General features: G+C 74.1%; 61 protein-coding genes (2 of these 61 cut by a window edge). 24 read left to right on the top strand and 37 right to left on the bottom strand.

The window, feature by feature from the left end; genetic code table 11:
- Both JOF41_RS08400 and JOF41_RS08395 read left to right on the top strand, forming a co-directional pair.
- On the top strand, positions 1-259 hold the 3' portion of the coding sequence (locus tag JOF41_RS08400) for an OmpL47-type beta-barrel domain-containing protein (protein WP_244989541.1). 1,544 nt of this gene lie to the left of the window's left edge; only the last 259 of its 1,803 coding nucleotides appear in the window; its start codon lies beyond the left edge, outside the window; the stop codon is at positions 257-259.
- Between the two features lie 29 nt (positions 260-288).
- Entirely contained in the window at positions 289-1,257 is a 969-nt protein-coding gene (locus tag JOF41_RS08395) for a hypothetical protein (protein WP_209617521.1), read from the top strand.
- 57 nt (positions 1,258-1,314) lie between these two features.
- On the opposite strand, the gene JOF41_RS08390 is transcribed toward JOF41_RS08395, so the two are convergent.
- From JOF41_RS08390 to JOF41_RS08380, 3 genes are all read right to left on the bottom strand, one after another.
- A complete protein-coding gene (locus JOF41_RS08390) occupies positions 1,315-1,875 on the bottom strand; it encodes an NAD(P)-dependent oxidoreductase (protein ID WP_307867700.1) in 561 nt (186 codons plus the stop codon).
- The gene (locus JOF41_RS38165) at positions 1,844-2,746 is read right to left on the bottom strand and encodes an EamA family transporter (protein ID WP_307867310.1); all 903 of its coding nucleotides are present in this window, start codon (positions 2,744-2,746) and stop codon (positions 1,844-1,846) included. Before JOF41_RS38165 ends, JOF41_RS08390 begins: the two co-directional genes overlap by 32 nt.
- 104 nt (positions 2,747-2,850) lie before the next feature.
- Positions 2,851-3,735: a DMT family transporter gene (locus JOF41_RS08380; RefSeq protein WP_307867308.1), complete on the bottom strand. Its 885-nt coding sequence runs from the start codon at positions 3,733-3,735 to the stop codon at positions 2,851-2,853.
- A gap of 70 nt (positions 3,736-3,805) precedes the next feature.
- On the opposite strand from JOF41_RS08380, the gene JOF41_RS08375 reads away from it, so the two are divergent.
- Positions 3,806-4,687 (top strand): LysR family transcriptional regulator, encoded by an 882-nt coding sequence (locus JOF41_RS08375; protein ID WP_209617510.1) that lies wholly within the window; start codon positions 3,806-3,808, stop codon positions 4,685-4,687.
- Between the two features lie 11 nt (positions 4,688-4,698).
- On the top strand, positions 4,699-5,196 hold the full coding sequence (locus tag JOF41_RS08370; protein ID WP_209617507.1) for a MarR family winged helix-turn-helix transcriptional regulator: 498 nt from the start codon (positions 4,699-4,701) through the stop codon (positions 5,194-5,196).
- A gap of 20 nt (positions 5,197-5,216) precedes the next feature.
- On the opposite strand, the gene JOF41_RS36785 is transcribed toward JOF41_RS08370, so the two are convergent.
- Positions 5,217-5,588 (bottom strand): OsmC family protein, encoded by a 372-nt coding sequence (locus JOF41_RS36785; RefSeq protein WP_307867305.1) that lies wholly within the window; start codon positions 5,586-5,588, stop codon positions 5,217-5,219.
- 27 nt (positions 5,589-5,615) lie between these two features.
- A complete protein-coding gene (locus JOF41_RS37660; RefSeq protein ID WP_276515670.1) occupies positions 5,616-5,738 on the bottom strand; it encodes a hypothetical protein in 123 nt (40 codons plus the stop codon).
- Positions 5,739-5,978: 240 nt separating this feature from the next.
- Here JOF41_RS37660 and JOF41_RS08360 point away from each other — a divergent pair, with 240 nt between their 5' ends.
- Positions 5,979-7,445 (top strand): protein adenylyltransferase SelO, encoded by a 1,467-nt coding sequence (locus tag JOF41_RS08360; RefSeq protein WP_189227521.1) that lies wholly within the window; start codon positions 5,979-5,981, stop codon positions 7,443-7,445.
- 13 nt (positions 7,446-7,458) lie between these two features.
- On the opposite strand, the gene JOF41_RS08355 is transcribed toward JOF41_RS08360, so the two are convergent.
- The 3 genes from JOF41_RS08355 to JOF41_RS08345 all read right to left on the bottom strand — a co-directional run bounded on the left by JOF41_RS08355 (position 7,459) and on the right by JOF41_RS08345 (position 9,766).
- Positions 7,459-7,815 (bottom strand): GatB/YqeY domain-containing protein, encoded by a 357-nt coding sequence (locus JOF41_RS08355; protein WP_189227520.1) that lies wholly within the window; start codon positions 7,813-7,815, stop codon positions 7,459-7,461.
- Positions 7,816-7,972: 157 nt separating this feature from the next.
- Positions 7,973-8,749, bottom strand: a complete 777-nt coding sequence (locus tag JOF41_RS08350) for an SDR family oxidoreductase (protein WP_189227519.1) — start codon at positions 8,747-8,749, stop codon at positions 7,973-7,975.
- 183 nt (positions 8,750-8,932) lie between these two features.
- Entirely contained in the window at positions 8,933-9,766 is an 834-nt protein-coding gene (locus JOF41_RS08345; RefSeq protein ID WP_209617505.1) for an SDR family NAD(P)-dependent oxidoreductase, read from the bottom strand.
- A 191-nt stretch (positions 9,767-9,957) separates the two neighbouring features.
- Between JOF41_RS08345 and JOF41_RS08340 the strand changes: the two genes are divergently transcribed.
- Positions 9,958-10,812 (top strand): helix-turn-helix transcriptional regulator, encoded by an 855-nt coding sequence (locus JOF41_RS08340; RefSeq protein ID WP_209617502.1) that lies wholly within the window; start codon positions 9,958-9,960, stop codon positions 10,810-10,812.
- Here the strand turns inward: JOF41_RS08340 and JOF41_RS08335 are convergent.
- Positions 10,799-11,503: an Atu4866 domain-containing protein gene (locus tag JOF41_RS08335; protein ID WP_244989540.1), complete on the bottom strand. Its 705-nt coding sequence runs from the start codon at positions 11,501-11,503 to the stop codon at positions 10,799-10,801. The genes JOF41_RS08340 and JOF41_RS08335 overlap by 14 nt on opposite strands.
- Positions 11,504-11,679: 176 nt before the next feature.
- On the opposite strand from JOF41_RS08335, the gene JOF41_RS08330 reads away from it, so the two are divergent.
- Both JOF41_RS08330 and JOF41_RS08325 read left to right on the top strand, forming a co-directional pair.
- Positions 11,680-13,068, top strand: a complete 1,389-nt coding sequence (locus JOF41_RS08330; protein ID WP_307867302.1) for an amidohydrolase family protein — start codon at positions 11,680-11,682, stop codon at positions 13,066-13,068.
- A gap of 100 nt (positions 13,069-13,168) precedes the next feature.
- Complete coding sequence (locus JOF41_RS08325) at positions 13,169-13,399, top strand: hypothetical protein (RefSeq protein ID WP_189227514.1); 231 nt, start codon at positions 13,169-13,171, stop codon at positions 13,397-13,399.
- A 57-nt stretch (positions 13,400-13,456) separates the two neighbouring features.
- Here the strand turns inward: JOF41_RS08325 and JOF41_RS08320 are convergent, their stop codons facing one another.
- On the bottom strand, positions 13,457-14,296 hold the full coding sequence (locus JOF41_RS08320; protein WP_209617499.1) for an enoyl-CoA hydratase/isomerase family protein: 840 nt from the start codon (positions 14,294-14,296) through the stop codon (positions 13,457-13,459).
- A gap of 106 nt (positions 14,297-14,402) precedes the next feature.
- Here JOF41_RS08320 and JOF41_RS08315 point away from each other — a divergent pair, with 106 nt between their 5' ends.
- Complete coding sequence (locus tag JOF41_RS08315) at positions 14,403-14,774, top strand: winged helix-turn-helix transcriptional regulator (RefSeq protein WP_209624081.1); 372 nt, start codon at positions 14,403-14,405, stop codon at positions 14,772-14,774.
- Positions 14,775-14,931: 157 nt separating this feature from the next.
- Here the strand turns inward: JOF41_RS08315 and JOF41_RS08310 are convergent, their stop codons facing one another.
- The 18 genes from JOF41_RS08310 to JOF41_RS08225 form a co-directional block, all read right to left on the bottom strand.
- Positions 14,932-16,488 carry an FAD-dependent monooxygenase gene (locus JOF41_RS08310; protein WP_189227513.1) on the bottom strand — a complete coding sequence of 519 codons (1,557 nt, stop codon included), beginning with the start codon at positions 16,486-16,488 and terminating at the stop codon, positions 14,932-14,934.
- Positions 16,481-16,810, bottom strand: a complete 330-nt coding sequence (locus tag JOF41_RS08305; protein WP_189227512.1) for a TcmI family type II polyketide cyclase — start codon at positions 16,808-16,810, stop codon at positions 16,481-16,483. Before JOF41_RS08305 ends, JOF41_RS08310 begins: the two co-directional genes overlap by 8 nt.
- Positions 16,795-17,253: an SRPBCC family protein gene (locus tag JOF41_RS08300; protein ID WP_189227511.1), complete on the bottom strand. Its 459-nt coding sequence runs from the start codon at positions 17,251-17,253 to the stop codon at positions 16,795-16,797. Before JOF41_RS08300 ends, JOF41_RS08305 begins: the two co-directional genes overlap by 16 nt.
- Complete coding sequence (locus JOF41_RS08295) at positions 17,250-17,498, bottom strand: acyl carrier protein (protein ID WP_189227510.1); 249 nt, start codon at positions 17,496-17,498, stop codon at positions 17,250-17,252. The genes JOF41_RS08300 and JOF41_RS08295 overlap by 4 nt, the downstream gene beginning before the upstream one ends.
- A 27-nt stretch (positions 17,499-17,525) precedes the next feature.
- Positions 17,526-18,740: a beta-ketoacyl synthase N-terminal-like domain-containing protein gene (locus JOF41_RS08290; RefSeq protein WP_189227509.1), complete on the bottom strand. Its 1,215-nt coding sequence runs from the start codon at positions 18,738-18,740 to the stop codon at positions 17,526-17,528.
- Entirely contained in the window at positions 18,737-19,993 is a 1,257-nt protein-coding gene (locus tag JOF41_RS08285; protein WP_209617496.1) for a beta-ketoacyl-[acyl-carrier-protein] synthase family protein, read from the bottom strand. The genes JOF41_RS08290 and JOF41_RS08285 overlap by 4 nt, the downstream gene beginning before the upstream one ends.
- A complete protein-coding gene (locus JOF41_RS08280; protein ID WP_209617494.1) occupies positions 19,990-20,379 on the bottom strand; it encodes a cupin domain-containing protein in 390 nt (129 codons plus the stop codon). Before JOF41_RS08280 ends, JOF41_RS08285 begins: the two co-directional genes overlap by 4 nt.
- A complete protein-coding gene (locus JOF41_RS08275) occupies positions 20,376-20,990 on the bottom strand; it encodes a SchA/CurD-like domain-containing protein (RefSeq protein ID WP_209617491.1) in 615 nt (204 codons plus the stop codon). The genes JOF41_RS08280 and JOF41_RS08275 overlap by 4 nt, the downstream gene beginning before the upstream one ends.
- Entirely contained in the window at positions 20,987-21,349 is a 363-nt protein-coding gene (locus JOF41_RS08270) for an antibiotic biosynthesis monooxygenase family protein (protein WP_229796377.1), read from the bottom strand. Before JOF41_RS08270 ends, JOF41_RS08275 begins: the two co-directional genes overlap by 4 nt.
- A gap of 11 nt (positions 21,350-21,360) precedes the next feature.
- Entirely contained in the window at positions 21,361-21,510 is a 150-nt protein-coding gene (locus tag JOF41_RS08265) for a hypothetical protein (protein WP_189227506.1), read from the bottom strand.
- A gap of 420 nt (positions 21,511-21,930) precedes the next feature.
- Complete coding sequence (locus JOF41_RS08260; RefSeq protein WP_209617488.1) at positions 21,931-22,770, bottom strand: TauD/TfdA dioxygenase family protein; 840 nt, start codon at positions 22,768-22,770, stop codon at positions 21,931-21,933.
- A gap of 17 nt (positions 22,771-22,787) precedes the next feature.
- Positions 22,788-23,558: an ABC transporter ATP-binding protein gene (locus JOF41_RS08255; protein ID WP_209617485.1), complete on the bottom strand. Its 771-nt coding sequence runs from the start codon at positions 23,556-23,558 to the stop codon at positions 22,788-22,790.
- Complete coding sequence (locus tag JOF41_RS08250) at positions 23,551-24,570, bottom strand: taurine ABC transporter substrate-binding protein (protein WP_209617483.1); 1,020 nt, start codon at positions 24,568-24,570, stop codon at positions 23,551-23,553. Before JOF41_RS08250 ends, JOF41_RS08255 begins: the two co-directional genes overlap by 8 nt.
- A gap of 23 nt (positions 24,571-24,593) precedes the next feature.
- The gene (locus JOF41_RS08245; protein ID WP_189227502.1) at positions 24,594-25,409 is read right to left on the bottom strand and encodes an ABC transporter permease; all 816 of its coding nucleotides are present in this window, start codon (positions 25,407-25,409) and stop codon (positions 24,594-24,596) included.
- 495 nt (positions 25,410-25,904) lie between these two features.
- Positions 25,905-26,564 (bottom strand): transcriptional repressor LexA, encoded by a 660-nt coding sequence (gene lexA / locus JOF41_RS08240; RefSeq protein WP_189227501.1) that lies wholly within the window; start codon positions 26,562-26,564, stop codon positions 25,905-25,907.
- A gap of 62 nt (positions 26,565-26,626) precedes the next feature.
- On the bottom strand, positions 26,627-28,213 hold the full coding sequence (locus JOF41_RS08235) for an MFS transporter (RefSeq protein WP_189227500.1): 1,587 nt from the start codon (positions 28,211-28,213) through the stop codon (positions 26,627-26,629).
- 115 nt (positions 28,214-28,328) lie between these two features.
- Entirely contained in the window at positions 28,329-29,051 is a 723-nt protein-coding gene (locus JOF41_RS08230; protein ID WP_268248884.1) for an NADPH-dependent F420 reductase, read from the bottom strand.
- Positions 29,052-29,060: 9 nt separating this feature from the next.
- The gene (locus JOF41_RS08225) at positions 29,061-29,513 is read right to left on the bottom strand and encodes an ester cyclase (RefSeq protein WP_209617479.1); all 453 of its coding nucleotides are present in this window, start codon (positions 29,511-29,513) and stop codon (positions 29,061-29,063) included.
- Between the two features lie 176 nt (positions 29,514-29,689).
- Between JOF41_RS08225 and JOF41_RS08220 the strand changes: the two genes are divergently transcribed.
- Positions 29,690-30,262: a TetR/AcrR family transcriptional regulator gene (locus tag JOF41_RS08220; protein WP_189227497.1), complete on the top strand. Its 573-nt coding sequence runs from the start codon at positions 29,690-29,692 to the stop codon at positions 30,260-30,262.
- Between the two features lie 11 nt (positions 30,263-30,273).
- On the opposite strand, the gene JOF41_RS08215 is transcribed toward JOF41_RS08220, so the two are convergent.
- Positions 30,274-31,269 (bottom strand): glycosyltransferase, encoded by a 996-nt coding sequence (locus JOF41_RS08215; RefSeq protein ID WP_209617476.1) that lies wholly within the window; start codon positions 31,267-31,269, stop codon positions 30,274-30,276.
- 90 nt (positions 31,270-31,359) lie between these two features.
- On the opposite strand from JOF41_RS08215, the gene JOF41_RS08210 reads away from it, so the two are divergent.
- From JOF41_RS08210 to JOF41_RS08200, 3 genes are all read left to right on the top strand, one after another.
- Positions 31,360-32,094, top strand: a complete 735-nt coding sequence (locus JOF41_RS08210) for a YqjF family protein (RefSeq protein ID WP_189227495.1) — start codon at positions 31,360-31,362, stop codon at positions 32,092-32,094.
- Positions 32,095-32,274: 180 nt separating this feature from the next.
- Positions 32,275-33,114: a WXG100 family type VII secretion target gene (locus tag JOF41_RS08205; protein ID WP_244989539.1), complete on the top strand. Its 840-nt coding sequence runs from the start codon at positions 32,275-32,277 to the stop codon at positions 33,112-33,114.
- Between the two features lie 29 nt (positions 33,115-33,143).
- Positions 33,144-35,267 (top strand): hypothetical protein, encoded by a 2,124-nt coding sequence (locus tag JOF41_RS08200; protein WP_209617472.1) that lies wholly within the window; start codon positions 33,144-33,146, stop codon positions 35,265-35,267.
- Between the two features lie 44 nt (positions 35,268-35,311).
- On the opposite strand, the gene JOF41_RS08195 is transcribed toward JOF41_RS08200, so the two are convergent.
- Complete coding sequence (locus tag JOF41_RS08195) at positions 35,312-36,718, bottom strand: serine/threonine-protein kinase (RefSeq protein ID WP_307867299.1); 1,407 nt, start codon at positions 36,716-36,718, stop codon at positions 35,312-35,314.
- An 87-nt stretch (positions 36,719-36,805) separates the two neighbouring features.
- Positions 36,806-37,582 (bottom strand): alpha/beta hydrolase, encoded by a 777-nt coding sequence (locus tag JOF41_RS08190; protein ID WP_189226653.1) that lies wholly within the window; start codon positions 37,580-37,582, stop codon positions 36,806-36,808.
- Between the two features lie 131 nt (positions 37,583-37,713).
- Here JOF41_RS08190 and JOF41_RS08185 point away from each other — a divergent pair, with 131 nt between their 5' ends.
- Positions 37,714-37,977: a hypothetical protein gene (locus JOF41_RS08185; RefSeq protein ID WP_229796213.1), complete on the top strand. Its 264-nt coding sequence runs from the start codon at positions 37,714-37,716 to the stop codon at positions 37,975-37,977.
- Positions 37,978-38,040: 63 nt separating this feature from the next.
- Here JOF41_RS08185 and JOF41_RS08180 read toward each other — a convergent pair whose 3' ends face one another.
- The 4 genes from JOF41_RS08180 to JOF41_RS08165 all read right to left on the bottom strand — a co-directional run bounded on the left by JOF41_RS08180 (position 38,041) and on the right by JOF41_RS08165 (position 42,060).
- Complete coding sequence (locus tag JOF41_RS08180) at positions 38,041-39,111, bottom strand: ABC transporter permease (protein ID WP_209617468.1); 1,071 nt, start codon at positions 39,109-39,111, stop codon at positions 38,041-38,043.
- Positions 39,112-39,990 (bottom strand): ABC transporter ATP-binding protein, encoded by an 879-nt coding sequence (locus JOF41_RS08175; protein ID WP_209617465.1) that lies wholly within the window; start codon positions 39,988-39,990, stop codon positions 39,112-39,114. It abuts the gene before it with no gap.
- A 79-nt stretch (positions 39,991-40,069) separates the two neighbouring features.
- Positions 40,070-40,747, bottom strand: coding sequence for a response regulator (locus JOF41_RS08170; protein ID WP_189226649.1), 678 nt, complete (start codon positions 40,745-40,747; stop codon positions 40,070-40,072).
- Positions 40,744-42,060 carry a sensor histidine kinase gene (locus JOF41_RS08165; protein ID WP_209617462.1) on the bottom strand — a complete coding sequence of 439 codons (1,317 nt, stop codon included), beginning with the start codon at positions 42,058-42,060 and terminating at the stop codon, positions 40,744-40,746. Before JOF41_RS08165 ends, JOF41_RS08170 begins: the two co-directional genes overlap by 4 nt.
- Before the next feature lie 112 nt (positions 42,061-42,172).
- Here JOF41_RS08165 and JOF41_RS08160 point away from each other — a divergent pair, with 112 nt between their 5' ends.
- The 6 genes from JOF41_RS08160 (at position 42,173) to JOF41_RS08135 (ending at position 46,795) form a co-directional block, all read left to right on the top strand.
- Positions 42,173-42,862 carry an arsenate reductase/protein-tyrosine-phosphatase family protein gene (locus tag JOF41_RS08160; protein ID WP_209617459.1) on the top strand — a complete coding sequence of 230 codons (690 nt, stop codon included), beginning with the start codon at positions 42,173-42,175 and terminating at the stop codon, positions 42,860-42,862.
- Positions 42,859-43,272 carry an arsenate reductase ArsC gene (locus JOF41_RS08155; protein ID WP_189226646.1) on the top strand — a complete coding sequence of 138 codons (414 nt, stop codon included), beginning with the start codon at positions 42,859-42,861 and terminating at the stop codon, positions 43,270-43,272. Before JOF41_RS08160 ends, JOF41_RS08155 begins: the two co-directional genes overlap by 4 nt.
- Positions 43,269-44,036, top strand: a complete 768-nt coding sequence (locus tag JOF41_RS08150) for a class I SAM-dependent methyltransferase (RefSeq protein ID WP_209617457.1) — start codon at positions 43,269-43,271, stop codon at positions 44,034-44,036. The genes JOF41_RS08155 and JOF41_RS08150 overlap by 4 nt, the downstream gene beginning before the upstream one ends.
- Before the next feature lie 17 nt (positions 44,037-44,053).
- Complete coding sequence (locus JOF41_RS08145; protein ID WP_307867298.1) at positions 44,054-44,854, top strand: alpha/beta fold hydrolase; 801 nt, start codon at positions 44,054-44,056, stop codon at positions 44,852-44,854.
- Between the two features lie 97 nt (positions 44,855-44,951).
- Positions 44,952-45,686 (top strand): sugar phosphate isomerase/epimerase family protein, encoded by a 735-nt coding sequence (locus JOF41_RS08140; protein WP_209617456.1) that lies wholly within the window; start codon positions 44,952-44,954, stop codon positions 45,684-45,686.
- A complete protein-coding gene (locus JOF41_RS08135) occupies positions 45,683-46,795 on the top strand; it encodes a Gfo/Idh/MocA family protein (protein WP_209617453.1) in 1,113 nt (370 codons plus the stop codon). The genes JOF41_RS08140 and JOF41_RS08135 overlap by 4 nt, the downstream gene beginning before the upstream one ends.
- An 8-nt stretch (positions 46,796-46,803) precedes the next feature.
- Here JOF41_RS08135 and JOF41_RS08130 read toward each other — a convergent pair whose 3' ends face one another.
- Positions 46,804-47,391 (bottom strand): TetR/AcrR family transcriptional regulator, encoded by a 588-nt coding sequence (locus JOF41_RS08130; protein ID WP_189226643.1) that lies wholly within the window; start codon positions 47,389-47,391, stop codon positions 46,804-46,806.
- 77 nt (positions 47,392-47,468) lie between these two features.
- Here JOF41_RS08130 and JOF41_RS08125 point away from each other — a divergent pair, with 77 nt between their 5' ends.
- Positions 47,469-48,647, top strand: coding sequence for an MFS transporter (locus JOF41_RS08125; protein WP_189226642.1), 1,179 nt, complete (start codon positions 47,469-47,471; stop codon positions 48,645-48,647).
- Positions 48,648-48,687: 40 nt separating this feature from the next.
- Here the strand turns inward: JOF41_RS08125 and JOF41_RS08120 are convergent, their stop codons facing one another.
- Positions 48,688-49,284: a TetR/AcrR family transcriptional regulator gene (locus tag JOF41_RS08120; RefSeq protein WP_189226641.1), complete on the bottom strand. Its 597-nt coding sequence runs from the start codon at positions 49,282-49,284 to the stop codon at positions 48,688-48,690.
- Positions 49,285-49,369: 85 nt separating this feature from the next.
- Here JOF41_RS08120 and JOF41_RS08115 point away from each other — a divergent pair, with 85 nt between their 5' ends.
- The 3 genes in view from JOF41_RS08115 to JOF41_RS08105 are tightly spaced (at most 59 nt apart) and all read left to right on the top strand, a layout consistent with a single transcriptional unit that may run on beyond the window.
- On the top strand, positions 49,370-51,103 hold the full coding sequence (locus JOF41_RS08115) for an ABC transporter ATP-binding protein (protein WP_209617451.1): 1,734 nt from the start codon (positions 49,370-49,372) through the stop codon (positions 51,101-51,103).
- Positions 51,100-52,959, top strand: a complete 1,860-nt coding sequence (locus JOF41_RS08110) for an ABC transporter ATP-binding protein (protein WP_372448474.1) — start codon at positions 51,100-51,102, stop codon at positions 52,957-52,959. The genes JOF41_RS08115 and JOF41_RS08110 overlap by 4 nt, the downstream gene beginning before the upstream one ends.
- A gap of 59 nt (positions 52,960-53,018) precedes the next feature.
- On the top strand, positions 53,019-55,001 hold the 5' portion of the coding sequence (locus JOF41_RS08105; protein ID WP_209617449.1) for an ATP-binding protein. 1,044 nt of this gene lie beyond the right edge of the window; only the first 1,983 of its 3,027 coding nucleotides appear in the window; its start codon is at positions 53,019-53,021; its stop codon lies off the right edge, out of view.

The raw sequence follows: 55,001 nt of genomic DNA, 5'->3' as shown, positions 1-55,001 counted from the left end.
TGAGGACGCCTGCCCCGGCTCCGACGTCAGGGACACCGTGGTCATCGGGGACGACGACACCGGTGTGCCGAACGCGGACACCGGCAACGGCTGCACCGTCAGCGACCTGATCGACCAGCACGGCGGCCACACCGACCACGGCGCGTTCGTCCGGCACGTCGAGCGCGTCACCGGCGAGCTGGTGGCCAGGGGGCTGCTGACCCGCCGCGAGGCGGGCGCCATCGTGCGCGCGGCGGCGCGATCCGACATCGGCAACTAGACCCGTTCGCAGCAGCAGGGAGAACGAAGATGGCCAGACGGACCGCATCCGCACTCGCCACCATCAGCGTCGTCGCGGCTTCCATGATGTTCACCGCCCACAGCGCCAGCGCGGGCCTGGTCACCCACTGCGTGGGCAGTGGAGGGGCGGTCACCGTCCCCAACGACCTGCTCGTGCCCGCCGGCGAGTCCTGCTCGCTGGAGGGCACGACGGTCACCGGCAACGTGCTGGTGTCCGCGGGCGCCAACCTGGTGATCAGCGACGGCACCGTCAACGGCGAGGTCCGGGTGGCCGCCGACGGCTACCTGGACACCACCGGCACCCGCGTCGACGGGCAGGTCGTGCTCGCGCCCGGCGGGTTCGGGGCGTCGCTGAAGAGCAGCAGCACCGGCCGGGTCGTGCTGGAGCCCAGGGGTTCGGCGCAGGCGGAGGGCTTCCTGTTCGTGGAGGACGCCTCGGCGATCGACGGCGACCTCACCGCGGGCACCGGTGAGATCAGCGTGACCGACAGCGAGATCACCGGCAGCGTCAGCACCAGCGGCGCCTACTTCACCGACCTGCACGGCACCTTCGTCGACGGTTCGCTGTCGGTGCTGAACAACGCCACGGGCAGCGTCGTGTGCGGCAGCACGGTCCAGGGCAGGGCCACGTTCGCGGGCAGCCGGGGCGGGGTCCAGCTCGGCCCGAACGGCACGCTGGACACCTGCGCCTCCGGCGGCTACTTCGCCAGGGACGTCAGCATCTCCAACACCAGCGGTGGCCGCACGACGCTGGACGACAACATCATCAACGGGCGGCTCCAGCTGTCGGCCAACACCCCGGCGGCCGAGGTCGCGGACAACAACCGGATCCGCGGCGGCGTCTCCGGCGAGCACACCGCGCCCGGCGTGGCGGGCGCCACCGCAGCGGACACCCGCGGCACGGCCGGGCAGCGCGCCCAGGCGCGGGCGTCCGCGGCGGAAGCGGCGGTGGCGGCCAAGGGAGCCGCCCGCCTCTGAGGCGGCGAACGGACCCGGACCCGCGAGCGTCGCGGGTCCGGGTCCACCGGTCGGTGGTCAGTACCCGACGGTGAACCGCGCCCGGCGGTGCCGGGGCCGTTCGGCTTCGTCGAGCAGGGCCACCGCCAGGTCCTCCAGCGAGATGCGCGACCGACCTCCGGCGTCCACCACGAGGTCGTCGCGGCCCGACCGGTAGCGGCCGGTGCGCGGGCCGGGCACCAGCTCGGCGGGCGGGCTCAGGTAGGTCCAGTCCACATCGGACTCGTCGCGCAGGAACACCTCCAGTTGCGCGGTGCAGGCCAGCGCGATCGGCCGCAGCTCGGGCGGGAAGTCCGGTTCCTGCTGGACCAGCACGCCGTTGGGGGTGCGCAGGCTGCTCGCGCCGCCGACGACCAGCAGCCGGGTCGCCCCCACGCCCGCGAGCAGGGCCTCGGCCGTGGCGGCCAGGTCCCGCTCCCGCCCGGCGGGTGGGCGGGTCGCGCTGATGACGACGTCGCGTCCCGCGCTCAGCCGCCGCACGTCCGCGACGTCGTCGGCCGCGCCGAGCGCGAACCCCTCCCGCGGCGAGCGCGCCACCGGGGTGACCTCATGCCCGCGTCGCCGTGCTTCGGCCAGCACGCGCCCGCCGACCGATCCCGCCGCTCCGAACACGGTGATCCGCACCGCTTGTCCCTCCTCCGGTCTGTGCCGCGACCAGCGCGGCGAGCACGATCGCGGCGCCTGCCAGCTGCGCCGCCGTCAGGTCCTGGTCCAGGGCGAGCCAGCCCACCACCGCGGCGACCACGGGGCTGAGCAGGCCGAGGAACGCTACCTCGGTGGCGGGCAGCAGGCGGACGCCGCGGAACCACAGGCAGTAGGCCAGTGCCGCGCCGACGAGTCCGAGGTAGGCGTAGCCCGCGGCGTTCTCCGCCGTCACCCCGGTGGGCAGCCCCTCGACCGCGAGGGTGACCGGCAGCAGCAGCACCCCGCCCACCACCAGTTGCCACCCGGTGGTCGCCAGCAGCGGCGCGGGCGCGGGCCAGCGCTTGCCCAGCACCGTGCCCAGCGCCATCACGACCGCGCCGCCCAGCGCCGCGGCCACGCCGAGCCAGTCCAGCGCGGCGTCGGCCCGCAGCACGAGCAGGCTCACCCCGGCCACGCCCGCGACGGCGGCCAGCGCCACGCGGGCGGTCAGCCGCTGTCCCAGCAGGCCCACCGCGAGCCAGGCCACGACCAGCGGCTGGACCGCGCCGACGGTGGCCGCGACGCCGCCGGGCAGCCGGTAGGCGGCCAGGAACAGCAGCGGCAGGAACGCGCCGATGTTCAGCGCGCCCAGCACCAGCGACCGCCACCACCAGTCGCCGCGGGGCAGCCGCCGGGTGGCCGCGACCAGCAGCAGTCCCGCGGGCAGCGACCGCAGGAGGGCGGCCAGCAGGGGCCGGTCCGGCGGCAGGTGCTCGGTGGTGACGTAGTACGTCGTGCCCCAGATCGCCGGCCCGAGGGCGGTCACGAGTCGATTGCTTAGCACTAAGACAATCTATCTCAGCGCTAAGGTACTTGGCCAGTCCCCGGACGCGGACCAGAGCTCGCGGGCGCGGTCGGGGCCTGATCCGGTCAGGTGCTGATCCGGTCGGCCGCGGGCCGCCGGGTGAGCAGGATTCCGCCGATCACCACCGCCCCGCCGACGAACGTGTGCCACCCCACCGGTTCGGCCAGCAGCACCACGCCCAGCGCCGTCGACCACAGCGGCGTCACGTAGGTGACCGTGGACGCCACCGTGGGCCCGGCCTCCCGGATCAGGTCGAGGTTGATCACGTACGCGTACCCCGTGCTCACCGCCCCCAGCACCACCAGCGCCAGCAGGGCGTGCGCGCCCGGCCACACGGGCGCCCCGGACAGGACGGGAGCGGCCACCCCCAACTGGACGGTGGCGCAGGTGACCTGCACGGCCGACAGCGCGCTGGCCCGGTGCGGCCCGCCGGAGAAGAACCGCCGCGTGTAGGCGAACCCGGCGCCGTAGCACGTGGTGGCGGCCAGGCAGGCCAGACCGCCCGCCAGCACGTCGCCGTCCAGGCCCCGCCACACCCCCAGCAGCACCAGCACACCCGCGAAGCCCAGCAGCAGCCCCGCCAGCCGCGTCCGCGTCACCCGCTCATCCGGCACGACCAGCAGCGCGAACGCCAGCGTCGTCAACGGCGTGGTCGCGTTCAGCACCCCCGCCAGCACCGAGTCCACCTTCGACTCGCCGAAGGCCACCAGTGTGAACGGCACCGAGTTGAGCAGCACCGCGATCACCGCCGCGTGCCCCCACGTGCGCGGGTCGCGCGGCACGGCCGCCCCCTGCGCCGCGCAGATCGCCCACAGCGCCAGCGCCCCGAACAGGCAGCGGCCCAGCGCCACCTGCACCGGCGGCAGCCCGGCCTCCACCGCCACCTTGATCAGCGCGAAGCTGCCGCCCCACGCCGCGGACAGCAGCACGAACTTCCCAGTCGATCCCACGGCGCGAGGATCACCCGGCGGGGCATGATGAGTCCAACAAGTGCCCGCCAATCGCACATGAGAGACGCTCATGGCATTGAACTTCGCCCAGCTGCGCGCCTTCCTCGCCGTCGTCGACGAGGGCGGGTTCCGCGCCGCCGCCGACGCGCTGGGGCTGACCCAGTCCGCCGTCTCGCACGCGGTCGCCGCGCTCGAACGCACGCTCGGCCACCCCGTGCTGTCCCGCCGCGGCCGGGTCGCGCCCACCGCGTTCGGCGAGCAGGTGCTGGCGCACGCCCGCGCCGCCGTGGCCGCCTCCGCCGCGATCACCGACCTGGCCGAGCGCAAGCGCGGCGGCGCGCGCGGCACGATCCGGCTCGCCGCGCCGCCGACCGTGTGCCAGGGCCTGCTGCCCGACCTGCTGGCCCGGTGGCAGCAGGAGCTGCCCCTGGTGCGGGTCCGGGTCTTCGAGGGCGAGGACGACGAGGTCGCCGAGTGGCTGGCGTGCGGCGTGGTCGACATCGCGGTGCTGGTCGACCCGCCGCCCGGCTCCGGAGTGCCCATCGGCGAGGACGACTTCCGCGCCCTGCTGCGCACCGACCACCCGCTGGCGGCACTGCCGCTGCTCGACGTGGCCGACCTGGCCGACGACCCGTTCCTGCTGACGTGCTGCTGCTGCGAGCGGTACGTGCGGCAGGCGCACGCGGGCCACCCGTTCACCCCTCGGCACCGGGTGCGCGAGCTGGGCACGCTGCTGGCCATGGTCCGCGCGGGCATGGGCGTGTCGATCGTGCCCGGCCTGGTGGCGTCCACCCTGCCCGCCGACCTGGTGCTGGTGCCGCTGCGCACTCGGGTCGCGCGCAGGCTCGTCCTCGGCGGCCCGGCCGATCGCCAGTGGCACCCGGCCGTCACCGCCATGGTCGACTCGGTCCGGCTGTCACCCCGCTCGTCCGGCGCCGACGGCACGACCTAGGGTGGACAGGCGTGGCGGATCACGTGGACCTCGTGCTGGACCAGTGGCGAGCGCAGCGCCCCGACCTGGACGTGTCGCCGATGGCGGTGATCGGACGGCTGTCCCGCCTGGCCCGGCTGGTCGACGGCCGGTTGCGGACCACGTTCGCCGCGCACGGGCTGGACCGGGCCTCGTTCGACGTGCTGGCCACCCTGCGCCGCAGCCCGCCACCGCACCGCCTCACCCCCACCGAGCTGATGCGGGCGTCCATGGTCACCTCCGGCGCGGTCACCCAGCGCCTGGACCGCCTCGAGGCACGCGGACTGGTCACCCGCGAGCCCAGCCGGGCCGACGGCCGGGGCGTGGTCGTCGGGCTGACCCCGGACGGCCTGCGCCTGGTCGAGCAGACCCTGCCCGACCACCTCGCCACCGAGCGCCGGGTGCTCGACGCGCTGTCCGCGCGGGAGCGGGAGGAGCTGGCGGCGACGCTGCGCAAGCTGCTGGAGGCGCTGGGCGACCTGCGGCCGTGAGGGCAGGCGCGGGGTCGGCCTCAGAGCAGTTCGACCCGCACCGGCACGGCGTCGCGCAGGGTGTGGCCGACCGGCGACGTGGCGACGACCTTGCGGTGCAGCGCCTCCAGGTCGGCGCGCGGCGCGGCGGAGTCGAGCCGGACGCGGGCGGTGATCGAGTCGAACCCGGCGTGGCCCTCGGCGAGGCCGAGGAACACCCTGAGGTCGACCTCTCCCCTGAGGTCGACGGTGAGCCGGTCGATGGCGATGCCCGCGGCGGTGGCGTTGGCCGCGTACCCGACGGCCAGGCAGTTGCCCAGTGCGCTGAGCAGCTGCTCGACCGGGTTGGGCGCGGTGTCGCCGCCGCCGAGCGCGGCGGGCTCGTCCGAGGGCGTCGGGTCGAACCCGCGCACGCGCGCCCGTGACCGGAACCCGCCCGTTCAGGTCACGTGCGCGGCCCAGGTGGTCCTGGCCTTGCCCTCGTCCCGGCGGACCGCCTCGACGAGGCTGCCCACCGCTTCTATGTCGACGTCGTTGAGGGTCTGGCGGACTTCTGCGGTCATCGTCGTGCTCCTCGCGGCTCGTGGCTCCCGGCAGCAGGATGCCGCCGGTCGCGCGCGCCCGACAGCCCCGACCGCACGGTGGGAAGCGGTGACCTCCGGCCGGTTGTGTGCTACGAGCCGAGCGTTGGGGAACATCGGGTAGTAGTCACCGGCCCGCGCGGGCGCGTCGGGTAGTACTTGCCGACGCGGTGGGGGTCACACCCGCTGGGTTGTCGGGGTGCGCCACGTACCTTTGGTGGGGTGAGCACCGCAGCGCCGTCCACCCCCGCCCTCAGCGGCCACTTCGCCCGCGCGCTCCCGGAGATGTCCCTGCCCTGGCGGGCGGAGCCCGCCCCCCGACCGCGACTGCTGGTGCTCAACGAGCCGCTGGCCGCCGAGCTCGGCCTCGACCCCGACTGGCTGCGCGGCCCCGAGGGGCTGGGCCTGCTGCTGGGCACCGACGTCCCGCAGGACGCCACCCCGGTGGCGCAGGCCTACGCCGGACACCAGTTCGGGCACTACTCCCCGCGCCTGGGCGACGGCCGCGCCCTGCTGCTCGGTGAGCTGGTCCACGCCGACGGCCGCCCGCGCGACCTGCACCTCAAAGGCTCCGGGCGCACGCCGTTCTCGCGCGGCGGCGACGGGCTCGCGGCGGTCGGCCCCATGCTGCGCGAACACCTGGTCAGCGAGGCGATGCACGCCATGGGCATCCCCACGACCCGCTCACTGGCCGTGGTCGCCACCGGACGCCCGGTGCGGCGCGAGGACCTGCTGCCCGGAGCCGTGCTGGCGCGGGTGGCGAGCAGCCACCTGCGCGTCGGCAGCTTCCAGTACGCCAGGGCCACCGACGACACGGACCTGCTGCGCCGCCTCGCCGACCACGCGATCGCCCGCCACCACCCCGCCGCGGCCCAGGCCGAGCGCCCCTACCTGGCGCTGTTCGAAGCCGTGGTGGCCGCCCAGGCGTCGCTGGTCGCGCGGTGGATGCTCGTGGGCTTCATCCACGGCGTCATGAACACCGACAACATGACGATCTCGGGCGAGACCATCGACTACGGGCCGTGCGCGTTCCTGGAGGCGTTCGACCCCACCACCGTCTACAGCTCCATCGACCACGGCGGGCGCTACGCCTACGGCAACCAGCCGCCGGTGGCCCAGTGGAACCTCGCGCGGCTGGCCGAAGCCCTGCTCCCGCTGTTCCACGACGACCAGGAGGAGGCGATCGCGCTGGCGGTCGCGGCGCTCGGCGCGTTCCGCCAGCGGTACGACCGCGCCTGGTCGGCCGGGATGCGGGCCAAGCTCGGCCTGTCCGCCGACCTGCCCGACGCGGTGGTCTCCCCGCTGGTCGACCAGCTGATCACCCTGCTGCGGACGGGCCACGTCGACCACACCTCGTTCCACCGCAGGCTCGGCGCGGCCGCCCGCGGCGACGCCGAACCCGCGCGCGAGCTGTTCCTGGACCTGGCGGCGATCGACGACTGGATCGCCCGCTGGCGGGCGCTGCGCCCCGACGCCGAGGCGATGGACCGGGTCAACCCCGTCTACATCCCGCGCAACCACCTCGTCGAGGAAGCGCTGACCGCGGCGACCGAGGGCGACCTGGCACCGTTCGAACGGCTGCTGGACGCGGTGAGCGCTCCCTACGACGAACGACCCGGCCTGGAGCGCTACGCCGAGCCCGCCCCGCGGGACTTCGCCGCCGCCTACCGGACCTTCTGCGGGACCTGAGGGCCACTCCGCGTCAGGCGGGGTCCAGGTACCGGTTCAGCACCTCGGCCTCCGCGCGCAGCCGCGCGGCCTCGTCGTCGCGCCCCAACCGCTGGTACTCCAGCGCGGCGGCCGAGCGCTCCCCCACCTCCCGCTCGACGATCGACCGCAGGTCGGCGTCGGTGAGGTGGCGGCGTTCGGCCTCCGCCGCGCCCAGACCGGCCGCCGCGCCCGCGACGTGCTCGCTCCCGGCAGCGGCGACCGGGGGCTGGTCGACGGGGACGGCCTCGGCGTTCTCGATCGCCGCCAACGCGGAGCGCAACGCGGAGATGGCCACGCGGTCGCGGGTCTTCAGCGCCGCTTTCAGGTCGTCGCGCAGGCTGGCGCGCATAGGTCGTCCAATCCGGTCGAAGGTGTCACGCGGGAACCGCGGTGATGCGGTCGCCGATCGTAACCAGCCTCGCCCCCGGACCGCGCGCGCATTTCGACGCCCGCGCCCCGAGCGGGGCGCGGGCGTCGGTGTCCTCGCGGGCGGCCTGCCGACCCGGTCAGACGGCCTGGGCGGTGGGCAGGACGGTGATCTCGGTGAGGTTGACGTGCCGGGGCACCGAGGCCACGAAGGCGACGGTCTCGGCCACGTCGGCCGAGCTCAGGCACTCGATCTCGCGCAGCAGGCCCGCCATCAGCTCGCTGGCGTCGGGATCGGTGACGTGGTCGGGCAGCTCGGTGTCGACCATGCCCGGCTCGATCGAGCTCACGCGCACCATCTTGCGGCCCAGCTCCACCCGCAGCAGGCGGGTCAGGTGGCTGATGTAGGCCTTGGTGCCGGAGTAGACCGAGAACTTCTCCAGCACGCGGGTGGCCGCGATGGAGGAGGTGTTGACCAGATCCGCCGGACCGCCCGCCTCGGCGGCTTCCACCAGGTGCGGCACGAACGCGGCGATGACGTTCATGACGCCGGTGACGTTGAGGTCGATCTGGCGCTGCCAGTCGTCGACCCGCAGGTCCTCGATGGGCGAGATGAGCTGCACACCCGCGTTGTTGAACACCAGGTCCGCCCGGCCCAACCGGTCGCGGACCTCCCGCGCGGCGTCGGCGACGGCCTGGCGGTCGGTGACGTCGACCGGCAGGGCCAGCGCGGTGCCGCCCGCCGCGGTGATCCGGTCGGCCAGCTCGGCCAGGTTGTCCTTGCGCCGCGCCAACAGGGCCACCGAAGCACCCAGCTCGGCCAAGCGCTCGGCGGTGGCCTCGCCGATGCCGCTGGAGGCACCGGTGACCACGGCGACGCGCCCGGTCAGCGGGGTCGCGCCGATAACCTTCGACATAGCGATTTCCTCCCGTTCGTCATCAGTCCCGCGTCAGTCCCACGTCAGTTCTGCGTCAGTCCCGCGCCGGGCGGCACCCACCCCCACGACCGCGTCGGCAAGTACCACCCGACGTCCCCGCAAAGGCCGACAGCTACTACCCGACGTCCCGAGAGCTCACTTCGCGGTACGCGAACACGCCCGCTAGTCGGCGTGCGCGGTGGCCACCGACTTCTCGCGCCACGCGGCCAAATCGTCGCGCAGCAGGTCGATCTTGACCTCCAGGCGCTCGACGGCGTCGCGACCCAGCACCAGGTGGCTGGGCAGCTTGTCCTGGGAGACCACCTCGTGGATCAGCGCGGCGCCCTTGACCGGATCGCCCAGCTGCGCGTGGTTGGCCTCGTCCACCCAGTCCAGGGTGGCGTGCGCGGGAGTGCCGTCGTAGGCGGCGATCCGGTTCTCCGCCAACGACAACGACGACGCGTCGAGGAAGTCGGTGCGGAACACACCGGGCTCCACGACCACGCTCTGGATGCCGAACGGCGCCAGCTCGGCCGACAGCGCCTCGCTGATGCCCGCCACGGCGAACTTCGAGGCGCTGTAGAGGCCGACGCCGGGCTCACCCTCGAAACCGGACCGCGAACCGATGTGCACCAGCTTGCCGCCCCCGGCGGCGCGCATCACCGGCAGCACCGCGCGGGTGACGTTGATCAGCCCGAACACGTTGAGGTCGAACAGCGACCTGGCCTCGGCGTCGGTGATCTCCTCCACCGCGCCGAGCAGACCCCGGCCCGCGTTGTTGACCAGCACGTCGATCCCGCCGAAGCGCGCCACGACGGCATCCACGGCCGCGGGGATGTCGGCGGTGCTGGTCACGTCCAGCGCCACCGCGAGCACCCGGTCGGAGTCCTTCAGGTCCTCCGGCAGCCGCCGGGGGTCGCGCACCGCGACCGCGACCCGGTCGCCCGCCGCGAGCGCCGCGCGAGCGATCTCCGCGCCCAGTCCCCTGGAGGCACCGGTGATGAACCAAACAGACACTATGGACAGTCCTTTCTGGATTCACAGTGGGTCGTGACATCCCACCGACTAAGCTGAACCAGCGGTCGGGCTCTCCAATGGCCTCGCACAGGCCATGTCCTTCGAAGAGTTGATATAGACCGCCTGACCGCCTTTCAAACCACGTCAGCGGGAATGCTGCGCGATTACCGGTCGAGTCCTAAGCTGGGTTCATGAGTGAAGTAGGCGATTTCCTGCGCGCCCGACGCGCGCAGACCGACCCGGCCGACGTCGGGCTGCCGGTGGCGGGCCACCGCCGGGTGGCCGGGCTGCGCCGCGAGGAGGTCGCCGTGCTCGCGGGCGTCAACGCCGACTACTACGCCCGCCTGGAGCAGGGGCGCGAGCGCCACCCGTCACCGCAGGTGCTCGACGCCCTGTGCACCGCGCTGCGCCTGGACGCCGAGGCCCGCGACCACCTGCACCGACTGGCGGGCGTGGTCCCGGCGCACCCGCCCACCCCCGACTCCGACGTGGTGGACCCGGCGCTGCGGCGACTGCTGGACGGCTACCCGACCACGCCCGCGTTCGTGCTCAACCGCACCCTGGACCTGCTCGCGTCCAACACGCTGGCCGACACCCTCTTCTCCCCCTTCACCCGCAAGGACAACCTGGCGCGCATGGTGTTCGCAGATCCCGTGGGGCGGGAGTTCTACGCGCACTGGGAACAGGCCGCCGAGAGGGTCGTCGGACACCTGCGGGAGGGCTCCGGGCACGACCCCGGTTCGCCGCGGCTGCGCGCGCTGGTGGCGGAACTGCGCCAGGTGAGCCCGAAGTTCGCCGAACTGTGGGACTCCCACGTCGTGCGCGCCAAGACCAGCGAAGGCGACAAGCAGCTCGTGCACCCCGAAGTCGGACCGCTGGCCCTGACCTACCAGACCTTCGAGGTCCGCAGCGCGCCCGGCCAGCAGCTGGTGGTCTACCACGCCGAACCGGGCAGCGCGGACGCCAGGGCGCTGGCGCTGCTGGGCTCGCCGCACGCCGCCCACGACACCGCCATCGGGCAAGCGCGCGTGGTCAGCGGCGGGTGAAGCGGTACCCGGCGTGGTGCAGCACATCGCCGTCGAACTCGCCGAACGCCCAGAAACCCAGGTCGTCCAAGTAGTCCACGCGATCGCCGGTGACCCAGTAGCGCCCCTGGTAGGCGCTGGCCCGGTCCCCCCGAGCCTCGTCGTAGCGGCCGTCCGGACGCAGTTCCTGGCGGACGAAGTCGTCCTCGTCCACCCAGAGCCCGGCGTAGGGGTGCTCGGCGACGACCGGTTCGGGCGCCTGGACGGACTCGACGCCGTCCAGACGGCGCCCCCGCCACACCTCGACCCGCCCGGCGCGCACCAGGACGTCGAGATGACCGCCCCGCCGGGGCGCCGCGCCCACCGGCGTGCCCTCCGGGTCGGCGAGGCGCACCACGGCCACGTCGGCGCGGACACCCGGCGTGAGCGTGCCCCCGCCACCCGCGAAGTCGACGGCTGCGGGGAGCACCACACCACCCGCGCAGTCGACGACGATCATGCCGTCGTCCTCGGCGGCGGTGAGCAACCCCGGTCCGACACCGACGACCCGATCACCGCCGATGAGCACGTCGGCCCGCTCCCAGTCGCCCAGCAACGGGTCCATCGTGATCACCGCTCCCCCGGTGAGCAGCAGCGGCCTGGTGGAGTTCGCGGTCAGCACGGCGAGGACGCCTGCGTCGCGATCGGTGGTGGTCAGCTCGGTGGTGGTCATGACTGCACTCCAGTCCTGTTGGAAATCCGACGGGTCAATCCTGCGTCGGACCCGCGGCGGTAACCAGGCAGCGCTGACCCTGGACGTGACACGTCCAGGAAGACAGCGGCCTGGTCACCCCACCGCGGGCACCGGAGGGTGGGAGCAGACGAACACCGCCGAGAACGGAGATCACCGTGACCGCCTCCCGCGAGCACACCCTGCACCTGCTGCGCCGCGCCACCGACGACCCCCGTGGGCGCGTGCTGTTCCGCAACGCCACCGTCGTGACCGCCGACCCCGCACTGGGCACCCTCACCGAGGCCGACCTCCTGGTGGAGGGCTCGACCATCGCCGCGGTCGGGCGCGCGCTGCCCGCCGGGGACGCCGTCGTCGTCGACGCCACCGGCCTGATCGCCGCCCCCGGTTTCGTCGACACCCACCGCCACGCCTGGGAAGCCCAGCTGCGCCGGATCATGCCCGACGTCGACGACCTGGGCAGCTACGTCACCGAGACCCTCATGGGATACGCGCCCGCCTACCGACCCGAGGACATCCACACCGGCACGAAGCTGGCCGCGCTGACCGCACTCGACTCGGGCATCACCACCATGCTCGACTTCTCCCACAACTCCCGCACCGCCGCGCACTCCGACGCCGCCGTCCAAGCCCTGCGGGACACCGGCATCCGCGGTGTGCACGCCGCCATGGCCCCGCACTTCGGCACGTGGGACCAGCAGTGGCCCGCCGACCTGGCCCGGCTGTGCGCGCAGCACACCGACGACCTGCTGACCTTCCGCCTGGCCTGCCTGGCCACCGACGAGGTCGCCGGTCCCGACCTGGCGTTCGGCCCGCGACTGGCCCGGCAGGCCCAGGAGCTGGGCATCGGGGTCAGCGTGGACGCCGTGTTCGGCCGGTCCTCCTCCCGCGCGATCCTGGAATGGGCACGCCAGGACCTGCTCGGCCCGCACGTCACCCTGATCCACGCCACCGGCCTGACCGCCGAGGCGTGGCGGGCCATCGGCGACACCGGCACCACCATCGCCCTGGCCCCCACCTCGGACGCGCAGATCGGCCTGGAGACCGCCGTGCCCGCCGTGGACGAGGCGCTGGCCGCCAGTGTCCGGCCGGGGCTGAGCATCGACGTGGAGGTGGCGTTGTCCAGCGACATGTTCACCCAGATGCGGGCACTGCTGGCCATCCAGCGGATGCGCGCCGTGGAGGGCGCCTACGGCACCGACCGCACCCCCTCCCGCATCGGCGTCGCCGACGTGCTGGACTTCGCCACCCTCCAGGGCGCCCGCACCAACGGCCTGGAGCGCACCACCGGCTCGCTGGCCCCCGGCAAGCAGGCCGACCTGCTGCTGATCACCGCCGAGGCGATCAACACCATGCCCCTCAACGACCCGATCGGCACCATCGTGCTGGGAGCGGACGCCCGCAACGTCGACACCGTCCTGGTCGGCGGCCGGGTCCGCAAGTGGGCCGGTGAGCTGCTGGACGTCGACCTGGCGGCGTTGCGCGACGAGGTCACCGCCTCTCGCGATCACGTCCTGGCCGCGGCACGGGTCGCGAGCGCCCGCTGAGGATTGTTTTTGGTCAACACTGAAGCTATAGAGCACTTCGAGTTATCTCACTGCGCCGGTGGAGCTTGAACTACGCTCGGTCGAGTCGGGAGGAGAGGACATGACGGATGAGGAGCTCGTCGTCGAGTTCGCCCTGACCCGCCTGGACAATCCCGGCCTCGACCTGGAGGAGATCGCCGCGCTGGTCGTCCGGCGGGGCGGCGAGGAGCGGATGCTGGAATTCGCCTCCCACAACCTCAGCGCCCGCGGTGAGCTGCGCGGCGCGGTCTTCCCCACCGCGGTCGAGCACGTGCTGCGCGTGGTGCTCACCCTGCGCGGCCCGGCGGACTGACCGGCGCCCCGAACGCTCGGTTCGTGGTGCGTGAACGCTCGGTTCGCGGGGAGGGCGCTACTGGACGTTGTCGAAGACGGTCTCCAGGTGGAGCTCCCCTTCGCGGGTCTGCGCACCGGCGGCCAGCACGGCCCTGGTCAGGCGGGCCGCGACGGGCTCGGCGAAGAGCTCGCCGAGCAGCTCGTTGCTCCTGGCCAGGCCGTGAGCGGTCGATTCCAGCGCGGCGTCGACCGCGTCGACCGCGGCGCGGGCGACACCGGGCCGCAGAGCGGCGATCCGGGCGGCGAGGGTGTCCACGACGTGGTCGAGGTCGGCGTCCGGCACGGCCCGGTTCACCCACCCGTACCGCTCCGCGGTCGCCGCGTCGACCAGCCGCCCGCCGAGGATGATCTCCAGGGCGCGGGCCCGGCCCACCAGGGCGGGCAGGTAGGCGGTGCCTCCCGCGCCGGGGATGATCGCCCCGGCGGTCTCCGGCTGCGCCAGACCGGCGCGCTCCAGGGAGGCGAACCGCATGTCCATCGCGGACAGCAGCTCCGCGCCCCCACCTCGGGCCAGCCCGCGCACCTTGGCGATGGTCACCTGCGGTAGCGACCTGATGCGCTCGTGCAGCCGCATCATCGGGTTCAGGGACTGGTCCACCTCCGGGGCGATCGGCAGCGCCGAGAACGCCGCGGGGTCCTCGACGAACCCCATGTCGCCGTGCGCGATGAAGAAGTCCGGGTCCGCGCTGTCGAAGACGATCACCCGGACGTCGCCGTCACCGGACACCGAGGCGGTGAACCGGTCCAGGTCGAGCATGAGGGTGGCGTCCAGCAGGTTGAGCGGGGGGTGGTCGATGACGACCCGCGCCACACCACCGCCGCAGGAGATCTTGATGGCCGAGTACTCACCGGTCATGGATGCCGCTTTCACTGGTCGGAGCTGAAGTATCTCCGGTATACCGAGTAGTCGGGATATACTTCAACGAAACCAGGTATCGAGCGAGGAACCCCGCGTGACCGGAATGCTCTTCGACGACGAGGGCCGTCGACTGCTCGACCAGCTCTTCGACAAGTGGTCGCTGCTGGTGCTGGAGGCCCTGTGCGCTCGCCCTCGGCGCTTCCACGAACTGCGCGAGCACCTGCCCGCCGTCACGCCCAAGTCGCTGACCACGTGCCTGCGCAGGCTCGAGCGCAACGGCCTGGTCGAACGGCTGGTCCTGTCCACCGACCCGCTGGCGGTCGAGTACCGCATCACGCGCCTGGGCCGGACGCTCGAGGAACCGCTGCAGGCGATGTTGAGGTGGGTCGTCGATCACCTCGACGTGGTGGAAACCGCCCGGTCCCACTACGACGAGCGCCGTTCGCCCGAGGAGCGGAGCACCCGCGCGTCATGATCACGGTTCCACGGCAGCCCTGTTCCAGGGCCACACTCTTCCAGGGCAGCACTCGCGGACGCGCTCCGGTGAGCAGCCGAGCGCCTCGGCACGTGCGACGGCACCGCGGGCCGGTGGGCCGCGCGGTGCCGTCGTGGTCGCGAACCGGGAACCGCGGTCAGGTCACGACGGGCGGTGCGGACCCCGGCCGCCGGAACAAGACCTGGTCGAGCACCTCGCCCAGGCCGTCCGCCTCGGCGGCCGTCGCCCGCCAGGCGACGAACCCGTCCGGCCGGACGAGCACCGCCCCGCCCTCGGGGACGCGGTACGCCTCCGGTTCGGCCAGGCGGTGGGCGGTGACCGGGATGTCCGCGCCCGCCGCGGCGCGCTGCCACGCCGCGTCCGCCTGCCCGGTCAGCAGTGCCCAGCCGCCCAGCAAGTCCACTGTGGACCGTCCGTCGGCCAGCGGGGCGTAGGCCGCCCGCGTCCCCGGTGCGATCGCCGGGTGGTGCGGGTCCTCCACCCCGTCCGCGACCGCGTCGTCGCGGCGGAAGGCGCCGGAGCGGTAGTTGTAGCCGAACACCAGCCTGCTCTGCTTCTCCGCGCCCGTGCGCGGATCGCCGGGCGCCCCGTTGAGCAGCCGGTAGCGCTCGGTGGTCAGCGCCGTGGTCTCCCGCGCCACCGGCAGCCGCTCGGACTCGTAGCTGGCGAGCAGGCCGTCGCCCGCCAGGCCGCGGTGGTGCAGGTCGATCTTCCAGGCCAGGTTGAACACGTCCTGCACACCGCTGGCTATGCCGAAGCTGCCCACCGGCGGCAGGGTGTGCGCGGCGTCGCCCGCCACGTACACCCGGCCCACCCGCATCCGGTCGGTGACCCGGCCCGCGACCTCCCAGACCGAGTCCCACACCTGGTCGACCACGACCGGCAGGTCCTCGACGCCGATCGCGGCGCGCAGCAGCTTGACGCAGCGGCCCTCGGTGAAGTCGGCGGCCCGCTGGTCGGGCTCCAGCGAGATCGCGAACCGCCACCGCTTCACCCCGTCCACCGGCGTGAAGAACCCGTGCACGGCCGGGTTGTGGACGGTGAGGGCGACGATCTTGCGGCCGCCGAGGTGCTCGCGCAGGTCGGCGTCGAAGAACACGTTCAGCTTGCGCGCCAGCACGCCCGCTCCCCCGCTGCCGATGCCCAGCATCCGGCGGATCGAGCTGTGCGCGCCGTCGGCCACCACCAAGTGGTCCGCGCACACCTGCCACCGCCGTCCCGTGGCGCGGTCGAGCAGCGTCACCAGCACGTCCGACGCCCGCGGCACCACGCCGACCACCTCGGTGTGGAACCGCACGTCGGCGGCGGTGGCCGCGGCGTGCTCGCGCAGCAGCGGCTCCAGCTGGTTCTGGTCGATCAGCGCGGGCGCGCACGGGCTCAGCCGCGGGTCGTCCCCGAGCACCCGGTCGGGCAGCCGCTTGAGCTCGGGGCCCGCCAGCGTCTCGGCGTGGGCGATCACGGTGTGCTCGGCGATGGGCGAGCGGACCGACCGGATGACCTCCTCCAGCCCGATCGCCCGGTACAGCTCCATCGTGCGCGCGTTGACCGACCGAGCCTTTGGCTGCGCCTGCGGCTCGGCGTGCCGCTCCACCAACGACGACGGCACGCCGAACCAGGACAGGAACAACGCCGCGGACAGGCCGGTCACACCGCCGCCCGCGATCAGCACCGGGGTGTGCGCGAGTTCAGCCACGGCGCTCCCACCGGTAGAACTCGTGCGACATGGCGTCCTTCGGGCCGCGCCACGTCTCGGGGTCGTAGGCCGAGACGAACGGCTCCAGGTTGCGGCTGATCCGCCGGAACTCCGGGTGGTCGCGGTGCTCGGCCACCGCCTCCGGCAGCGGGCGGTCGCCCTCGATCGCGTGCAGGTACAGGTCGCCGAACTGGAACAGGCTGCGCGAGCGCACGCCGATCACCCGAGGCAGGTCGGTGTTCTGGTCCGACTCGGCGAACACGCGGGCGATGTCGTCCGCGCTGCCCGGCGCCATGCGCGCGACGATCAGGGTGCGGTGCACGCGAACTCCTCCACCTTCCGCTTGATCAGCGCCATCTGCACGCGGCTGTTCTCGTTGATGTGCCGGGTCATGCCCGCGTCGTCCACCGGGGCGTCGGGCTTCATCGCGAAGTCCTGCACCCAGCGCATCAGCACCCCGCCGTCGACCTCCTCGTAGGTCCACCGGATGTCCATCCGCTGGAACGGCCCGGTCTCCACCCGCCGCGCGGTGACGGTCCGGTTCGCCCGGTCGGTCACGCGCTCGGACACCCAGCTCCACACCCGGCCCTGCTCGTCGGGGTGCATGGTCAGCCGGAACAGCACGCGGTCGCCCTCGCGCTCCAGCACCTCCACCGAGGCGTACTCGCTGAACAGCTCCGGCCAGCGCTCGATGTCGTTGGTGCGCTCCCACACCACGTCCATCGGCGCGTCGATCACCACCTCGTTCTCGGTGTGCCCGCTCATCGCGCCACCTCCTGCCCGAGCACGGCCAGCAGCTCGCGGGGGGTGTGCTCGGTGTTCATCTCCACGTCCCGGTGCACGCCGTGGCTGCGCTTGAGCTCGGCCAGCACACCCATCAGCCCCAGCGAGTCGATGCCGAGGTCGGAGAAGGTCGTGGTCGGATCGGCGAGTTGGCGGTCGGTCACGGCGACGCCGGTGCAGCGGCTGATCAGCCCGGCCAGCTCGGCCGGGGATGGGGTGGTGCCCACTTCGGGTCCTCCTCGGGTCGTTGGTTTTCAGCTCGTCTCGGGGCGCCGCAGGACCAGCGCCGAGTTGCTGCCGTGCAGGCCGCGGGCCAGCACCAGGGCGGTGCGCACGTCGAGCGGGCGCGCGGCACCGGTGACCAGGTCCAGGTCGAAGCGGCACCCGGTCACGCCGGGTGTGGGCGGCACGGCGCCGTGCTCGATGGCCAGCACGGCGGTGGCCACGTCCAGCGGGGCGGCGCCCGCGTAGCAGCGGCCGTAACCGGTCTTGGGCGCGGTCACCGGCACGGCCCGGTCGCCGAACAGCGACCGCAGCGCCTGCGCCTCGGCCTGGTCGGCGCGCGGGTCGGCGATCGCGTCGAGGAACACCACGTCCACTTCCTCCGGGCGGCACCCCGCGTCGGCCAGCGCCTGGCGGGCGGCGCGGGCCAGGCCCTCGGCTGAGTCGGGGAACCGGCCGATCCCGGTGAAGGTCGCGCCGTGCCCGGCGACGACCGCCCTGGCGGGAGCGCCGCGCGCCGCCGCGGCGTCGGCGTCCTCCACCACGAGCACCGCGCCGCCCTCGCCGGGGGCGAACCCGGCCGCCTCGGCGGTGTAGGGCAGGTAGGCGGTGTCCGGGTCCTCCCCCGCGCTGAGCAGCCCGATGCCCAGCTGCCCGCACATCGAGTAGGGGCAGAAGGGCGCCTCGGCGCCGCCCGCGAGCATCGCCCGCGCGCCGCGCGCCAGCTCGTCGCGCGCGGTGGCGAACACGTCCAGCCCGCCCGCCTCGTCGGCCACCAGCACGGTCGACGGGCCGCGCAGCCCGTGCTTGATGGACAGCTGCCCGCTGCTGGCCGCGTAGAACCAGGCGATGGACTGGTAGGGGCCGACGTGCTCGGGGCCGCTGCGCCACAGGGCCTGGATCTCCCGCTGCCCGAACTCCACCCCGCCCGAGTAGCTCGCGGTCACCACCCCGAACCGGTAGTCGGGCACCGCGGCCGGGTCGAGCGCGGCGTCGTGCAGCGCCAGGTCGGTCGCCGCCAGCGCGAAGTGCGTGAACCGGTCGGTCTGCACCGCGATCCTCGGGTCCACCCGGCCCTCCGGTTCGAAGCCGGTCACCTCGCCCGCCACCACCACCGGGTACGGGTTGGGCTGGTAGCGGCCCAGCCGTCCCAGCGCCCGGCGGCCGTCGCGCACGGCAGGCCAGAAGTCCGCGCCGATGCCGCTGGGGGCGATCACGCCGACCCCGGTAACGACGGCGGTGCTCACGACCGCTCCGGGCGGGTGAGCACCACAGCGGACTGGAAGCCACCGAACCCGCTGCCCACCGACAGCACGGCGCGCAGCTCGCGTTCCCGCGCGGTGTGCGGCACGTAGTCCAGGTCGCACTCCGGGTCGGGGGTCTCCAGGTTCACCGTGGGCGGCACCACCCCGTGCACCAGCGCCTGCGCGCACGCGGCCACCTCGATCGAGCCGATCGCGCCCAGCGAGTGGCCCACCGCGGCCTTGATGGAGCTGACCGGGGTGGCGTAGGCGTGCTGGCCCAGCGCCAGTTTGAACGCCGCGGTCTCGTGCCGGTCGTTCTGCCGGGTGCCCGAGCCGTGCGCGTTGACGTAGTCGACACCGGTCGGGTCCAGCCGGGCCTGCTCCAGCGCCCGGCGCACCGCCTCGGCCATCTCCACCCCGTCCGGCCGCAGGCCGGTCATGTGGAAGGCGTTGCTGCGGGAGGCGTAGCCCGCGATCTCGGCCAGCATCACCGCGCCGCGGCGGCGCGCGTGCTCGTACTCCTCCAGCACCAGCACCGCGGCCCCTTCGCCGAGCACGAACCCGTCCCGGTTCCGGTCGAACGGGCGGGCCGCGCGCTCGGGGTCGTCGTTGCTGGCGGTGGTGGCGCGGATGGCGTCGAAGCAGGACACCGCGATCGGCGAGACCGGCGACTCGGCGGCGCCCGCCACCACCACGTCCGCCCGGTCCCGCTCGATCAGCCGCGCGCCGTGGCCGACCGCGTCGATGCCCGCGGTGCAGCCGGTGGAGACGGTGCGCACCGGTCCCCGCGCGCCGACCCGGTCGGCGACCTCGGCGGCCAGGTGCGCGGGCGAGAGCGCGTGGTGCAGGAACGGCGAGGCCAGGGCCGCGTCGACCACCCACCGCGCGCCCCGGTCGGAGGTGACCGCGTAGTCGCGCTCCAGCAGCGTGGTGCCGCCGACCGCCGACCCCATCGACACGGCCACCCGCCACGGGTCGGCGGGGGCCAGCTCGGCCTGTGCCCACGCCTCGTCCGCGGCGACGGCGCCGAACTGGACGTACCGGTCCATCCTGGCGATCTCGACCGGGGTCAGCCCCGCCTGGCCGGGGTCGAAGTCGCACTCGGCGGCGACCCGCGAGCGGAAGCCCGTCGGGTCGAACAGCGAAGTGCGCCGGGTGGCGGTGCGACCGGAGGTCAGCAGCTCCCAGAACTCCTTGGTGCCGTTTCCCCCCGGTGCCACCACCCCGACGCCGGTCACCACCACCCGGCGCGTCACGACGCGGACTCCGTGTCCACGTGCCCCAGCTCCGGCCGGGGGGCGAGCGGGCTGAGGTGGAACACCAGCTTGGCGGGTCCGTCGGAGGCGTTGCGGACCCGGTGCCGCACCCCGATCGGGACCAGCAGCGCCTGGTCGGCGCGCAGCGGGTGCGGCACGTCGTCGAGGTCGATCTCGACCTGGCCCTCCACCACGTACAGGGACTCCTCCGAGTAGGGGTGGTAGTGCTCGGTGACCCGCTCCCCCGGCCCGAGCGTCACCACGCCCATGAACCCGCTACTCGCCCCCACCGTGGCGGGGCTGAGCAGGACCCTGATGTCCCCGCCACGCCGCACGTTGGGCGGCACGTCCGCCGGGCTCACCGCCCGGTGCAACTGCCCGGTCACGACACCGCCTCCACCACTCGGTCGGTCACCAGATCCATCGGGCGCGCCAGCAGCACCAGCGGCGTCACCACACCCGCCAGCGGCACCGGCGGCGCGGCGTCGGCGCCCTCCGCCATGTGCACCACCAGGTCCCGCTTGCGGAACACCGTCACCCCGCCCTGGGCGACCGGGGCTGCGGTCAGCAGGCGGGCGACCTCGCCCCCCATGCCGGGCAGCGCCTGGTACAGGGCGGCCTGGCGGGGCGCGCCGTGCTCGGCCGCGCCGCCGCGCCCGGCCACCCGCATCACCGCGGTGGCCAGGAACCGGCGCCTGCCGTCCTCGTCGGACAGGTCGCGGTCCTCCACCAGGAACGGCCGCAGCGCGTCCTCGACGGCCCGGATCTGCGGCTGCTGGGCCAGGTAGCGCACCGCCTCGGCGGGCGAGCAGGTGATGTCGACCACCCGCACCACGGTCGTCCCGGCCATGAACACCGAGGTCCGCGCCAGCATCGGGGGTCCGCCGCCCGGTCCGCCCGGTCCGCCCGGCCGGGGCCTGGCGTAGCCCGCCAGCAGCGCGGCCACCTCGCCCTCGGCTCCCGGCCGCACGGCGAAGGTCAACGCGTAGCGGTTCACAATCTGCCTCCCACTTCCCGCCGCGGCGCGGTCGTCGTCGCACGGACCAGGTAGCGCCGCGACTCCCGGTCCTCCGTGCACGCCAGCAGCGGCGCGGCCAGCTCCCGGTGCCCCGGCGTCGCCTCCCACGCGGCGAAGTGCCCGAAGCTGCGCCACTCGCTGGTGATGACCCACTCGTCCGGGTCGTGCAGGGACTGGCACAGCTGGTCGCCCAGGTAGCCGTCCACTTCGGCCACGGCGTGGCGGATGCGCTGGTAGGCCTCCAGCAGGCGCTCACCGGCACCGTGCGTCACGCGCAGCCGGAAGACCACCCTGAGGTGGTCCACACCGTCCTCGTCCCACCCTGTCGTCGGTGCCATCGCGCGGCCCGCTACTCGGGCACGACGACGGTGCGGCGGGCCTCTCGGGCGCCCCGTGGGGGCACGTCCGCGCCGCGCGGCGGGGGCGCGCTCCCGGCCCGGTCCGCCTCGGCCGTCCCACACGACTGGAGCGCGGTGGCGGCATGGGGGGTGCTCGTCATCGGTGTTCCCTTCTGCCAGAAAATCTCGCGTCGGGTTCCCACCTTCTACGACGGCACGCCGATTTGACTGCTGGACAACCGTGACGAGTCGCGGACCACCCGCACGCGCGTACTACGGATCACTCTTCGTCATTTTTTCCGGCAGGCGATCAAGCCATCACTCCACAGAGGAGTGTCAGCTTTCCTTGGTAGTCACCCTGTTCCGGAGGGAGTCCGGGAAGGACCGCGCCACCGGCTCAAGCGGCGGCGAGCAGGGGTCCCGCGGCGAGACGAGCGCGTACACGCCCATGGCGAGGAAGAAAGCGGCGGTGATGATCGCGACGGTTCCCGCCGCGCCGCATCCACCGGATTGGAGCACCGGTCAGCCTACATCGCCGCGGTGCCGGGCGGACGCGGCACCGCGGCGGTCGGCCCCACTGGTCACACGCCGACCGGAACGTCACCCCTCAGGGTGATCCGGTGCATCACCCGCCGCTGGTCGCCGTAATCGTCCACGGCGTAGTGCGCGGTGCTCCGGTTGTCCCACACCACCACGTCGCCCTCGCTCCACCGGTGCCGCACGGTGAACTCCGGCCTGCCCACGGCGGCGAAGAAGACGTCCAGCAGCGCCCGGCTCTCCACCTCCGTCAGACCCAGCAGCCGCGTGGTGAAGCCGGGGTTGACGAACAGGCTGCGCCGCCCCGACTCGGGGTGCACCCGCACCACGGGGTGCGTGACGGGCTCCAGCGAGCGCACGCGCCGCCCTTCCCAGGTGTTGCCCTCGCCACCCAGCCGCTCGTGCAGGTACTCCTCGAAGTCCTTGCGCCCGTCGTGCAGCGCGGTCAGCTTGTCCGCCAGCCCGCGCACCGGCTCGGACAGCGACAGGTAGGCCGCCTCCAGGTCCGTCCAGCACGTGTCACCCCCTGTGGGCGGCAGGGTCACCGCGCGCAGCACCGAGCCCAGCGGGGGCCGGGCCATGAAGGTGACGTCGGTGTGCCACACGGGGGCTTTGCCGCCGTCGCCCGCGTCCAGCACGTAGATCTCCGGGTGTTCGGCGTCCAGGCCGGGCACCACGGGGTGCGCGGCGGTCGGCTCGCCCAGCGCGGCGGCGAACCCGCGGTGCGCCGCCGGGGTCAGCGACTGGCCGGGGAACACCAGCACCTTGTGCTCCACCAGGGCGGTCCGCAGCGGCGCGGCGACCTCGGCGGAGGTCACGTCGTTGAGGTCAAGGCCGGTGACCCGCGCGCCCAGGGTCGGGGTGAGGGGTTCGAAGTGCGTCATGGTCTCTCCTCGCGGAGTCAGGCCGCGACCGCGCGCACGGCGCCCGCGACCTCACCGCGCAGCGCGGCGAACTCGGCCGAGCCGCGCAGCTCGTCGGCGGGCACACCGGAGCGCGGTAGCGGAACGGGCAGGTCCAGCGCCACCCGACCGGGCCGGTCGGACAGCACGACGACGCGGCTGGCCAGGAACACGGCCTCGTCCACGCTGTGCGTCACGAACACCACCGCCCGCTCGCCGTCGTCGGTCAGCGAGCGGACGTCCTCCTGCAGCCGTTCACGGGTCAGCGCGTCCAGCGCGGCGAACGGCTCGTCCATCAGCAGCAGCCGGGGCCGGGCCGCCAGCGCCCGCGCGATCGCCACCCGCTGCTGCTGCCCGCCGGAGATCTCCCACGTGCGGCGGCGTCCCAGTTCGACCAAGCCGACCTGGGCGAGCAGCTCGCGGGTCCGCTGTGGACGGTCCGCGCCCGGCACGCCCGCCCAGCGCAGCGCGGTGGTGATGTTGCCCGCCACGCTCTGCCACGGGAACAGCCGGGGCTGCTGGAAGACCGTGCCGACGTCGCGGCCCGGCACGGGTGGCCCGCCCAGCACCTCGACCGCACCGGCCGTGGGTCGCTCGAACCCGCTGACCAGTCTCAGCAGCGTGCTCTTGCCCGAGCCGGAGGGGCCGACCACGACCAGGAACTCGCCGGGCTCGACCCGCAGGTCCAGCGGCCCGAGGGCGGGCACGTCCACGCGATTGGCGCGGTAGCTGTGCGCCACGCCGGTCAGCTCGACCAGCGGCTCACCCACGGGGGGCTCGCAGTGCCGCGCGGAACGCCGCCAGGTCGGGCACCGACTCGACCTTCTTCTGCCCGTGCAGGAATTCCGCCGTGGCGCGCAGCCGCTCGGCCAGCTTCCCCGGCGCCTCCGGGGTGCCGAAGTACTCCGGGCTGAGCTGCTCGGCGTGGTCGAGGTAGATGTTCTGCCTGAGCTGGGACAGCGCGTCGTCCACGCCCGCGCCGATCTGCCGCCCCACGGCCTCGGCGACCACCCGCGGGTCCGTCTTGATCTTCTTGATCGCGTCGTCGGTGGCGGCCAGCCACTTGTCCACCACCTCGCCGTTGTGCTCGGCGAAGTCCGCGCGGGCGACGGTGAACGTCAGCGTCGGTTTGCCCGCGGCGGCCAGCCTGGCGCTGTCGGTGAGCGTCACGCCGTCCCGCTGGAGCTCACCGAGCACCGGCGTCCACACGTACGCGCCGTCGATGTCCCCGCGCTGCCAGGCCGCCTGGATGTTCTGCGGCTCCAGGTCCACCAGCGTCACCGAGGCCGGGTCCACGCCCGCCTGCTCGAAGGCGGCCAGCAGGCTGTAGTGCGCGGTGGAGCTGAACGGCGCGGCGACCTTGCGACCCGCCAACCCCTTGATGTCGGTGACACCGCTTGCCCTGCGCACCACCAGCGCTTCGCTGTCGCCGATCACGTTGAGCAGCTCGATGATCCGGTAGGGGATGCTCAGCGGCGGGCACAGCCCGGTCGCGGCCGGGCTGCTGCCGATGACCGCCAGGTCGACCGCGCCACCGAGGAAGGCGGTGTTGATGCTCGCGCCGGAGTCGAAGGAGGTCCAGGTGACCTCGTGGTCGGGCAGCGCCTTCTCCAGCACGCCCTGGTCCTTCACCAGCAGCGTGCTGTCGGCGAAGTTCTGGTAGGCCACGCGGACCTGCCGACGCGCGCCGGAGCCGGACGAGGACGAGCCGCCGACCCCGCACGCGGTCAGCACCGGCGCGGCGGCGAGCAGGGACAGGAGCGATCTGCGGCTGACGGACATGGTTGTGCTCCCGGTGTGGGCGCTCACGCCCGCCCGCGCCACGGCGAGACGGCGCGTTGCAGCGCGAGGAGGGCGGTGTCGATGAGCAGCCCGGTCACGCCGATGACGACGAGGCCGAGCAGGACGACCGCGGTCTGGTTGTAGCGCTGGGCGTTGAGGACCATGCCCCCGATGCCGTCCGCGCCGTTGACGGTCTCGGCGGCCACCACCGAGCTGTAGGCGATGCCCACGGCCAGCCGGATGCCGGTGAGGATCTCGGGGGCGGAGGCGGGCAGCACGACGGTGGTGATCACGCCGAGCCGGTTCGCCCCCAGCGCGTGCGCGGCCTCCAGGTACTGGCGGTTCACCCCGGTCACGGCGGTCGCGGTGGCCACCGCGACCGGCGGGAACGCCGCCACCAGCAACAGGTAGACCTTGGGCTCCTCGTCGATGCCGAACCAGATGACCAGCAGGCTCAGGTAGGCCAGCGGCGGCAGCGCGCGCAGGAAGGTCACGAACGGCTCGACCACCGCGCGGACCACCGGCACCAGGCCCATCACCAGCCCCAGGCCGACGCCGACCAGCACGCCGTAGGCGGTGCCGTAGCCGACCCGGCGCAGGCTCACGCCGAGCCGCTCGAGCACCGTGGACCCCGCGTACCCGCCTTGGCCGTTGCCGCTGTCGGACGCGGCCAGCAGCTGGTCCCACACCTGCCCTGGACCGGGTAGCACGGCGGGCGGCCACAACCGCGCGAGGACCAGCAGTTGCCAGATCGCGATCAGCGCGAGCACCGCCGCCACGCGCACCAGGACCGAGTGCGTGGCGGACAGCGCGGCGCTCCCCGATTCCTTGAGTGCCATGGAGAACTCCGTGCCGCAGCGGGAAAAACCGGCTGAGCGGGAATGTACAGAAGTGCGCACGGGTTGATCGGGTTTCCCGCTCAGTGGACACCGCTGCCGAAAGGTCTTGCGCGGCAGGAGGAGTCGTGGCATCGCCGCGCCGACGCGCTCCCAGAAAGCGGGAACGGATAGTGCGGGCGGCGGTCGACGTGATAGCGGAATCGGTCCGACCGCCTTGACGTGTCGGGCGGCGACGAAAGCCCAGGTCCCGCCGGGATGCACGGCCTATCGCCTCACCGACTTGGCGGAACCGCTGGAAGCGCGGCGTGATTGGCGGCCGCGCGCCACACCGCCCGGTCGCGCCGTTGGGCGGATTCCCTCGGACCGCAATCAAATCCGTGCACCGAGCTATCGGATTTCCTGGTTTCCCCGGTCGCCCGGCACCGACGAGCGCCGACTTCGAACCTGCGCTGCGCCTGCTGCTCGACCGCGCACCCCGTGCGGGGGTGAGGAGGTTCAGACGCTGCGCAGCACCGACACCACAACGCCCAGCAGCACCGCCTGATCGCCGTCGATGACCGGGTAGGCCGGGTTGCGCGGCTCCAGCAGCACGTGCCCGCCGCGCCTGCGGTAGACCTTCACCGTGGCCTCGTCGTCGATCATCGCGGCGACGATCTGCCCCGAGTGCGCCTCGTGCTGCTGCTTGACCACGACGATGTCCCCGTCGCAGATCGCGGCGTCGACCATCGAGTCGCCGCGCACCCGCAACCCGAAGACCGTGCCGCGCCCGGTGAGCCCGCGGGGCAGCGTCAGCACGTCGTCGACGTGCTCCTCCGCCGCGATGGGGGCGCCCGCGGCGATGTGGCCGACGACCGGCACGGGCACCGAGTCGGCCTGCTCCCGCGCCGGGGCCTGCCCCAGGAACGCCCGCACGTCCATCGGGCGGGTGGCCGCGCCGCCGCGCCGCAGGAAGCCCTTCTCCTCCAGGCTCGCCAGGTGCCTGGACACCGAGGACGACGAGCGCAGGCCGACCGCGTCGCCGATCTGCCGGGTGCTCGGCGAGTACCCGTGCCGGACCACCCAGTCCCGGATCGCCACCAGGATCTGCCGCTGGCGCGGCGGCAGGGCCGAGGCGTCCAGGTGGTCGAACGGGTCGAGATCGTCGTAGGCGGTCATTCGCGGGATGATAGATGCCGCCGACCGGCCTGCGCCGCGCCTCGCGCCCCGAAGGGCTCCGGTCAGGGCGGCCGGGCCACGTCGGACTGGGCCCAGAGCAGGTGGCGGACCCGCGGCGGCTCGGCGGCCAGGTCCCGTGCGGCGCGCTCCACGGCGACCTCGACCGCCGTGCCGCGCTCCAGGTGCTGGCGCAGGTGCTCGTTCCACGTCGCGACGGTGAAGGTCTCCAGGAACACCTCGGGGTCCTCGGAATCGCGGAACAGGCCCCACAGCGTCGCGCCGGTGCGCCTGCGGGACCGGCCCACCTTGCGCATCGCCTCGGTGAACTCCGCGACCCGCTCCGGGGCGACCCGCCACCGCACGGTCACCAGCACCGGTCCGGTGTCGGCGTCGGGGATCTCCGGCGGCGCGTCCCACAGGCTGGCGGGCGAGGTGTCCAGCTCCCGGTCGGTCAGCGGCAGCCAGCGCGCCGCGACGAGCAGCACCAACACCATCCCCACCGCTGGGAGCACCACCGCCGTGCGCACGCCCAGCAGGGTGGCCGCCGCGCCCCACACCACCGCGCCGAACGCCTGGCCGCCCATGAACATCAACTGGTAGTAGGCCAGGGCGCGGGCGCGCGTCCAGGCGGGCAGCAGCACCTGCGCGGTGGCGTTGAGCGTGGACAGCACGGCGATCCAGGCCGCACCGGCGACGAGCATCGCGGGGATGGCGACGGCGACCGAGCCGGTGAGCCCGGCCAGCGCCGTCGCCGCCGCGTACGCGCAGGTCGCGATGCTGACCAGGAGGTTCTTGCCGATCCCGCGCAGCAGCCGGGGCACCACGAACGCCCCGCCGATCGCCCCGGCCCCGACGCAGCCCAGCAGCAGGCCGTACCCGCCCGCGCCGAGCCCGAGCGGGCCTCGGGCGATGGTGGGCAGCAGCGCCCACATCGCGCTGCCGAACACCACGAACAGCACGCACCGCACCAGCACCCGTGAGAACAGCGGCGAGCTGCGCACGTACCGGGCCCCGGTGCGCACCGCGGTGAGCACGTGCTCGGCGCCCAGCGGGCGGTGGTCGGACGGCCGCCGCCACCGCCACAGCACCAGCATCACGCCGAGGAAGGACACCGCGTTGAAGGCGAACGTCGCCTCCGGCCCGACCGCCGCGATCAGCACCCCGCCCAGCGCGGGCCCGATGGCCCGGCCGACGTTCATGTTCACCCCGTTGAGCAGCGCCGCCTGCGGGATCTCCGCGCGCGGGACCAGCTCCGGCTGGATCGCCTGGAACGAGGGCATCGACAGCGCCTGCCCCACGCCCATCAGCGCGATGAACGCCAGCAGCGTGGCGGGCGCGGCCGCGTCGCCCGCGGCCAGCACCACCAGCCCCGCCGCGCCCAGCACCATCAGCGCCTGGCCGCACAGCAGCACGCGGCGCCGGTCCAGGATGTCGCCGATCGCGCCCGAGGGCACGACCAGCAGGAACACCGGCAGGGTGGTGGCCGCTTGGACGAGCGCGACCTGGAGTTCGCTGCCGCCGAGGTCGCCCATGAACCACTGCGCGCCGACGGTCTGCGCCCAGGTGCCGATGTTGGAGGCGAACTGGGCCAGCCACAGCGCGCGGAAGGTGGCGCGGCGCAGCGGAGCCCACGCGGTGGCAGCGGTCATGGGGTGGTCCCTCGGTCGCGTCGCCGGGTCACCACCAGCAGATACCTCGACCGGGAGCGGCCAAACCGCCCGCCCGCCGCGGCCGGGCCACTCCGACGGGTGAGGCGGGCGTGGTTCAGCGGGTCGCGGCGGTGAGGGCCTCGCGGACCTTCCCGAGGTCGGCGGGCACCGCGACCTGGATGCTCTCCCCGGCGTAGACCAGGTGGGCCGGGGTGCCCGGCTGCCACCTCCTGCCTTCGGCCAGCGGTCCGGCGTCCAGGGTGTCGTAGCCGATGCCGTCCAGGAACGCGGCCACCTCGCTCTTGGCGTCCGCGTGGTCGCCCGCGATCGGCAGCGCGGTGCGGTCCGGCGCGCCCGCCGGGCGGGGCAGGGCGCGCAGGGTCTGGAAGAAGATGTTGTTCAACGCCTTGACCACGTGCGCGGCGGGCAGGTGCCGTTGCAAGAGTTCGCTGCTGGTGGTGGCGCCGGTGTCGAGTTCGGCGATGGCGCCGTCGCGCTGCGGGTTGTAGTTGCAGGTGTCGATGACGGTCTTGCCCGCCAGCGGCCGCACCGGGAGGTCCCGGTAGACCCGCAGCGGCGTGGAGACCACCACCAGGTCCCCCGCTCGGGCAGCCTCGGCGGGGGTCGCCGCGCGGGCGTTCGGGCCGAGTTCGGCCACCAGGTCGGCCAGGGTCCGCGGGTCGCGCGAGTTGCTGACGACCACGCGGTGGCCCGCCGCTGCGGCGAGGCGGGCCACGGTGCCGCCGACGCGCCCGCTGCCGATGAATCCGATGGTGTTCACCTGTGCGTTCTCTCCTTCTTCGGCGGAATGCCCGGACTCGGGCTCTGCGCGGTGCACGGGCACCGGTCAGGAAATCGTGAAACCGGTGGTCCCCACCTGTCGCAGCCAGCCGAGCCAGTCCTCCATGTGCCAACTGGTGGCGATCCGGTCGCCGTCGAAGTGGTGGAATTCGTGGATCGGGATGACGCATTCCCGGCCGGTGCCCACGACACCCATCCACTCGCCGGTGAAGCTCGCCCTGATCTCCGCCCGGACGGCCGCCCGACCGTTCGCGCCGACCACTTCGTGGATGGTGACCGAGACGTCCTGGAACACCTGGTGGAACTTGGCGAATTGCGGTTTGACGCCGTCCGGGCCCGGTGCCTGACCGGGCGCGGCCGGAATGTCCGACCAGTTCGGCGTCACCGCCTCGTCGAGCAGGTCGAACTCTCCCGCGACCCCTCGGTAGAGCTTTTCGACGGCTTCGCGCTGACCGGCGGTGAGCCCTTCGACGATGCTCGGAACTGCTGGTTGAGCCATGATTTCCCATCCTTGGCGGTCATTGCCGGGTTCGCGGGCGCGGTTGTCCGCGCCGTTGTCCGCGACAAGGCGGCCGACATCGGCGGCTATAGTGGGGGAACCCCTTCCGGAGGGGTGCCTCCACTCTAACGGAGGGGTGCCTCCGCAAGCAAGGCCCGAGAATCGGGAGGACTCCGATGGCCACGACCGAACCGGGCGCGCGGGTCGCCGTGCCGCGACCGCAGCGCGCCGACAGCAGGCGCAAGTTCGACGCACTGCTGGCCGCGGCGCGCGAGGTCTTCGCCGCCGACGGCGTCAACGGCTCGCTGGAGGAGATCGCCCGGCGCGCCGGGGTCGGCATCGGCACGCTCTACCGCAACTTCCCGACCCGCCAAGCGCTGTTCGAGGCCGTCTACGTCGACGAGGTCGAGGCGCTGGCCGCAGTCGCCGACGAGCTGCGCGACCACGACCCGTGGGACGCGCTGGTGATCTGGCTGCGCCGGTTCGTCGGCTACGCGACCACCAAGAAGGCCGTCTACGAGGCGCTCAACACCGACTCGCCGATGTTCGCCGCCTGCATCGAGCTGATCCACCGCGCTGGAGTCCCGCTGCTGCGCCGCGCCCAGGAGGCGGGCGAGGCCCGCACCGACGTCACCTTCGACGACGTCCGGTACCTGATCAACGGCATCAGCGGCGCGAGCTTCGCCGACGACGCCCAGCGCGAGCGCGTGCTCACCATGGCACTGGACGGCATCAGAGCGCGCGACTGAGAGCGGGGGCCTCAGCCGCCTCGCGCGTACTCCGGCAGCAGGCGGGCGACCTCGTCCGGGGCAGGCATCCGGGCGATCTCCCCGGCGACGGCGCGGGCCGCGTCGCGGTGCGCGCCGTCCCGCAGCAGCCCGCGCACCTGGTGGGCGACGGCGTCGGCGTCCACCTCGTCGGGCAGCAGGCGCAGACCGGCGCCGACCGCGCGCAGGGCCTCGGCGTTGGCGAACTGGTCGGCCCCCTGGGGCAGCACCAACTGGGGCACGCCGAAGGCGAGCGCGCCGAGGGTGGTGCCGCTGCCGCCGTGGTGGACGGCCACGTCGGCGTGCCTGAGCAGTTCGGCCTGCGGCACCCACGCCCGCGCGGTGACGTTGTCCGGCAGGTCCCCGAGATCGGCCACGGGCACCCGACCGGTGGCGACCACCACCCGCGCGCCCAGCGCCGCCAGCCCCCTGATCGCCGTGGTGAGCAGTGCCGCGGTGCCGAACGCGGTGCCGAAGGTCAGGTAGACCAGCGGCTCCCCGGCACCGGACGTCGCCCACGCGACCGGTTCGGCGTGCGGGACGGGGCGCAGCGCGATCCGGTTCCCGGTTCCCAGGAAACCGCTGTCCTGCAACGAGGGCGGGCAGATGTCCAGGTGCGGCCTGCCGCCCGCGACGGTGTCCGAGGGCAGTTCCAGGCCGATCCCCTCGGGGATCGCGCGGCCGAAACCGTGCCACAGACCGGGAATCCCGGCGCGGTGGGCGGCGACGGCCGCGCCCGGCACGCCCCACCCGTGCACGACGAGGTCCGGCCGCAGCCTGGCCAGTTCCGGTTCGAGGTCCTCGGCGTAGATCTCGTAGAACGAGTCCGCGGGCCGGAAGGGGCGCAGCCCGTTCGCGGCGAGCGCCGCGTGCACGTGCTCCCCGGTGGCCCAGTGCACCTCGTGGCCCGCGTCCCGCGCGGCGACCGCGAGCGGGATCATCGGGTAGGTGTGGCCGACCGAGGCGGAACTGGCGAACAGCACGCGCACGGCGGCGAACCTACCCCTGGCCGCGCGGTCGCGGCTCGGCGGGCCCGCGGTCGGCTACGGTGGGCTGATCTCCAGCAGCCGGGGGGCGACATGGCGGCCGAGGCGATCACCCCTTCCACCCCGCGACCGGTGCGGTGGTCCACGCTGGCGCAGTGGTGGCGCGACGTGACGTTCGCGCACTGGCCGGTGGCACCGGCGCGGGTTGCGGGCCTGCTGCCGCCGGGCACGCGGCCGGACACCCTGGACGGCGTGACCTACGTCGGGCTGGTGCCCTTCCGGATGCACCGGGTGCGGCTGCCGGTGGAGCCGGGGGTGCCGTACTTCAGGACGTTCTGCGAGACCAACGTGCGGCTGTACTCGGTGGACGGCGCGGGCCGTCGCGGCGTGGTGTTCCGCTCCCTGGACGCCGCCCGCCTGGTGCCCGCGCTCGTCGGCAGGCTCGGCGCACGCCTGCCCTACACCTGGTCGAGGATGCGCCTGCACCGCCGGGGCGACGTGATCACCTACACGTGCGTCCGCCGGTGGCCCCGGTCGCGCGGGGTGTCGGGCCGCCTGGTGGTCCGGGTGGGGCGGCCGATCGCGGAACCGACCCCGCTGGAGCACTTCCTGACCGCGCGGTGGGGCCTGCACGTGCCCTGGCGCGGACGCGCGCTGTACCTGCCCAACGAGCACCCGCCATGGCCGCTGCGCCGGGCCGAGCTGCTCCACGTGGACGAGACGCTCATCGCGGCGGCGGGTCTGCCCGCGCCGGTCGGGCCGCCGGTCAGCGTCCTGCACTCCCCCGGCGTCCCGGTCCGGTTCGGGCCGCCGGTCAGGACCGGGTGAGATCCGGTTCGCGGGCGCCACTGGCGCACGGGGTGTTGGCCATGCGTTGGCGGCGCGTTGGCGGGTAGGAGTCGGCTGGCGGTTCACCGGGTCGCGGACTCCTGCGCCGCGCCCCCGGTCGATCCGATCACGCCGTTCTGAGAAAGGCCCCTGCGCATGGTTGTCGAATCACCTCCCGGCATGGAGATCACGGAGGAGAACAAGTTCAAGGGTTCGCTGTTCATCTCGGCCTTCGACGAGATGATCGACGCCATCGGCAAGGACGCGGAGTCCGAGACGGAGCAGGTGCTCGACATCACCTTCGCCGCGATCGGCGCGGCCTCGTCGGTGGCCATGCTGGCGGTGGACCCGTTCGGCACGCTGCTGGGCGCGGGCATCGGCTGGCTGATCGAGCACGTGAGCTTCCTCAAGGAGCCGCTGGACCAGCTGATGGGCGACCCCGACGAGATCAACGCCAACGTCGAGGCGACCAAGGCGACCGCGGTGGAGATGCGGACGCTGGCCGAGACCCACCGCAACACGCTGGCGCAGCCGCAGGGGTGGACCGGCCAGGCGTCGGAGGCGTTCAAGGCCAACATGGACACCCTGGGCCAGGAGCTGGACTCGCTGGCCAACGCGGTGGAGAAGAAGGCCAAGATCGTGGCCATCTGCGGCGTGCTGGTGCAGGTGCTGCGCGACATCGTGCGCGACCTGATCGCGCAGCTGCTCGGCTCGCTGCTGGCGGGCGCGATCGCCGCCGCCGCCGCGGCGTTCTTCACCTTCGGCGCGTCCATCGTGGGCTTCATCGGCTTCGCGGTGGGCAAGGCCGTGGCGCTGGGCGTCAACATCGCCTCCCGGATCGCCCGGCTGATCGCGGCGATGACCCGGCAGATGGGGCGGATCAAGAACCTGGACGAGATCACCGAGCAGGTCGGCAAGGGCTGGAACCGGTTCGAGAACGTCGCCGACGTGGCCGAGGTGTCCTACGAGTCCTGGAAGGCGCAGAACAAGGTCGACAAAGCGGTCGACCAGGCGCGCTGATCCCCCACCCCGCTCGCGAAAGGTTCGACATGGCACGCACCGGCCCCGGCGCCAACCCCAACCCCAGCTCCAACCCCGGCGGCAGCCCACCCCCTCCGCCGCCGCCACCGCCCCCGGCGTCGGGACCGCAGGGTCCTACCGGCACCTCGGGCTTCCTGATGCAGCCGTCCTCGATCCAGACGCTGCAGGGCTACGCGAGCGACCTGCAGTCCCGCTACCAGGGCGTGGCGGGGCAGCTGAGCACGCAGACGCTGGCCGTCAACGCGCTGGGGATGTTCGGCATCCCCATGGTGGTCGCGGTGAACGGCTCCAACGGCAAGTCCATCGACAAGGCCAACCACGCGGCGCAGACGATGGGCCAGGTCAAGGACGGCTTGCAGGCGTCGCTGGACACCCAGGTCAGGACCGACGAGTTCGCGGGCAGCCAGTTCGACAAGATCGTCACCGACTCCGGCGCGAAGAACCCCCAGGGCGCGCCCGCGAGCGCACCGCACACGCCCGCCCCGGTGGGGCCGCAGGTGACGCCGGTCGACCAGATCAACGGCGACCCCGGCAGCACCGGACCCAAACCCGCAGGCGTCCCGGCCGGTCCCCAGGTCACGCCGGTCGACCAGATCAACGGCGACCCCGGCAGCACCGGACCCAAACCCGCGGGTGCCCCGACCGGTCCCCAGGTCACGCAGTTCGAGCCGCCGCCCGGCGCGACGAACACGCCCACGCCCACGCCTACGCCCACTCCGGCTGGCCCGCCGGTCACCCAGTACACCCCGCCGCCGGGCAACACGGACGTGACCACACCGACGCCCACGCCCACTCCGGCCGGCCCGCCGGTCACCCAGTACACCCCGCCACCCGGCGGACCGAACACCCCCACGCCGACGCCCACGCCCACCCCGGCAGGCCCGCCGGTCACCCAGTACACCCCGCCGCCGGGCAACACGGACGTGACCACCACGGCGGCGACTCCGATGCCCGCCGCACCGCCGGTCACCCCGATGCCGCCCATCCCCGGTGCCAACGGCGTGCCCAACCCCGGTCCCATCCCGACGGGCGCCATGCCGCCGATCCCGCCGATGCCCGCCGTCCCCCCGCCCGGCGGCACGCCGCGCGGCATCAACCCGCCCGGTGCCAACCCTCCCGGCGGCAACCCGCGCGGTGGGGCTCCGGGCACTCCGGGCAGGGGGCCGGTGGCGCCGCCGTCGACCAACACCACCCCGGTCAACGCCATGTGGCCGCCCGCCGGGCCGCGGCCGGGCGCGGTGCCCAACGTGCCGGGCGTGGTCGGCCCGCCCCAGGGCATCTTCACGCCCACCCCGCCCGCGGCGGACTCGCTCAAGCCCATCGCGGACGCCAACCCGCCCAGGCCGGCGCCGCCCGCGGTGCCCATGCCGGACCCCGGTCCCGGCAAGCCGCCGGGCCCGCTCGACCCGCTCGGCGGCCACGGCCCCAAGGGCGACGCCGCGCCGCCCGTGGTCACCGGCGGGGACAAGCCCGCGCCGCAGCCCGCGTCCCCTCCTGCGGCGCAGACCCCGCCGCAGCCGCAGCCGGTGCCGCCGCCGGTGAAGCCGGTCATGGCGCCGCCGAACATCCTCGACCTGCTCGACCCGAGGGGCTACCCCGGCGGCGAGAACCTGCCCGCGCCCGACGGCCCCAAGGCCGACGCGGCGTGGCCCGCCACCACGATCGACGGCAAGCCGTGGGCCGACCTGCAGAACCTCACGCCCGAGCAGAGCCAGAAGTGGATCGACAACCTGCGCAACATCCTGGACACCAAGACCGACGGCGCGTTCTTCTGGTCGGGCAGCCTGTACGACTCGGACGGCAACCGGATCTCGGTGATGACCGAGGCCGAGTACATGGCCAAGGCGGACGGGCGCAACACGCTGGAGGGGACGCTCGACGACAAGGGGATCAAGCTGCCGGGCTGGGGCAACACCTCGCCGGAGGGCAAGGCGGTGTGGGACAGCGTGTCGGCCAGCCTGGCGCACGGCGCCAAGGGTGATGTCTACGTGCTGCTGGGCCCGCAGCGGCGGCCGGACAACGTGTTCCACATGACGGAGTTCCCGATCCTGCAGCAGAACCCGAACGTCAACCGGGTGATCGCGATCGACGTGTTGAACAAGCAGGAGACGGTGATCTTCACCCGGCAGTGAGCCGGTGGCGGTCGGGAGGGGCCCCGCCCCTCCCGACCGCCGGGTCAGCCGGACGACTTGCCGGTGAGGTCCGCGCCGTCCTTGCGCGCGAGCACGCAGACGACCTCCTTGGCGCCCACGGCGTCGCCCTCGGCGTACTCCCACTCGGCCTTGGTGGGCACCAGGCCGGTCAGCGCCAACTCCGACCGCTTGCCCTCGGCGACGCGGATCGTCCTGGCGTGCAGGTCGCAGTAGTGCAGGGCGTACTCGCGCATCCAGTCCTCACCGGGGTAGGGCACCGGCTGCCCCTTGGAGGCGAGGTCGTAGAACGGGGTTTCCGCCGCGTAGCGCTCGACCTTGTGCGGCTGGGCGCAGTCGACGTTCTGCAGCCAGTCGAACGGCACGCCCTTGGTCAGCGGCTCGGTGCCGCAGCCCTGCTCCCCCATGGCCCAGACCGGGATCTCGCCCAGCCTGCCGAAGGTGAGCACCTGGACCGGGGCCTGGGCCCGCTCGGGCTGCGGGGCCGCGGCGGGCGCCTGGCCGGCGCGCCCGGCGAAGAAGCCGCCGGTGGCGGCGAGCAGGGCCGCGACCACCGCGGCGGTGATCAGCAGCGGTGCGCGGGAGCGCGGGGCGGCGGGGGCCGCCTCGGCCGGGGCGGTGCCGCCGCCGGAGAGCAGCGCCGCCGCCTGGGTGGCGGTGAGCCGGGCCCTCGGGTCGGGGGCGAGCAGGCCGGAGATCACGGTGGCGACCGGGCCTCGGGCGCGGTGCAGGCGCGGCGCCTCGCTCATGATGGCGTGCAGCGTGGACGCGGTGGACGTGCGCTGGAACGGGGCCGTGCCCTCCACCGCGTAGGCCAGCGTCGCGCCGAAGGCCCACAGGTCCGACGCGGGCGTGGCGGGCTCGCCGCGCACCCGCTCCGGCGAGAGGTAGGCGGGCGAGCCGATGATGGCGTTGTTCAGCGTCAGGCCGGGGTCGTCGACGGCCTGGGCGATGCCGAAGTCGGTCAGCTTCACCTGGCCGTCCGGGGCCACCATGATGTTGCCGGGCTTGACGTCCCGGTGCACGATGCCCGCGGCGTGCGCGGCCTGCAGCGCGGACAGGATGCGCAGGCCGAGGGTGGCGACGTGCTCGGCGGGCATGGGGCCGTTGCGGCGGATCAGCGCGTCCAGGGTCTGCGCCTCCACCAGCTCCATGACGATGTAGGTCAGGCCGCCCTCGATGATCACGTCGTAGACGGTGACCACGCCGGGGTCGTTGAGCGCGCCCGCCGTCCTGGCCTCGCGCAGCACGCGCTGCTGGAGCACCTGGCGCTCCTCCGGCGGCACGCCGTCGGGCAGGTGCAGCTCCTTGATGGCGACCTTGCGGCCGATGACGTGGTCCTGTGCTCGCCAGACCACGCCCATCGAGCCGCGGCCCAGCTCGGCCAGCAGGGCGTACCGGTTGCCGATGATCCTCGGCTGTGGACCGCTCACGACGTCGATCACTCCAGGGGTCGAACGGTTGCAGGGTGAGGCGCACGTTACCCGGGCGCGGACAGCGCGGTGGGCACCGACGCCGGTTCAGGGGTCGGTGATCGCCTCGACCAGCTGCGGGCCGTCCAGCAGCACCGGGTCGTTGTGGTCGGCTCCGGGCACCTCGACCGCCCGGCCGCCCGCGGCACGGGCCACCGCGCGGCTCTGCTCGGGCGGGACGATCGTGTCGGCGGAGCCGTAGACGACGGTGACCGGGGCGCGCACCCGCGCCACGTGCTCCGCGGTGCGGAACCGGTCCCGCAGCAGCAGGCCCACCGGCAGGAAGGGGTAGTGCCGCCTGCCGACCGCGGCCAGGTCGGTGAACGGCGAGCGCAGCACCAGCGCGGCGGGCGGGTGCTCGGCGGCCAGCTCGGCCACCACCGCCGAGCCCAGGCTCTCGCCGAAGTACAGCAGCCGGGGCGGGGAGGTGCCGAGCAGGAAGTCGCGGGCGGCGCGCACGTCCAGCGCGAGCCCGGCCTCGGTCGGGCGGCCGGGGTTGCCGCCGAAGCCGCGGTAGTCCAGCAGCAGCACCGACAGCCCGCGCGCGGTGAGCGCCCGCGCCAGCGGCGCCCGCAGCGCCCGGTTGCCCGCGTTGCCCGGAGCCACCAGCACCGCGGCCCGCGCGTCCTCGACGGGGAAGTGCCACGCCGCCAGCCGCAGCCCGTCGGCGGTGGTCAGGGTGACGTCGCGGCCACCGGGCAGCACCTGGGCCGCGGGCGGCGGCAGGTCGCCCGAGGGCAGGTAGACCAGCTTGCGCTGGAAGGCGAACGCGGCGCCCAGCACCGCGATCACGACAGCGGCGGTCACCGCCAACCCGATCAGCATCCGCCCGCGCACCTCACCATCACATCACCGGTCCGGGTCCTCGCGCTGCGCGTGGCGGGCGCGGGTGGCAGGGTGGCTCGGTGGCCGCCGCACCCGATGACCGAGCGCGCACCCCTGACGGACGTTACGTGGTGATCGGGGGCAGGCGGTGGCGGGCCACCGATCCGGAGATCCCCGCCGACGTCGCGGCCCGCCTGCGCAAGGCGCTCATGGCCGCGCGGGCCGAGGTGGGCCGGGCGCTGCGCGCCGGGGACGCCTCGGCCGAGGCCGGGGCGCGTCGCCGGGTGCACGCGGCGAAGGTGGCGCTGGGCGAGCGCGGGACGCCCTGGTGGGAGCAGACCCCGCAGCAGCGGCGGCAGCGCTGGGAAGCGGGCCTGGCCCAGCTGGGCGCGTGACCGGCCCGGTGCGCCGCTGGGACACCCGAACGCCCGGTTCGGGGTGTCCCAGCGGCGCTCGGCTCACTCGCCCCGATTCCACGCCTTGGCCAGGCCGACCTTGCCCCCGGTGTGCATCAGCGACCCGGCGTACAGGCGGGCGGCCAGCATCACCACGAGCACGACCGCGCCCGCCAGCACCCCCAGCGAGAGCACCGCCTCCCACGCCTGGGCCTCCTGCGCGAACAGCCGCACCGGCATCGCGATGGCCGCCGAGAACGGGACGTAGGACAGCACGGCCATCGCGGTGGCGTTGTCGGACAGCGCCATCACCGCGACGTAGGGGCCGATGGTCAGCAGCAGCACCAGGCCCATGCTCGACCCCAGGTCCTCCTGCCTGCTCACCGCCGCGCCCGCGACCGCCCACATCGCGGCCAGCAGCACGAACCCGAAGACCAGGAACGGCACGAACCAGCCGATCGCGGGCGCCACCAGCGCCAGCAGCTCCTCGTGCCCGCCCAGCCGCAGCGCGATCGGCGCGGCCACCGCCAGCACCACCACCTGGCCGATGGTCAGCAGCGCGTGACCCACGATCTTGCCCGCCAGCAGCGCCCGGATCGGGACCGTGGCGACCAGGATCTCCACGATCCGGGTCTGCTTCTCGGTCACCGTGCTCTGCGCGATGGCCGAACCGCCCATGCCGAACATCATGAACACCATCGCGAACACCATGATGACCAGCTGCCGGACGCCCTGGCCGACCTCGGAGGGGTCGAGCAGGTCCACCGGCGGCGCGGTGCGCAGCGCGGCCACCACCTCCACCGGCGGGTCCGACAGCGCGACCACGCGCACCCCGGAGCCCTCGGCGACGACCGCCGCGTCCACCTCCTCCGAGCGCACCAGCCGCTCCGCTTCGGCCCGGTCGGCGGCTTCCCGCACCTCCAGGTCCGCGTCCCGCAGCGCCGCCAGCGCCTCCTGGCCGACCGCGGCCACAGCGGACCGCCCGCCGCCGAACACCGTGGGCAGCACCGCGAGCGCGAACAGCCCCACCAGCAGCAGTCCGAAGCCGACCCAGAAGCCCTTCATGCGCACGAACGAGCCGATCTCCCGCTCGGCCACCAGCCGCGTCGCCGAGGCGAACGACGTGCCGTCCATTCAGATCACTTCCTTGAAGATCTCGTCGAGCGAGGGCACCACCGGGGTGAAGCTGCGGACCGCGCCGCGGTCCAGCGCCGTGCGCAGCACTTCCTGGTCCGTGCGGCCGTCCAGGTCGAACACCGCGCGCGGGCCGTCCACGTCGAGCACCCGCACCCCGGCCAGGTCGCGCAGCCAGCCCGCGTCGCCGTCCACGACGAGCTGGAACCGCGGCGCGGCGTGCTCGGCCCGCAGCCGCTCCCGCTCGCCGCTCGCGGCGATGCGCCCCCCGGAGATGATCACCAGGTCGTCGCACAGCTGCTCCACCACCGACAGCTGGTGGCTGGAGAACAGCACCGGCACGCCGTTGGCGGCGCGCTCGCGCAGCACGCCCAGCACCGTCTCCACGGCGATCGGGTCCAAGCCGGAGAACGGCTCGTCCAGGATCAGCGCCAGCGGGTCGTGCACCAGCGCGGCGGCCACCTGGGCGCGCTGCTGGTTGCCCAGCGACAGCTCTTCCAGCCGGTCGCCCGCCCGCTCCGCCAGCTCCAGGTCGGCCAGCAGCCGGTCGGTGTTGCGGCGGGCGGTCGCGCGGTCCAGCCCGTGCAGCTGCCCCAGCCAGGCGATCTGCTCGCCCACCTTCATCTTCGGGTACAGGCCGCGCTCCTCGGGCATGTACCCGAAGCGCTGCCGGACCGCCCCGGTGATCGGGGCGCCGTCCCAGGTCACCTCGCCACCGTGGGCGGCGAGCACGCCCAGCACGATCCGCATGGTCGTGGTCTTGCCGGACCCGTTGGCGCCGAGGAAGCCGGTCATCCGGCCCGGCCGGACCTCGAACGACACACCGTCCAGGACGCGGTGCGCGCCGAAGCTCCGGCTGATCGAGCTCACCTTCAACATGATCAACAGGCTAGGTCGGCGCCCCGGTCCGGGGCGTCCGGCGCGAGACCGACCCCAGGGGTCCTCCTCAGGGAGGACCTCAGCCCCGGCCGGGCGTGACGATGCCGTGCTCGTAGGCGAACACGACGGCCTGCGTGCGGTCGCGCAGGCCCAGCTTGGCCAGGATGCGCGACACGTGCGTCTTCACCGTCGTCTCGCCCAAGTGCAGCGCCGAGGCGATCTCGGCGTTGCTCACCCCGCGTGCCAGCAGCACCAGCACCTCGAACTCGCGGTCGGTCAGCTCGGGCGGGCGGCGCACCGGCTCGGCGGGCGCGGGGGCGGAGAAGCGGGCGATGACGCGGCGGGTGACCTCGGGGGACAGCAGCGCGTCGCCGCGCGCGACCACCCGGACCGACTCGACCAGGTCCTCCGGGGAGGCGTTCTTGAGCAGGAAGCCGCTCGCGCCCGCGCGCAGCGCCTCGAACAGGTAGTCCTCCCGGTCGAAGGTGGTGAGGATGACGACCTTGACCGGGCTCGCGCAGCCCGCCGAGCCGAGGATGCGCCGGGTCGCCTCCAGCCCGTCCAGGCCGGGCATCTGCACGTCCATCAGCACCACGTCGACCTCCAGCCGGGCGGCCAGCTCCACCGCCTCGGCGCCGTCGCGCGCCTCGCCGACGACCTCGATGCCGGGCTCCGTCCCGAGGATGACCCGGAAGCCCGCGCGCACCAGGTCGTGGTCGTCGGCGAGCACGACCCGCAGCGGACGCTGCCCGTTCACCGCTCCCCCTCGCCCGCCGGCCGCGCGCCCGCCGGGAAGCTGGCCCGCACGCGGTAACCGGCGTCGCGGCGCGGTCCCGCCTCGAACCGCCCGCCGTGCACGGCGACCCGCTCCTTCATCCCCAGCAGGCCGAACCCGCCGGTCTTGCCCCCGCGCCCGCGTCCGTCGTCGGTGACCTCGACCTCCACCGCGCCGTCCAGGTAGCGCAGGCGGACCTCCGCCCGCCGCGCCCCCGCGTGCTTGACCACGTTGGTCAGCGCCTCCTGCACCACCCGGTAGGCCGACAGGGCGACGCCCTCGGGCACCGCGCGCGGCTCGCCGTAGACGCCGTGCTCCACCCGCAGGCCGGTCGACCGCGCCGTCTCCACCAGGTCCGGCAGCTGGTCCAGCCCCGGCGAGGACCGGTGCGCGTCCAGGTCCGCGCTCGGGGCGTCCTCCGCGTTCGGGGCGTCCTCCTCGCGCAGCACGCCGAGCAGGCCGCGCAGGTCGCCGATGGCCGTGCGGGCGGTGTCCTCGACCGTGCGCAGCGCGGCGCGGGCCAGCTCGTGGTCGGTGTCCAGGACACGCCGCGCGGCCGCCGCCTGGATGCCCATCACCGACACGTGGTGGGCGACGACGTCGTGCAGGTCCCGCGCGATGCGCACCCGTTCGGCGACGATCGCGCCGCGCGTGTTCTGCTCCTGGGACCGGCGCAGCTGCTCTGCGCGGTGCTCCAGCTCGGCCTGCCTGCGCGCGGACAACCACGCCATGTCGCCGAAGAAGTACGCGGACAGGTAGAACAGCAGGTTGAGCCCGATGCCGTAGAGCACCGAGGCCAGCAGCGGGTCCAGCGGCCCGGCCGCGTCGGCGAACTCCGGGGCCGGGGCCACCAGGAACGACACCAGCCCGACGCCCAGCCAGGCGAACATCGCCACGATGACGGCGACGCGGGACCACCGGGCGAGCACCCGGTTCGGCTCCCACGCCCCGGCGTTGTAGATGGCCAGGAACAGCGCTACCGAGGGCATGAAGTTGTCCGCGATCTGCCGGTGCTGCGCGGCGATGAACAGCGCGCCGACCACGAGCAGCACGGCCAGCGGGTACCGCCGCCGCACGGCCAGCGTCGCGGTCAGCGCGGCGACCCAGGCCAGCTGCTCGGTCAGCGCCGGGGCCCGGCCGAAGGCGAACGCGCCCATGCTGTTGACCAGCATGGTCATCACCACGGCGAGCGCGAGCACGGCGGAGGCGGTCCAGAGGTCCTGGCGTCGTTGGGCGGCCGTGGGACCGGGGCGCCGCCAGGCGCTCCAGGGCGCGTCCGGATCGACTACGTCCATACGGGTGAACGTAGTGCAGCAGCGGTGCGTGTTCGGGTCGCCACGTGCCGCGACGCGACCGCCGCGCGGAGCGGGTTGACGCCGCCGGTTTGGCTCAACCACCATTGAGTCAGTGGATGATGAGTGGTCTGCGGAGCTGACGGCTCGCGCGCGGGTGCACGCGGCCCTGGGCGAGCCCGCCCGGTTGGCCGTGGTGGAGCTGCTGCGCCTGGGTGACGCCTCCCCCGGCGAGATCGGCCGCGCGCTCGGGCTGCCGAGCAACCTGGTGGCGCACCACCTCAAGCTGCTGGAACGGGCGGGGATGGTGGCGCGTTCGCGCTCCGAGGGCGACCACCGCCGCACGTACCTGCGGTTGCGCGCCGACGTGCGGGCCCACCTCGGGCCGACCGGGGTGCGGCGGGCGCCGAGGGTGCTGTTCGTGTGCAGCCGCAACTCCGCCCGCTCCCCACTGGCCGCCGCGCTGTGGCGGCGACGCAGCCGGGTGGCCGCCGCGAGCGCGGGCACCCGCCCCGCCGAAGGGGTGCACCCGCTGGCCGTGGCCACCGCGCGCGCCCACGGCCTGTCCCTGGCCCGCGCCCGCACCCGCCACGTCGGCGAGGTGCTGCGGCCGGACGACCTGGTGGTCGCGGTGTGCGACAGCGCCCACGAGGAGCTGGGCGGCGTCGACCGGCTGCACTGGTCGGTGCCGGACCCGGCCGCGGCGGGCACCGGGGAGGCGTTCGACCGGGCCTGCCGCGACCTCGCCGAGCGGGTGGACCACTTGGCCCCCGCGATCACCCCCACCGAAGGGCGGAACCGTTGAGCGGCAAACCCGAAGTCCTGTTCGTCTGCGTCCACAACGCGGGCCGGTCCCAGATGGCCGCCGCGCTGCTGCGCCACCACGCCCTGGGCCGGGTCGCCGTCCGCTCCGCGGGCTCGGCCCCCGCCGACCAGGTCAACCCCGCCGCGGCGCGGGCGCTGGCCGAGTGGGGCCTGGACATCACCGACGCGGTGCCCGCCAAGCTGACCGCCGAGGACGTGGCGGCCTCCGACGTGGTGATCACCATGGGCTGCGGCGACGCCTGCCCGGTCTTCCCCGGCAAGCGCTACCTGGACTGGCAACTCGACGACCCGGCGGGCCGGGACGTGGCGGCGGTGCGCCCGATCCGGGACGACATCGACCGCCGCGTCCGCGCCCTGCTGGCCGAGCTGCTGGACGACCCGCGGCCGTGACGGGCTTCGCGGCGGGCGAGCGGCGGTGGCGGGACGGGCTGGGCTCGGTGCGGCAGGTCGTGCGCCAGGAGCTGGTGGCCCGGCAGCTGGCCGCCCACGTCCCGGACTCGCCACCGCTGCGGGTGCTGGACGTCGGGTGCGGCCAGGGCACGCAGCTGCTGCGCCTGGCCCGGCGCGGCCACCACGTGACCGGTCTGGACACCTCGACGGCGCTGCTGGGGGACCTCGCCGACGCGCTGGCCGCCGACCCGCCGCGAGGCCGGGTGCGCGTGGTCGAGGGCGACGCTCGGCACCTGGACCCGCTGTTCCCGGCGGGGAGCTTCGACCTGGTGCTCTGCCACGGCGTCCTGATGTACTTCGCCGATCCCGAACCGCTGCTGGCCGGGCTGGCGCGGGTGGTCGGCGACGGCGGCGTGCTGTCCCTGCTGGTGCGCAACGGTGACGCGCTGGCGATGCGCCCCGGTCTGCTCGGCGACTGGGCGACGGCGCTGCGGGCGTTCGACGAGACGACCTACGACAACCGCATCGGCGTGCCCGCCCGCGCGGACCGCTTCGACGCGCTGGCCGCCTCGCTGGACCGGCTCGGGCTCGCTGTGCGCGCCTGGTACGGCGTGCGCGTGTTCACCGACAACGCGCCGACCGATGCCGAACCGCCCGGCGATCTCGCCGCGCTGCTCGACTGCGAGGAGCGCGCGGGGGCGACGGACCCCTACCGGCGGGTCGCCGCGCTGACCCACGTAATCGCTGACCGGAAGCGGCTCTGAGCACCTACCCTGCCGGGGTGGAACGGGATCTGCGCCTGCCGGACGGGCGGACGCTGCGAACTCACGACAACGGCGTGGACGGGCCCGCCCTGGCCTGGCACCACGGCTCGCCCCAGTCCGGAGCGCCGCTCGCGCCGCTGCTCGCCGCGGCGGCGGAACGGGGCCTGCGGCTGCTGTCCTACGGCAGGCCGGGTTACGGCGGGTCGAGCCCGCTGCCCGGACGGGACGTCGCCTCGGCGGCGGCCGACGTGGCGCGCCTGGCCGACGCGCTCGGCGTCGACCGGTTCGCCGTGATGGGCGCTTCCGGCGGCGGTCCGCACGCCCTCGCGTGCGCCGCGCTGCTGCCGCAGCGGGTGACCGGCGTGGTCTGCCTGGCGGGCATCGCCCCGTTCACCGAGGACTTCGACTGGTTCGCGGGCATGGTGGCCCCCGGAGGTCTGCGGGCGGCGATGGCCGGGCGCGAGGCGCGGGCGCGCTACGCCGAGGAGTTCGACCCGGACAGCTTCACCGCCGCGGACTGGGCCGCGTTGTCCGGCACCTGGGCCTCGTTGGGCGACGACGCCCAGCGCGCGGGCGCGACCTGGCCGGGCGGGGCGGTCGACGACGACCTCGCCTTCGTCCGCCCGTGGGGCTTCGACCTGGGCGCGGTCGAGGCGCCGGTGCTGCTGCTGCAGGGCGGGCGGGACCGCGTGGTGCCGCCCGCGCACGCCGACTGGATGGCCTCCCGCCTGCGCCGCCACGAGCTGTGGTCGCGCCCCGACGACGGGCACGTCTCGGTCCTCGACGCGTGCCCGGCGGCGATGGACTGGCTGGGCTGAGGTCGGCCGAACGCGCTCTGGTCGAAATTCCTACCAGATGGTAGGAATTGTGGGAGCGCTTCCACACTGCCGCCAACGCTGACGACGGGGAGTCTGGATGAACGAGCTTTCGGTGCAGCTGTACTCCGTCCGGGACGCCTTCGCGGCCGACCCCCTCGACACCCTGCGCAGGCTCGCCGCCATCGGCTTCACGCGGGTGGAGCCCTACGGCGTGGTGGAGAACGCGGAGGTGCTGCGCACGCACCTGCCCGCCTGCGGCCTCACCGCGCCCACCGCGCACGCCCAGCTCATCGGGGCCGACCAGGACGCGGTGTTCGCCGTGGCGGCGGAGTGCGGCGTCGACGTGGTCATCGACCCCTTCGTCGCCCCCGAGCGGTGGCGCGACCCGGCCGACATCGCCGAGACCGCGGACGCGCTCAACCGGGCCGCGGCGCGCGCGGCCGGGCACGGCGTGCGCGTCGGCTACCACAACCACTGGTGGGAACTGGAGTCCCGGATCGGCGGTCGCAGCGCCTTCGAGGTGCTGGCCGACCGGCTCGCCCCCGAGGTCGTGCTGGAGGTCGACACCTACTGGGCCACCGCGGGCGGCGAGGACGCACCCTCACTGCTGCGCCGCCTCGGCGAGCGGGTGCACGCCATCCACGTCAAGGACGGCGACCTGGCCACCGACGCCTCCGGTCAGGTCCCCGCCGGTCAGGGCCGGGTGCCGGTGGCCGAGGTGCTGGCCGCCGCCCCGCACGCGCTGCGCGTGGTCGAGTTCGACGCCTACGACGGCGACCTGTTCGAGGGCATCGCGGCCAGCCGCGCCTACCTCACCGGGGCCGCGCGATGACCGCCCGCAGCGGACCGGTCGGCGTAGGCGTCATCGGCGCGGGGACGATCAGCACGACGTACCTGGAGAACCTGACCTCGTTCCCGGACCTGCGCGTCCTGGCGGTCGCCGACCTCGACCGGGAGCGCGCCGCGGCGCAGGCGGCGGCGCACGGCGTGCCGCGCTCGTGCGGCGTGGCCGAACTGCTGGCCGACCCCGAGGTCGAACTCGTGGTCAACCTGACCATCCCGGCCGCGCACGCGGAGATCGGCGTGGCCGCGCTGGAAGCGGGCAAGCACGTGTGGTCGGAGAAGCCGCTCGCGCTGGACCGGCCGACCGGCCGCGCGCTGCTGGACCTGGCGCGGGCGCGGGGCCTGCGGGTGGCCTGCGCGCCCGACACCGTGCTGGGCTCGGGCTGGCAGACCGCGCGCCGGGCGCTGGAGGCGGACCGGATCGGCACCCCTCGCACGGCGCTGGCGCTGTTCCAGACCGCGGGCCCGGAGAGCTGGCACCCCGCGCCGGAGTTCCTCTACCAGGCGGGCGGCGGGCCGCTGCTGGACATGGGCCCGTACTACCTGACCGCGCTGGTCGGGCTGTTCGGGCCGATCGGCCGGGTCGCCGCCGCCGGCGGGCGGGCGCGCGAGACGCGGGTGATCGGGTCCGGCCCCAGGGCGGGCGCGGAGTTCGCGGTGACCGTGCCCACCACGGTCACCGCGCTGGTCGAGTTCACCGGCGGCGGTTGCGCGCAGGTCCTGTTCAGCTTCGACTCGGCGCTGCACCGCGTGGGCTTCGTGGAGGTCTCCGGCACGCGCGGCACGGCCGTGCTGCCCGACCCGAACGGCTTCGGCGGCCCCACCCGGCTGCACCTGCCCGACCGCGCCGAACCGGAAGTCCTCGAAGCGCGGGGCCACTCCGCCTCGCGCGGCACGGGCGCGCTGGACCTGGCGCGGGCGATCCGCTCCGGCGAGCCGGAGCGGGCCTCCGGCGAACTGGCCTACCACGTGCTCGACGCGATGCTGGCCGTCGAGGAGTCCATCACGCGCGGGCAGCCCGTGGAGGTCGCCAGCACCGCCGACGTCCCGCCCCCGCTCCCCCCGGACTGGGATCCCCGCGCGAGCTCGCTGTGGTGAGCGGCGGTTCACAGCCCGACGGTGAGCAGGCTGCGCAGGTAGAACTCCAGGGAACCCACCAGGTCCACTTCGTCCGGGGTGGTCAGCCACTGCACCTGGAGGCCGTCCATCAGCGCGATGAAGGTCAGCGCCGCGACCTCCGGGTCGACGCCCTCGCGCAGTTCGCCGCTGTCGGCCATGGCCCGGAACGACTCCAGCACGCCCGCGCGGGCCATCCGGTAGTGCCGCACGAAGTACTCGTGCGCCGGGTGGTCCTCGGCGACCGCCTCGGCGGCCAGCCGCGAGTACAGGTCGACGATGCCGGGGTTGCCGACGTTGTGCTCGGCCAGCGCGAGGTAGCGGCGCAGCACTTCCAGGCCCGGTCGCGCCTGGAGCTGCTCGCGCGCGGCGTCGAGCGCGTCCCGGCGTTCCAGCACGGCCGCGAGCAGGGACTCCTTGTTGGGGAAGTGGTAGAGCAGCCCGGCGTGGGTGATGCCCGCCCGCTTGGCGATCTCCCGCAGCGACGAGCCGTGGTAGCCCACCTCCCCGTACACGGTGACCGCCGCCGCGAGGATGTCCTCTCGGCGGATGCGGCCCTTCAAGTAGCCCCCGGTCACGGGGCCTCGGTGATCTCGGTGACGTGCACGGGGCCATCATGCCGCAGCCGCGGGCCGGTTCGATCCACAGGAGACCGATGAGCACCGCCCTCCCCCGCGCCGCGCGCGTCGCGACGTGGACCTTCTTCACCCTCAACGGATTCGCCATCGGCCTGTGGGTCGTGCACATCCCGGACGTGGAACGCGCCACCGGCATCTCGCACAGCACCCTGGGGCTGCTGCTGCTCGTGCTGGGCGGCGCGGCGTTCGTCGGGATGCAGGTGGTGGGGCCGCTGGTGGACCGGCTGGGGCAGCGCCGCCTGCTGCCCGCCGCGGGCGTGCTGCTCGGCTTGGCGATGTTCGGCCCCGGTCTGGCCGACTCGTGGTGGGCGCTGGGGCTGGCCCTTGTGGTGCTCGGGTTCGCCAACGGCATGCTGGACGTGGCGATGAACTCGCACGCCGTGGTGGTCGAGCGCGCCTACCCGCGTCCGATCATGGCCTCGTTCCACGCGATGTGGTCGATCGGCGGCGCGGCGGCCGCCGCCGTGGGCGCGGTGGCGCTGGGCGCCGGGGTGCCCACCGCGGTGTCGTTGAGCTGCGCCGGGGTGCTCTGCGCGGTGGTGTCGCTGATCACCGCCCGGTTCCTGATCGACGGCGCGCAGTCCCCGGCCGCGGCGCGGGCCGAGAGCGGGCCGCGCTCGACGCCGACCCGGCTGGTGTGGCTGCTGGGCGGGTTGGCGTTCGCGCTGATGCTGGCCGAGGGCGTGGCCAACGACTGGGCGGCGCTGCACTTCAAGGACGTCCTGGGCACCTCCGACAGCACGGCGGCGTTCGCGTACGGCGCGTTCGCGGTGGCGATGACCGCGGGCCGCTTCGCCACCGACCGGGTCGCGGCGCTGCTGGGACCGGTGGCGATCGTGCGCTACGGCGCGGCGCTGGCCGCGGTCGGGCTGCTGCTGGTGTCGTTCACCGCGTGGGTGCCGCTGGCGCTGGTCGGGTGGGCGCTGTTCGGCCTCGGGCTGGCGGGCGGGGTGCCGCAGCTGTTCACCGCGGCGGGCAACCTCGACACGCGGGCCTCCGGCGCGCTGATGGCCAGGGTGGTCGGCCTGGGCTACGTGGGACTGCTGGCCGGTCCGGCGCTGATCGGCGGGCTGGCGCACTGGATGCCGCTCAACACCGCGTTCCTGGTGCCGGTGGTGCTGTGCGTGCTGGCGGCGGTGTTCGGCTCGGTGATCGCGCCGCGCGAGCCTGCCGTCGCCGACCGGTCCGCGGGCTGATCCGGGCGCGCCCGCCGGGAACCGGTGGGCCGGGGTGCGGTCACGGCGCGGCCAGGCCGCGCAGCAGCGGCAGGTAGACGTCGTCCACCATCGAGGCCAGCACGTCGTCGTCGGGGGGCGTCCCGCACATCACGTTCTCGTTGCGGATCAGGTCCAGCGGCAGGCGGGTGACCCGCGACGGGAGCCGGACCGGGAGCAGCTCGCCGCGCTCCACCGCGCGGTCGACGATCCGCCGCACCGTCCCGGCCAGCGGCGAGTCGGCGACCAGGCGCTCGCGCAGCAGCGCGGCGACCTCGGGGTGCCGGAACGCCTCGCTCATCACGCCCGCCACGACCTCGTTCATCATGGCGTCCGCGCGGCGGGCGATCGTGGTGAACAGGACCAGCAAATCCGATCGCAGCGCACCGGTGTCCGGAGTACGGTGCTCGGTCGGCGCCCGGTGCTGCCACGCCGCGATGACCAGCTCCGCCCGACCGGCCCAGCGCCGGTAGATGACCGGTTTGCTGGTGCCCGCCCGCGCGGCGACCGCTTCCACGGTGAGCCGAGCGTAGCCGACCTCTCGCAGCTCTTCCCAGGCCGCGTCGAGGATGGCGTGCTCCAGCTGCTCACCCCGGCGGCGCGACTTCGTCCCGGCCACCCTACCCCTTAGATACGTTGCGTTTCTTATCTGACTGGTCTACCGTCGTTCATTAGACACTATCCGTTTCTTATGGGGGACCGCCTTGCTCTACCGCCTGCTGCGCAGACACCTGCGCCCCTACCGGCGTGAACTGACCGCCGTGCTCGTGCTGCAACTGGTCGGCACCATCGCCTCGCTGTACCTGCCCAGCCTCAACGCCGACATCATCGACTCGGGGGTGGCCACCGGCGACACCGGTTTCATCCTGTCCACCGGCGGCTGGATGGTGGCCGTGGCCCTGGTGCAGATCGCCTGCTCCGTCGGCGCGGTCTACTACGGCGCCCGCACCGCGATGAGCTTCGGCCGCGACGTGCGCGCCGCGGTCTTCCACCGGGTCGGCGAGTTCTCCGCCCGCGAGGTCGCCCAGTTCGGGCCGTCGTCGCTGATCACCCGCTGCACCAACGACGTGCAGCAGGTGCAGCTGCTGGTGGTGATGGGCTGCACCATGCTGGTCGCCGCGCCGATCACCTGCGTGGCGGGCATCGTGATGGCGCTGCGCGAGGACGTGGGGCTGTCCTGGCTGCTGCTGGTGTGCGTGCCGGTGCTGGTGGTCTCGATCAGCCTGATCACCGTCCGGATGGTGCCCCAGTTCCGCCTGATGCAGGAACGCCTGGACGAGGTCAACCGCGTGCTGCGGGAGCAGCTGGCGGGCATCCGGGTGGTGCGCGCCTTCGTCCGCGAGTCCGCCGAGACCCGCCGGTTCGCCGAGGCCAACACCGCGCTCACCGGCACCGCGCTGCGGGTCGGCCGGTTGCAGGCGCTGATCTTCCCGACCGTGGGCCTGGTGCTCAACTTCTCCAGCGTCGCGGTCCTGTGGTTCGGCGCGTACCGGGTCGACGCGGGCGGGATGCAGGTCGGCGCGCTGACCGCGTTCCTGAGCTACCTGGTGCAGATCCTCATCGCGGTGATGATGGCGACGTTCATCTCGATGATGATCCCGCGCGCCTCGGTCTGCGCCGAGCGGATCAACGAGGTGCTCGACGCCGAGTCCTCGGTGCTGCCGCCCACCGACCCGGTGCGCGAGCTGCCCGGCCCGGCCGCGGTGGAGTTCCGCGGCGCCGAGTTCCGCTACCCCGGCGCGGCCGACCCGGTGCTGCGCGAGATCTCCTTCCGCGCCGAGGCCGGGCGGACCACCGCCGTCATCGGCAGCACCGGCGCGGGCAAGACCACGCTGCTGTCGCTGGTGCCCCGGCTGATCGACGCGACCGGCGGCGAGGTGCTGGTCAACGGCGTCGACGTGCGGCACGCCGACCCCGACGCGCTGTGCTCCCGGATCGGCCTGGTGCCGCAGCGGCCGTACCTGTTCACCGGCACGGTCGCGGACAACCTGCGCTACGGCAACCCCGACGCCACCGACGAGCAGCTGTGGCAGGCGCTGGAGGTCGCGCAGGCGCGCGAGTTCGTCGCGCGGATGCCCGGCGGGCTCGACGCGCCGATCACCCAGGGCGGCACGAACGTCTCCGGCGGGCAGCGGCAGCGGCTGTCCATCGCGCGGGCCCTGGTCCGCCAACCGCAGGTGTACCTGTTCGACGACGCCTTCTCGGCGCTGGACCTGGCCACCGACGCCCGGCTGCGCGCGGCGCTGCGCCCGCACACGCGGGACGCGGTGGTCATCGTGGTCGCGCAGCGCGTGTCCACCATCCTCGACGCCGACCAGATCGTGGTGCTGGACGCGGGCTCGGTCGTCGGCGTCGGCACCCACCACGACCTGCTGGAGACCTGCCCGACCTACGTCGAGATCGTCCAGTCCCAGCTGACCTCGGAGCAGGCCGCATGAGCACCGCGAGCACCACTCCCCGACCGCAGTCCTCGCCGATGGGCCGCGGCATGCCCGGCATGGGGATGCCGATGGGCAAGCCGGAGGACTTCAAGCCCGCCGCGCGCAGGCTGTTCGGCCTGCTGCGCCCGCAGCGGTCGGCGTTCGCGGCCGTCGTCGCGCTGGGCGTCGCCAGCGTCGCGCTGGGGGTGATCGGGCCGAAGGTCCTCGGCGACGCCACCGACATCATCTTCGACGGCGTGCTGGCCCGCCTGCGCGGCGAACCGGGCGCGGGCATCGACTTCGCCGCGCTGGCCCGCGTGCTGTTGTGGGTGCTCGTGCTGTTCCTGGCCTCCGCGGCGTTCGGCCTGGCGCAGGGCAGGCTGCTCAACAACGTCGTGCAGCGCGTGGTCTTCCGGCTGCGGGCCGACGTGGAGGCCAAGCTGCACCGGCTGCCGCTGCGCTACTTCGACGGCCAGCCCCGCGGCGAGCTGCTGTCGCGGGTGACCAACGACATCGACAACGTCGCCACCGCGCTGCAGCAGACCCTGAGCCAGCTGCTGATCTCCGCGCTGACCGTGGTGGGCGTGCTGGTGATGATGGTGTCGATCTCGCCGCTGCTGGCGCTGATCGCGCTGGCACTGATCCCGCTGTCGGTGGTGGCCACCGGGGGGATCAGGAAGCGCTCGCAGGGGCTGTTCGTGGCGCAGTGGAAGCACACCGGCGAGCTCAACGCGCACATCGAGGAGGCGTTCACCGGCCACCAGCTGGTGAAGGTGTTCGGTCGGCAGCACGAGTCCGAGGAGGAGTTCCGCCGCCGCAACGACGCGCTGCTGGGTTCGGCGCTGGGGGCGCAGTTCACCTCCGGGCTGATCATGCCGGTGATGATGTTCCTGTCCAACGTCGGCTACGTGGCGATCGCGGTGGTCGGCGCGCTGCGGATCACCTCGGGCGCGATGAGCCTGGGCGAGGTGCAGGCGTTCATCCAGTACTCGCGGCAGTTCACCCAGCCGCTGACCCAGGTCGCGTCGATGGTCACGCTGGTGCAGTCCGGCGTCGCCTCGGCCGAGCGGGTCTTCGAGGTGCTCGACGCACCGGAGCAGCGGCCCGACCCCGCCGACGCCCCGCTGCCCGCCCGGCGGCGCGGCCGGGTCGAGTTCCACGACGTCAGCTTCTCCTACCAGCCCGAGCAGCCGCTGATCGAGCACCTGTCGCTGGTCGCCGAGCCGGGCCAGACGGTGGCCGTGGTGGGGCCCACCGGCGCGGGCAAGACCACGCTGGTGAACCTGGTGATGCGGTTCTACGAGCTGGACGCGGGCCGGATCACCCTGGACGGGGTGGACATCACCCGGCTGCGCCGGGAGGACCTGCGCTCGCAGGTGGGCATGGTGCTGCAGGAGACCTGGCTGTTCGGCGGCACGATCCGGGACAACATCGCCTACGGCAAGCCCGACGCCACCAACGAGGAGGTGCTGGCCGCGGCGCGGGCCACCTACGTCGACCGGTTCGTGCGCACCCTGCCGGACGGCTACGACACGGTCATCGACGAGGAGGGCAGCAACGTCAGCGCGGGCGAGAAGCAGCTGCTGACGATCGCGCGGGCGTTCCTGGCCGACCCGTCGCTGCTGATCCTGGACGAGGCGACCAGCTCGGTGGACACCCGCACCGAGTCGCTGGTGCAGCACGCGATGGCGGCGCTGCGCTCGTCGCGGACCAGCTTCGTCATCGCGCACCGGCTGTCGACCATCCGGGACGCGGACCTGATCCTGGTCATGGAGTCGGGCCGGATCGTGGAGCAGGGCACGCACGACGAGCTGATCCAGGCGCGCGGGGCGTACCACCGGCTCTACTCGGCGCAGTTCGCCGCGGCGCTCTGAGCCGCGCGTGCGCGGATCGGGGCTCGGACGCCCCGGTCCGCGCACGTACGCTGTCCGCGATGGGGCACGCGGTGCGGTTCGGGCTGCTGGGGCCGCTGCTGGTGCTGCGCGACGACGAGCCGGTCGCGGTCGGCGGGCCGAAGCAGCGGGCCCTGCTGGCGCTGCTGCTGTTGCGGCACAACCGCTTCCTCAGCGCGGACTGGCTGGTCGACGCGCTGTGGGACGGCCACCCTCCTTCGGGCGCGCGGGTCACCCTGCGCAGCTACGTCGCCGGGTTGCGGCGGGCACTGGAACCGGGGCGCGGGCCTCGTGCGGCGGGCGAGCTGCTGCGCGGGCACGCGGGCGGGTACGAGCTGAGCGTCCCGCCCGCGAGCATCGACGCCGTCCGCTTCACCGAGCTCGTCGACGGCGCGGCGGCAACCCCCGACCCGGCCTCGGCCGAGCGCCGCTACGCCGAGGCGCTCGCGCTCTGGCGCGGCGACCTGCCGCTGGAGCTGGCGGCGGTGCGGCCGGACCTGGCGCGGCTGACCGAGGCCCGGCTGGCCGCCGAGGAGGGCCGGTGTGCCTCGGCGGTCGCGGCGGGGCGGCACCTGGCCGTGCTGCCCGACCTGCGCCGGTTCGTCGCCGCCCACCCGGAGCGGGAGGCCGCGCGCGAGCGGCTCATGCTCGCGCTGTACCGGGCGGGGCGGCAGACCGAGGCCCTCGCGGTGTTCGACGAGGGCCGCCGCGCGCTCGCGGCCGACTACGGGGTCGAGCCCGGCGAGCGGCTGCGCGAGCTGCACCGGCAGGTGCTCGGCCACGCCGTCCCACCGCCTGCCGCACCCGCCCCGGCCGCACCCGCCCCCGCCGCACGTCTGGTCGGCCGGGAGGCCGAGGTGGGCCTGCTGGCCGGGATGCTCGACGCCGCCCGGCACGACGGCGGGCGCGTGGTGGCCGTCGTGGGCGAGGCGGGCATCGGCAAGACCAGCCTGGCCACCGCGGTCGAGGAGTCGGCCGGGGACACCCCGGTGGTGTGGGGGCGCTGCCCCGACGTCGGGCAGGCGCCGCCGTTCTGGCTGTGGGCGCAGGTCGTGCGGGCCTTGGTGACCAGGCCGGAAGCCGGTCGGGCGGGTGCCGACACCGCGCTGGCGGGCTTCGCCGCCGAACCCGCGGCCGAACCCGCGACCGGGGGCCTCGACCCGGCGGCCCGGTTCCGCACCTACGAGGCGGTGTCCGCGCTGGTCCGCGCGGTCGCCGAGCCGGCGGGGCTGGTGCTCGTGCTGGACGACCTGCACGCCGCCGACCCCGACTCGCTGCTGCTGCTGCGCTACCTGGCCAGCACCCTGCACGGCAGCCGGGTGCTGGTGGTGGCCACGCTGCGGCCCTACGAGCGCGACCCGGCGCTGGTCGCCGCGCTGGCCGACCTGGCCCGCCAGCCCGGCTTCCGCCAGCTGCGCCCCGCCGGGCTGGACGCCGAGGCGGTCGCCGACCTGGTGCGCGGGCGCACCGGCGCACCGGCACCAGCCGAGCTGGTCCGGCGGCTGGTCACCCGGACCGGCGGCAACCCGTTCTTCATCACCGAACTGCTCGCCGCGCCCGAGGGCGAGCCGCCGCCCAGCGTCCGCGACGCCGTCCGGCTGCGGCTGCACGCGCTGGACGAACCCACCCGCGAGTGCCTGGACCTGCTCAGCGTCGCGGGCCGCGAACTCGACCTGCGCCTGCTGGGCCCGCACGCCACCCGGCTCGCGGTCACCGACCTGGTCACCGGGGCCGGGCCGGGCGCGGTGCGGTTCCGCCACCCGCTGTTCGCCGAGGTCGCCTACGCCGAGCTGGCCCCGCCGCGACGGGCCGCGCTGCACGCCCGCCTGGCCGACGCCTGCGCCCGCTCCGGCGGGCTCAGCCCGGCCGAGCTGGCCCACCACTACGGCCAGGCCGCAGGCCTCGGGCGCGACGAGGACCACCTGCGCTGGACGCTGCGGGCGGCCGAGGACGCCGCTCGGCGGCTGGCCTACGAGGACGCCATGGCCCACCTCGACCGGGCCGCCGCCCGGCTGGCGCTCACC

Origin of the sequence: Saccharothrix coeruleofusca (assembly GCF_017876325.1) — a bacterium.
Classification (GTDB): Bacteria; Actinomycetota; Actinomycetes; order Mycobacteriales; family Pseudonocardiaceae; genus Actinosynnema; species Actinosynnema coeruleofuscum.
This window is presented reverse-complemented; position numbering and strand designations above follow the sequence as displayed.

Excerpts from the sequence above, each read along its gene's own strand:
- JOF41_RS08235 (WP_189227500.1), bottom strand. The coding sequence starts at position 28,213 with ATGACCGCTGCCACCGCGTGGGCTCCGCTGCGCCGCGCCACCTTCCGC.
- JOF41_RS08220 (WP_189227497.1), top strand. The coding sequence starts at position 29,690 with ATGGCCACGACCGAACCGGGCGCGCGGGTCGCCGTGCCGCGACCGCAG.
- JOF41_RS08340 (WP_209617502.1), top strand. The coding sequence starts at position 9,958 with ATGAGTGAAGTAGGCGATTTCCTGCGCGCCCGACGCGCGCAGACCGAC.
- JOF41_RS08245 (WP_189227502.1), bottom strand. The coding sequence starts at position 25,409 with ATGGCACTCAAGGAATCGGGGAGCGCCGCGCTGTCCGCCACGCACTCG.
- JOF41_RS08350 (WP_189227519.1), bottom strand. The coding sequence starts at position 8,749 with ATGTCGAAGGTTATCGGCGCGACCCCGCTGACCGGGCGCGTCGCCGTG.
- JOF41_RS08175 (WP_209617465.1), bottom strand. The coding sequence starts at position 39,990 with ATGTTGAAGGTGAGCTCGATCAGCCGGAGCTTCGGCGCGCACCGCGTC.
- JOF41_RS08165 (WP_209617462.1), bottom strand. The coding sequence starts at position 42,060 with ATGGACGTAGTCGATCCGGACGCGCCCTGGAGCGCCTGGCGGCGCCCC.
- JOF41_RS08110 (WP_372448474.1), top strand. The coding sequence starts at position 51,100 with ATGAGCACCGCGAGCACCACTCCCCGACCGCAGTCCTCGCCGATGGGC.
- JOF41_RS08325 (WP_189227514.1), top strand. The coding sequence starts at position 13,169 with ATGACGGATGAGGAGCTCGTCGTCGAGTTCGCCCTGACCCGCCTGGAC.
- JOF41_RS08395 (WP_209617521.1), top strand. The coding sequence starts at position 289 with ATGGCCAGACGGACCGCATCCGCACTCGCCACCATCAGCGTCGTCGCG.
- JOF41_RS08125 (WP_189226642.1), top strand. The coding sequence starts at position 47,469 with ATGAGCACCGCCCTCCCCCGCGCCGCGCGCGTCGCGACGTGGACCTTC.
- JOF41_RS08355 (WP_189227520.1), bottom strand. The coding sequence starts at position 7,815 with ATGCGCGCCAGCCTGCGCGACGACCTGAAAGCGGCGCTGAAGACCCGC.
- JOF41_RS08180 (WP_209617468.1), bottom strand. The coding sequence starts at position 39,111 with ATGGACGGCACGTCGTTCGCCTCGGCGACGCGGCTGGTGGCCGAGCGG.
- JOF41_RS08270 (WP_229796377.1), bottom strand. The coding sequence starts at position 21,349 with ATGGCACCGACGACAGGGTGGGACGAGGACGGTGTGGACCACCTCAGG.
- JOF41_RS08320 (WP_209617499.1), bottom strand. The coding sequence starts at position 14,296 with ATGACCGGTGAGTACTCGGCCATCAAGATCTCCTGCGGCGGTGGTGTG.
- JOF41_RS08225 (WP_209617479.1), bottom strand. The coding sequence starts at position 29,513 with ATGGCTCAACCAGCAGTTCCGAGCATCGTCGAAGGGCTCACCGCCGGT.
- JOF41_RS08315 (WP_209624081.1), top strand. The coding sequence starts at position 14,403 with ATGCTCTTCGACGACGAGGGCCGTCGACTGCTCGACCAGCTCTTCGAC.
- JOF41_RS08140 (WP_209617456.1), top strand. The coding sequence starts at position 44,952 with ATGAACGAGCTTTCGGTGCAGCTGTACTCCGTCCGGGACGCCTTCGCG.
- JOF41_RS08300 (WP_189227511.1), bottom strand. The coding sequence starts at position 17,253 with ATGAGCGGGCACACCGAGAACGAGGTGGTGATCGACGCGCCGATGGAC.
- JOF41_RS08135 (WP_209617453.1), top strand. The coding sequence starts at position 45,683 with ATGACCGCCCGCAGCGGACCGGTCGGCGTAGGCGTCATCGGCGCGGGG.
- JOF41_RS08205 (WP_244989539.1), top strand. The coding sequence starts at position 32,275 with ATGGAGATCACGGAGGAGAACAAGTTCAAGGGTTCGCTGTTCATCTCG.
- JOF41_RS08265 (WP_189227506.1), bottom strand. The coding sequence starts at position 21,510 with ATGACGAGCACCCCCCATGCCGCCACCGCGCTCCAGTCGTGTGGGACG.
- JOF41_RS08250 (WP_209617483.1), bottom strand. The coding sequence starts at position 24,570 with ATGTCCGTCAGCCGCAGATCGCTCCTGTCCCTGCTCGCCGCCGCGCCG.
- JOF41_RS08260 (WP_209617488.1), bottom strand. The coding sequence starts at position 22,770 with ATGACGCACTTCGAACCCCTCACCCCGACCCTGGGCGCGCGGGTCACC.
- JOF41_RS08200 (WP_209617472.1), top strand. The coding sequence starts at position 33,144 with ATGGCACGCACCGGCCCCGGCGCCAACCCCAACCCCAGCTCCAACCCC.
- JOF41_RS08210 (WP_189227495.1), top strand. The coding sequence starts at position 31,360 with ATGGCGGCCGAGGCGATCACCCCTTCCACCCCGCGACCGGTGCGGTGG.
- JOF41_RS08190 (WP_189226653.1), bottom strand. The coding sequence starts at position 37,582 with ATGCTGATCGGGTTGGCGGTGACCGCCGCTGTCGTGATCGCGGTGCTG.
- lexA (WP_189227501.1), bottom strand. The coding sequence starts at position 26,564 with ATGACCGCCTACGACGATCTCGACCCGTTCGACCACCTGGACGCCTCG.
- JOF41_RS37660 (WP_276515670.1), bottom strand. The coding sequence starts at position 5,738 with ATGACCGCAGAAGTCCGCCAGACCCTCAACGACGTCGACATAGAAGCG.
- JOF41_RS08375 (WP_209617510.1), top strand. The coding sequence starts at position 3,806 with ATGGCATTGAACTTCGCCCAGCTGCGCGCCTTCCTCGCCGTCGTCGAC.
- JOF41_RS08335 (WP_244989540.1), bottom strand. The coding sequence starts at position 11,503 with ATGACCACCACCGAGCTGACCACCACCGATCGCGACGCAGGCGTCCTC.